A 56,405-nucleotide genomic window follows, 5' to 3' on the forward strand; every position below is an offset into this window, starting at 1 on the left:
GGCCTGTCGCTGTTCCTGACCTTTTTCATCATGGCACCGACCTTTGACCGGGTCTACACCGAGGCCTATGTCCCTCTGTCGGAAAGCCGGATCAACATCATGGAGGCAGGAGAACGTGCGGTCGTTCCGATGCGAGCCTTCATGCTCAAACATACGCGCGAAGCCGATATCGCCATGTTTGCCGGGGTCGCCAGGATCGACAACATCGCGACGCCCGACGACATCCCCTTGCGCATCCTGATTCCTTCATTCGTCATCAGCGAACTGAAGACAGCCTTCCAGATCGGTTTCGTACTGTTCATTCCCTTTCTGATCATCGACATGGTGGTCGCCAGCATCCTGATGTCCATGGGGATGATGATGATGTCACCGATCATGGTGGCGCTGCCGTTCAAACTGATGCTGTTCGTTCTCGTCGACGGCTGGCACCTAGTCATCGGCTCACTGGTCCAGAGTTTCAACATATGACCCCGGGCATCGTCATGGAAATCGGCCGCCAAGCCATCGAAGCCACGCTGATGATGGCTGCACCGATGCTCATCGCCGCCCTGGCTGTCGGCCTGATCGTCAGCATCTTCCAGGCAGCCACCCAGATCAACGAGGCCACGTTGCAATTCGTCCCCAAACTGGTCGCCATATTTCTGGTATTGATCCTGCTCGGACCATGGATGCTGCAGTACATGGTGGACTACATCCAGCGGCTATTCGGCAGCATTCCCCAGATCATCGGCTGACCCATGCTGAGCCTGAGCATGGCGCAGATCGATGCCTGGATCGCGTTCTACGCTTTCCCGCTGGCCCGCATCCTCGGGCTGGTCGCGACTGCGCCGCTATGGAGCACCGCCGGCATTCCCCGGCGGACCCGCCTGATCCTCGGACTCGGCATCACCATTGCCATCGCCCCGGTGCTGCCACCGATGCCCAATGTCCAGCCGGCATCGCTGGCCGGCCTGTGGATCCTTGGCCAGCAGGTGCTGATCGGCATTTCCATGGGTTTCGCCGCCCGCATCGTATTTTCCGCCATCGACATGGCCGGCACTTATATCGGTTTCCAGATGGGTCTGGGCTTTGCCACCTTCTACGATCCGATGGAAGGTGCACAAACGGCCGTTCTGGCCGAATTCATCGGTCTGATCGCCCTGTTGCTGTTCATGGCCTTCGATGGGCACCTGCTGTACATCTCGACCCTGGCGCAGAGTTTCCATGCCATACCGGTCGGCCCGGAGGCCTTGTCTCCGAACAGCTGGCGCAACCTCGCCGAACTGGGCGGGAAGATATTCTCCGCCGGATTGCTGCTCGCACTCCCTGTACTGGTGGCATTGATGATCACCAACGTGGCACTCGGCGTGCTGACCAAGGCCGCACCGCAACTCAACCTCTTTGCGCTGGGTTTCCCGCTAACCCTGATGGGGGGGTTCATGGCGGTAGGTGTCAGCCTGAACTACCTGACCGGTCCATTGCAGGACCTCTACGACTTCGCCATCCGGGCCATGCTCGGCTTCGCCTTGCCGGCGGCTCAGTAGCTGCCGTTCAGCGCGAATGAATCGGCGTCCTCGCGCTTGACGAAACGGATCGTTCCTTCAGCCACCCGACGCGTCATCAGGGTCTGCGAATCAATCCCTTCCGAATAGCCGGCAATCTCGTAACCAACATGCCCCTGTTCCTCCTGCAACTGCCGCGCCCGGCGCTTCAGTACCTGGATCGCCTCGCCGGAACCGCCGGTATGAAAGCGCTTCATTTTCATCGACAGGCGGTAGCTGTCGTCCGGCAGACGCGTTTCCTCGATTTCCCAGTTGGGTGCCAGCGGATCGTAGATCAAATAGATCGCGGCCGCTCCGCCGAGCAGAATATTGGGTTTTAGGGAACTGTTCGCTGTCAGCTTGAATACATTTTCACCGGTAGACGAACAGCCTGTCAGCAATAGACTGAAAGCTGCAAGCACCACGACTATGGTCGGTTTCACAGGAGGTTGAACAGGCTGAGTTGGCTGGTCTGCTTGAAAGTCAGCTGTGTGGCTTCAAGTTGGGTCTGGTAGCGCGCGAAACGGGAAATGGCCTCGGTATAGTCCAGATCCTGCAATTCCGACAAACGGACCTTATAAAGATAATCGATATCTGTCGCTGTAGTGCTAAGTCCATCCACAGCGTTGAGCCTGGCTCCCAGAGACGCCCGGATATTGGCTACGTGATCAATCGTGCTCTTGATGTTCCCTCTAATCTGCGCCAGTTCACTCGTGGAAAATGTCATGCCACTCGATGGGTCGACAATATCCACGAGATTCTTGACTGTATCGAACATGCTTTGGCCTGTGATATTGCCCTGAGCATCGCGAACCTGCATGAATAGCTGCATGCCGTTTTCGGATACAGCCATGACTTTTGACGCAGTCACCTGTAAAGCAGGAGTACCCGCATCGCCGGAATAATTCACATAGGTATTGCCAAGGGAATATGCCGGCGCGGTGTCTCCGGGCGAGGGTGGCGTAGCAGTGGAATTAATGGCAAACGGCACCGTGGTCGACTTGTAGCCGGCAAAGATATGCAAGCCACTGCCATCCTGAGTATTCGCCAAACCAATCAAGCTTTGGAGCTGCAACTTCATTTCGGCGGCAATTGTCCCCCGCTGAGCGTTATCAAGCATAGGATTTCCGGCCTCGGCAGCAAGCTCAGATATCCGGATCAAGGTATCACCCACACTACCGGCAATGGACTCTGCCAAGCTCAACTGGACAGTTGCGTCCGCTTGATTATTCTTGAACTGTGCATTGACAGCTTTCGACTGCGAAACCTCCAGCGCTTCTGCGGCACCAATCGGGTCATCGGCGGGGGTCAGAATCCGACGCCCGGTCGAAAGCTGATTTTGGGTCCGGTACAATTCAGATTGCAGGTTCATGATTCCCCGCAATCCAGAACCGTAAATCATCGAGGTGCTGACACGCATGATCCCCTCCTTACCTGATCGACAACAAAGTCTCAAACAGCTTGTTACCGACATCCAGAATTTTCGCCGCCGCCTGATAGGCCTGCTGGAACTTCATCAGATTCGCGGCTTCCTCGTCAAGATTAACCCCCGACAGTGAGTCCCTTGCGTTCTGGGCTTGCGTCAGCACCGCCTCCTGAGCAGCCAGGCGTACCTTGGCCTCGCGTGTCCTGATGCCATTCTCCGCAACCAGCCGTGAGTATGTCGATTGATAAGTTGCGGTTCCACCCGCCGTTGTATTTGCGGTTTGCAGTGCAGCAAACTGCAAGGCGTTTCGTCCGTCCTGCAGGCCATCGCTGTTACGCTCGATGACGAAACGATCGCCAGCATTGGGCGCCCCGGTAATACTGAACGACATGTTGTTCCAGGTAATGCCCGACAAAGTGGCAGTACCACTGGTCAGTGGAATATCTCCCGTACTTGCCGCTGAAACGCTTCCGTCTGAATACCTGGCGACCCAGGTTCCTGTCAGTCCGGTCAAATCAGTTGCCGTAGCCACCAGAGTCTGTGTCGCCGGAATCGAGTAGCCAACTCCGACAACGCCCTGTGACATGACCATCACACCGGTATTTGTAATCGCCGGAATCGTGCGTACCGGCGCAGCCGCATTCACCAGCCGCGGATCTGCTACGACCCGCGTATCAATTGAAATATTCTTGGCCGCTTCTGCAACTGGCTTGACGACAAAACGGTCACCTGCCATTGCCCCTGGAACAGAAATATTCAGTGATACACCATCAAACTGCACGCCAGCGGGACTGGTTCCGGTGGCTACAGCAACACCGTCATTCTGCCGTGTTACTGTGTAACTTCCACCCGCACCAAATGTCACCAGGTAATCACTGTTGCTCAGATTTGTATAAAAACTCCCTGCGTAGTCAGGTGCAGAAGGCGCCACTGGCGGCAAAAAAGTTGCCGCCAATTGCCCAACCCCCTGATTTGTCGCACTTGGCACAACACGAGGTTGGGGCACAGAGAACAGTTCCCCAACGAATCCCGTTTCACCGGCAATCCGCCCGCTCATGTCCATCCCCAAACCATACTGAGCATTGAAAGTCAGCGTCAATGAGGCAGCAACCCGGCCAAGCTCGTTCACCGCAGCATCAAGTGACTGGCTTCTGAAACTGACCAAGCCGCCCAGCTCTCCTCCGACGATCAAGGACTCTGGCAGTTCCTGAGTGCCGCCAGCAGTCTTAAGACCAACGGCGATGCGGGTCAGATCAAGACTGGAGGCTTCAGCTGTCATTTGCACCGTCTTCCCGCCAATAACCAACTGCTGACCAGTCCCGATAAAGACATTGAAACTGCCATCGCTGTTGGTACTGGTATTTACCTTGATCAATTTGTTCAATTCATTGACCAACTGATCCCGTTGATCAAGCAAATCGTTTGGCGGCTGGGAGTAACCCGACTGAGCTAGCACGATACGCTGGTTCAAATCGGCAATTTCGCTCGCGTAAGCATTGATGTCGGCAACAGCACTGACGATTCGGCCATTCAACTGATTGGATATCTCAGTCAATCTCTGGTCGAGATTATTGAACCGCGTCACCATGGTCTGCGCGGATGTCAGCATGGATTGCCGTGCCGGCAAAGAGGAAGGATTGGACGAAACCTGCTGAACACCGGTAAAAAAGTCCTGCATTGCCGGTGACATACCGGCATCCGGATCGGCCAACATCAGGTCGATTTGGGACAACTGCGAATACAGGGCACTCAGGTTACTGACCTGAGTCTGAGCAGTGTTGACCTGATTGTTCAGGTAGGCATCATACTGCCGCTTGATGGTGACGACCTGAACCCCCTGACCGATCGAACCCGAACCAGTCGTGATCGCGTTGTTGGTCGCCTGCACGGTATTTTGCCGGGAATAGCCCGGGGTGTTGGCATTCACGATGTTGTGCTCGGTCGCGAGCAGGCCCAGTTGAGCCGCCCGTATGCCGGTGATGCCGATGCTGATAAGTCCAGTACCCATGATTTACCTCTATGAGGTTTAACGGCGCAGGCGCCGGAATGTTTAGGGCGGATTAGCCGATCAATGCCTGACGCAGCGTTGGTCCATTGATGATGCCGGACAGCTTCTCTGCGTATTTCGGATCGGTGGCGTATCCCGCCGTCTGCAAACGTCGTGCAAACTCCGTGCCATCCTGGGTCCCGATCACGCCGCCATAGCGGGGATTGTTACGCAGCAGGTTGGCGTAATCGCGAAATGCGTCGGCGTAGGAATCGTAAGCCCGGAATTTCTCGACCGATTGCTGCGGCACACCGTTGACGTATTCCGTCGTCAGCGTATCCACGGTTTTTCCGGTCCAGCTCTTGCCGGCCTTGATACCGAACAGGTTGTGCGCGCTACTGCCGTCAGGATGACGGATCTCGCTCTTTCCCCACCCACTCTCCAGCGCCGCATGGGCCACCAGGAATTGTGGCGGTATGCCGGTAGAACGGGAAGCCTCAACCGCATTGGGCCAGAGCTGATTGACAAAGTCCCGCGCCGACGTCGGCGCCTCCCCCGAACTGCGGGCCGAGTTGGCCGCCAGCGCATTCTGCAGGGCATAAGCGGCCGATGTCGGCAGACTGCTCGGCACTTCGCGATACTGCAAGGCACCGGCAGCCGGCAGGCCGGCCGGCAACCCCTTGCCGGCAATCATTGCCGAAAGGTCGTCAATGCCATCCTCAAGCTGCGCGCCACCAAGATGCCCCCCCAGTTGCTGCTCGATCAACCGGGCGAAACCGATTCCGTTCCCTGAACTGGCCATGTTCTGCGCCATCTGCTGATCGAGGAGGCTGTTGTAGAAACGCGTCTGGTCGCTGTGCATCAGACCATCGGTCGGCACCGTATCGCGCATGCTCTTGAGCACCATCTGCAGAAACAGGGTCTCGAACTGCTGCGCGGCGGCTTTCAGACCGCCCTGCGGGTCCTTCTTGAACTGGTTGCGCAGGTCCTGCGAGGCCTGGACGTCAAACGCCGCGCGATTCGGCGCATTCTGGATCTTGGTGACCATGGCTCAGATCACTTCGAGTTCGGCACGCAGCGCACCGGCCGCCTTCATCGCCTGGAGGATGGCCAGCAGGTCCATCGGATTGGCCCCCAGGCTGTTAAGAGCCTTGACCACATCGGCCAGACTGGCGCCGGCGGCAACCGTCAGACTGCCACCATCCTGATTGACCTGCACATCGGCGCCCCCGCGTCCGGGCTGGCCCGCATCGACGACCACCGACAGATTGCCGTGAGCAACCGCGCAGGGCAGCAGGGCAACCCGCTGATTCATGACCACCGAACCGGTACGCGGATTGACCACGACCCGTGCCTGAGCAACGGCGGCACGCACTTCGATATTCTCGACCCGGCCCAGGAAACTGACCCGCGCATCGGCGGAATCCGGCGCCCGCAGGGCGATGCGACGACCGTCGATGGCTTGCGCGGTCCCTTCGCCCATGGCCTTGTTGATCGCCGAAACCATGTTCATCGCCGTTCCGAAATCGGACTCGGCCAGTTCGTAGTAGAGGTATCCGCCCTGCCCCAGGGCCGTCGGCACCGTTCGCTCGACCGTCGCCCCGCCCGGGATTCTGCCCGCTGCCAGGTGATTGACCGTCACCGCCGCACCGCCGGCACCCGCGCCCGCGCCGCCGACCATGACGTTACCCTGGGCGATGCCGTACACCTGACCATCCGCGCCCTTGAGCTGGGTCAGCAGCAGGGTACCGCCACGCAGGCTCTTGGCGTTGCCGATCGAGGAAACCGTGACATCCAGGGCCTGCCCGGGACGGGCAAACGCGCCAAGATTCGCCGTCACCATGACTGCGGCGACGTTTTTCAATTGCAACTTGGTCGCCTGATCGGCCGTCAGATTGATGCCCATCTGCGACAGCATGTTGCCCATGGCCTGCGTGGTGAACGGCGTCTGGGTGGTCTGGTCGCCCGTACCGTCGAGACCGACGACGATACCGTAACCAATCAGCTGGTTGTTGCGCACACCCTGCAAGCTTGCCAGATCCTTGACCCGTTCGGCCATCGCCGGGCTTGCCAGCAAGGGCAGCAGGCAACAACAGAGCAAGGCCTTACGAACCTTGATCGTGAGCGCGTTAAAGGATTTCATGCTGCACCTTCCGGGAATGGCTACTAGAACGGCAAGACACTAAGAAAGAAGCGTGCCAGCCATCCCATAACCTGCCCATCGGCAATCTGCCCTGAGGATTTGTACTCGATCCGTGCATCGGCGATCTTGGCCGAGTCTACGGTATTCGAGAAATCGACGAAGGCCGGATTGACCACCCCGGAAACACGGATGAACTCCTGCTCGGCGCCGATGGCGATCTGTTTCTCCCCGGAAACGAGCAAGTTCCCGTTGGGCAGCACATCAATGACCGTCACAGTCAGATTGCCGGTGAATACGGCATTGTTTGCCGCATCACCTTTGCCAGCAAATTTGGTTGCACTGTCGGCAGACAGGTCGAGGCCGTTCAATCCGCCGACCGGCAAGCCCGCAAACGCGGTGACCGAAGCGCTCTGGCTACCGGAACGGGTCAGATTATTGCTGGCCTTTTTCGAAGCAGAGGTATTTTCGGTGATCTTTACCGTAATCGTATCGCCAACGAAACGTGCGCGCCTATCCTCGAACAGCGGGCGACTGTTGCCTGCCTGGTAGATGGCACCATTACCCGTTGCCAGCACCGGCCGCGCTTCCGGTCGAACCGTCATCGGTTGATGCACATTGGTCGGCGGCACGGTCGTGCAGGCAGCAAGCAGGACGCTGGAAAGCAGGATCAGGTGACGCATGATTTCACCTCTTACATCTGGGTCAGGCGTCCGAGCATGCTGTCGGATGTGCTGATCACCTTGGAGTTGAGTTCGTAGGCCCGTTGCGTCTGGATCATGGTCACCAGTTCCTCGGCCACGTTGACATTCGACGTTTCGACGTAGCCCTGGACGACAATCCCGGCACCGTTGGCACCCGGCGCATTGGGCGTCGGCGCGCCGCTGGCGGCGGTTTCCAGATACAGATTCTGACCGATGCTGAGCAGGCCGCCGTTATTGACGAAACTGGCCAACTGGATTGCCCCGATTTCCGTGGCGGCTGCCGAACCCGGCTGGGTAATGGTGACGGTGCCGTCGGTTCCGATCGAAACCGTCTGGGCATCGGCCGGCACCGTGATGTTCGGCTGCAGCGGGTAACCGTCCGAGGTTACGATCTGCCCCTGATTGTCCTTGTGGAAGGAACCGTCGCGGGTGTAACCCGTCGTTCCATCGGGCAGCAGGACCTGGAAGAAGCCATTGCCGTTGATCGCCACATCGAGCGTGTTATCGGTCTTCTGCAGGTTGCCCTGAGTGAAGATGCGCGCCGTGGCCACCGGCCGCGCTCCGGTGCCCAGTTGCAAACCGGTAGGCACCTGGGTCTGCTGCGAGGTCTGCGCGCCCGGCTGGCGCATGTTCTGGTACAACAGGTCCTCGAACACCGCCCGCGCCCGTTTGAAGCCATTGGTGCTGACGTTGGCCAGATTGTTCGAGATGACATCAAGCTGGGTTTGCTGAGCATCCAGGCCGGTCCGGGCGATCCACAGGGAACGTATCATTTTTCTTTCCTATCAACCATTGAGGGACAGCAACTGATCGGCGCGCTGGGCATTCTGATCGGCGGTCTGCATCATCTTGATCTGCAATTCGAACTGCCGGGCCAGGCTGATCAGGTTCACCATCGAATCCGTCACATTGACATTACTGCCTTCAAGCGCCCCGGCGGCCACCCGGACATTTTCATCAACCGGGGCCGGCTGACCACTGCGCAGACGGAACAGGCCGTCGGAACCGCGCACCAGATCGCCTTCCGGCGGATTCACCAGCTTCAGGCGTCCGACCGGATTGACGTTGTTCGGCGTGCCGAAGGCGGGGATGATCGATACCGTGCCATCCGGCGCGATCTCGATGTTGTTGTCCGGCGGAATGGCGATCGGGCCGCCATCGCCGAGCACCAGATGCCCGGCCTTGGTCTCCAGTTCGCCATTCACATTGACGTCCAGGCTACCGGCACGGGTATAGGCCTCGCTGCCATCCGGCAACTGGACTGCCAGCCAGCCGCGCCCCTGAACGGCGACGTCGAGATTGCGGCCGGTAAACATCAGCGGACCTTCGTCGAAAACGTCGGCCACCGACGCATCGACGACAAAAGCCCGGGTCGGCATGCCTTCGCCCTGAACCTCGACGGCGCGGAACCGGTGTTCCTGCGCCTTGAACCCGATCGTGCTGGCATTGGCCAGATTGTTGGCCGTACCGGCTTGCTGCATGAATACATGCTTGGCACCGGTCATTGCGGTATAGATCAGGCGGTCCATGTTGCCGGTTCCTCAGGAATCAGCGCAGGTTGACCAGGGTCTGCAACACCTGGTCCTGCGTCTTGATCGACTGGGCATTGGCCTGGTAGTTGCGCTGATTGGTGATCAGGCTGACCAGTTCGGAGGTCAGATCAACGTTCGATTCCTCGACCGTCGACGAGGACAGCACACCAAGGCTCGACGTGTTGGGCGCCCCCACCAGCGCCGGCCCGGAAGCCGAGGTTTCGCTCCACTGATTGTTACCCAGCGACTGCAGGCCGTTCGGATTGGTGAAGTTGGCCAGCACGACCTGCCCCTGGGCAAAGGTCTGACCGTTGCTGTAGCGGCCAAGAATGACGCCATCGTTACCCACTGACAGACCAATCAGGTTGCCGGCGGTATAGCCGTCCTGTTCCAGGCGATTGGTTCCGAAGGAACTGCCGAACTGGGTGGTCCCGGTGAAATCGATATCGAAGTTCATCACCGGGTCGGCACCGTTGGTCGTCCCCAGCGCGCCCATGACATTGTTCAGGTCGATCTGCAGGCTCATCGGGTTACCGCTGGCAATCTGTCCCAGGGTGTTGAAGGTCAGTGCATTTCCCGGTGTAACCGTGATGTAGTTGTTGCTCGTCCCATCCAGTGTGAAATGAACATTCCACTCACCCGATGCGTTGGTCTTTTCAAAGAACATCGTCAGCGTGTGCGCGTTGCCCAAGGTATCGAAAATGGATAGGGCCGTCGAGTAGCTGTAAGACTGGGGATCCGGCGAATAATTGGCCCCTGCCAAACCAGCCGTACGTGCAGCCGTGGCTTCAAGAACGGTACCGCCAGCACCGATCACAGCGTCGTAGGCAGCCTGAGCCGCCTGGGCTTGGGTCTGTGCACCGGCAATTGCAGCATCGTAGGCGGCGAGCGCTGCTGCGGCTTCTGCCGCCGAACCGCCATTGGCCGTCACGTTGGTCGCTACCGTTGCCCCGGTCGGTATTGCTGCGTTTGTCCAGGGAACCTCAGGCTCCTTGGCCCGCGAATCTAGCTGCAGATTGGCCTTGACCCCGCGGAAAGTGCTGGCGACATTGGTTCCGGTAGCCACCGGTGCCAGGTCGGATGCCGAAATCTGCAAGGGCTGCGGCGTCGACGGAACGATGATGCCGGCCTGCGCCGGATAACCGGTCAGCCGCATGTTCTGGTCGTTGATGATGTAGCCGCTGCGATCGAGGTGGAACTGGCCGGAACGGGTAAAGGTCACCGCACCGTTGGTGTCCATGCGGAAGAAGCCGGAACCGTTGATCGAGATATCCAGCGGGTTGTTGGTCGCCGTGATGTTGCCCTGGGTGAATTGTTGCTGCACCGCCGCCAGGTTCACACCGATACCGATCTGGCTGGCGCCAGCGCCATTCAACGAGGCGGCATAAACGTCGGCAAAATGTGCCGACCCGGCCTTGAAGCCGACGGTGCTCGCGTTGGCGATATTGTGGCTGGTGACATCGATTGCCTTGCCGGCCACATTCAGGCCGCTGAGCGCTTGTTGGAATGCCATGATCTACCTCGTCAAAGTATCTGCTGGATGTCCTTGAAGGCCACATTGCCCATGTCGCCCAGATCAAGGAGAAAACCGTTGTTCGTACGAGTTACAGCAGAAACCATGCCAATCTGCCCGGTCGTCGCTTCGATCTCCTTGCCATCGGCAAGCGCCTTGATCGAGAAGGTGTATTTTCCGTCCGGCAGGACATCGCCGTTCTCGTTCTTGCCGTCCCAGGCGAAATAAAACACACCCGCCTGTTGCTCACCGAGTTCGTTGGTCTGCACAACCTTGCCGCTCGCGTCCTTGATCGTCACCACGACCGAGTCCGCATTACCCGTCAAGGCGATACCGGCAAATGCCTTGCTACCGGAAAGCGGCAAGGCATTGCCGGCAATCATGACATTTTTGCCGATCATTCCTGCCGCCTGCATTGCCTGTGCCTCGGCATAACCACCGAGCAACTGGTTCATCGTCAGGTTCAGCTTCTCGATTCCGTTAACCATGTTCAACTGGGCCAGTTGGCTGGTCACCTGGGCGTTGTCGAGCGGATTCAGCGGGTCCTGGTTCTTGATCTGCGTCATCAACAGGGTCAGGAAGCGACTTTCCAGATCCTGTACCGCTGTGGTTTCCTTGGCTTTCGCCTTGCCGGCAATTGAATCAAAGATTTCGGCCGGACTTTTCGTCGTTGTATTGCTAACGGTAGACATGGTCTATTCCTCCAGAATTTTCATCAGGCCTGCTGGCCGATCTGCAAGGTACGCAGCATCAGGCTCTTGGCGGTATTCATGACTTCCACGTTGGTCTGGTAGGCACGAGACGCAGAAATCATGTTGGTCATTTCCTCGACCACATTGACATTCGAAAAAGCGACGTAGCCCTTTTCATCAGCTGCCGGATTCTTCGGGTCGTACACCATCCGCGCCGGTGCTGCACTTTCGACGACCTGACGCACGCGGACGCCCTTGGACATCTCGCCCGCGCCGCCCATGGGCGTGGCTTCGAAGACCACCTGTTTGGCCCGGTAGGGCTGTCCGTCGGCGGAAACGATGCTGTCGGCGTTGGCCAGATTGGACGCGACGGTGTTCAGACGCATCGACTGCGCAGTCATTGCGCTGGACGACACCTTGAAAACATTGAACAGGCTCATGAAATCCTCCTTAGCCCTGCGTACCGGCCATCGCCGAACGCAAGCCCTTGAACTTGTCGCCGATCAACTGGGTGAGAATCTGATACTGGATGGCGTTGTCGGCGATCTGCGCGCGCTCGACATCCATATCCACCGTATTGCCATCGACTGCCGATTGGGTTTCCTTGCGATATTGCAGGTGAGCGCTACCGGTCATGCCCTCACCCGAAAGGTGACCACCGGCGGTCCTGGCCAAAGGCATCGCGCCAGAAGCTGCGCGGCCGGCCAGAGCGTTCTGCATGGCGGCACTGAAATCGAAGTCACGCGCCTTGTAATTCGGCGTATCGGCGTTGGCAATATTCGAGGCCAGCAACTGATGGCGCTGCGCGCGCAGATTCAGTGCCTTGCTATACACCTCGACATGACTTTGGATATTTGCCATACAGACTCTCCTGATGTTGCATTTGCATCCATAAAAGCAATCTACGTGCCAGAAACCAGACTTTCAGCCAAGGACAAGCTGGGGCACAATTCAACAATGCTTTTGCGCACCCTCGCACTTCTTCTCGTCGTCACATCTGCCGCCGCCAACGAGGGCGACGCCATTCTTGCTGCCGTCGAACAGCACGCCCGCCAACTCGCCGCCGGACATGCGGGCGAGATACGCATCGAAGCCGGGCCCATCGATGACAGTCGCCTGCAAGCCTGCGCGCAACGCGAAACCTATTCGCCACCGAACACCCGCAACATCGGCCGGACCCATATCGGAATTCGCTGTCTGGCTGGCGCCAACTGGAACATTCTGGTTCCTGTCCGCATCGGCGTAATCTCCACCTACGTGACCACCCGCCGCGCACTGCTGGCCGGCAAAACGCTCCAGGCCGACGATCTGGCCACAGCCACCGGTGACCTGGGCGCCCTGCCCACCGGAACGGTGGTCAAGACGGAACAGGCCATCGGCAAGACATTACGCAACTCGATCGGCGCCGGCCAGGCACTGCGTAACGATCAACTGTTGGCCCCTCGAGTCATCCGCCAGGGACAGACGGTTCGGGTCATCTCGCAAGGCACGGGTTTTGCTGTAAGAGCCGAAGGCAAGGCGCTGAATCATGCCGCCGCCGGAGAGCTCGCCAGAGTCAAGATGCCATCCGGCAGGACAATCAGCGGCATTGCCCAGGAAGATGGCTCCATTCTTTTGACGAATTGAGCTAAAGTTCTGCCTGCAGCGTCCGTAATAACGTACAACAATCATGGCATTTCGAGTCCCATCATGAAAATCGACACTTCGACCTTCAAGACGCCCCCGCTGCGCACCGCAAATACGCCGCCGAAGGCGCCGGAAAATTCCGCCCGGGCAAGCGAAGCCGTCAGTCTCAGCCAGACGGCAGCACCGCTCATGAGCGGCGAAAAGCCGCCGGTAAACGCTGGCAAGATTCAGGAAATCAAGGATGCGATCGCCCAAGGTCGGTTCCAGATCAACCCGGAAGCGATTGCCGACGGACTGATCGAGACGGCGCGCGATCTGGTCAACAGCCAACGCAAGGCCTGATGTCCCAGCTACACCGCGCATTGCTCGATGAAACGGCGCTACTGCGTCGCTTTATCGAGGTTCTGCGCGAAGAGCAATCCTTGCTGACTGCCGGTCAAGCCGATGCCTTGACCGAAGTCGGTGCAACAAAACTGGATTTGGTTGAAAAGCTGAATGCTGCCGAGCAGTCCAGGCTCAGCCTGCTTGGCCTGACACCGGCGCAGTCCAGCCGGCAGGACACGGCGGAATGGTTCCGCCTGCGCCCGGCAGAATCTGCCGCCCGGCAATCCTGGGAACAACTAATTGCCCTCGCCCGCGAAGCACGGGAACTTCACGTCATGAATGGTGAGTTGATCGCCATGCACCTGGCCAAAACCAGTGAGGCCCTCGACATCCTGACCCAGCGCCAGAGCGAAGCGTCTCTCTATGGTAGCGATGGCCAGGCAGCCACCGGTTCGGGCAGCCGCATCGTCGATTCAGCCTGATCCAGGCTTGCTGCGCTATTGAGATAGCGGCTTGCTGATCAGTTCGGTCGGTTCCTCCGGCCGATTCGAGTCGATCAGGATACTGACCCGACGATTCCGCGCCCTACCTTCGACGCTGGTATTGGTCTCCACCGGACGCGTTTCGCCATAACCAATTGCCGTCAGGCGCTCTGCACCCACCCCCGAATCGTTGAACAGACGCAGCACGGTAGTCGCCCGCATGGCGGACAGCTCCCAGTTTGATGGAAACTGCGGGGTGGCAATCGGCACGTTGTCAGTATGCCCTTCGATCGTGATCGGAAAATCCGAATCGGCCAGCACCGCCGCGACTGCCCTCAGCGCACTGATCGACTCGGTCTGCAAGCTGGCCTGCCCCAGGGCGAAGAGAATGCTGTCGTTGATTTCTATGGTCACGCCGCGACTGGTTTCGAGCACCCGAACCTTGCCCTGGGCAACCAGCGGCTGCAAAGCCTGCAGGATATCCCCGGCAACGTTACGCATCTGTTCCCGTTGCACGCCTCTGACTTCATCGGCTTTGCTCGGCGCCTGCCGATCCGGCTTGGTGACCGGCTTGGGCGGCATGATCGGCGCCCCCTGAATGATAGTCATGGGCTGACCGCCCACTTCGCCTGTCGTGTTCTTGAAGGCGTTGACCAGGGAATTGGACAGGACCTTGTACTTCCCTTCGTTCACCGAGGAAATTGCGTACATGACGACAAAAAAGGCGAACAGCAGGGTGATGAAATCGGCGTAGGAAACGAGCCAGCGTTCGTGGTTCTCATGCTCTTCCTCGCGGCGACGACGACGGCCCATCAGCGCAGATAGCCCTTCAGGCGGCTTTCAATGATGCGCGGATTGTCGCCGACGGCAATTCCGACCAGACCGTCGATCATCATCTCGCGCGCGGCTACCATCCTGGAGATGTAGTACTTCAGCTTGCCGGCGATCGGCAGGTAGATCAGGTTGGCCAGGCCAACGCCGTAGATCGTGGCGACGAAAGCCACCGCGATGCCAGGCCCGAGCTTGGTCGGATCGGAGAGGTTCTCCATGACGTGGATCAGTCCCATCACCGCCCCCAGGATGCCGATGGTCGGCGAATAGCCGCCGGCCGACTCCCACACTTTGGCCGACTGACGCCATTCGTCTTCATAGGTATCGACGTCGACTTCCAGCAATTCGCGGATACGCTCGGGCTCGGCACCGTCGACCAGCAACTGCAAGCCCTTGCGCGTGAAATCGTCCTTGATCCCCGGCAGGTAGTTTTCCAGAACCAGCAAACCCTCGCGCCGCGACAACTGACTCCATTGCAGGATCTGGTCTATGGTCCGTTTCTGCTCGATGACCGGCGGCACCCATACCCACTTGGCCATCTGCATGCCGCGTTTGAAAACGTGGAAAGGGCATTGCAGCAACACCGCCCCCATCGTCCCGCCGAGCACGATCAGCAAGGCCGTCGGCTGGACCAGCGAGCTGACATGCCCGCCCTCGAGTATCTGGCCGCCGATGATCGCGACCAGACCCAGCATCAATCCAGCAAAGCTCAGTTTATCCAAGCGCCTTCCCCTTGCGCTGCTTGCTGGCGACGGTCTTGACCTCGCCGACCAGCTGCCCGCGCAAACGCGCGATGGCCTGACTGTGCAACTGGCAGACCCGGGACTCGGTCACGCCCATGACTTCACCGATTTCCCGCAGGTTGAGATCCTGTTCGTAATACAGGGCCATCATCAGCTTCTCGCGCTCCGGCAAACGCCCAATGGCCTTCACCAGGTTTTCGCGCAGATCCTTGTCTTCCAGGATGCTGGCCGGGTTGCTGTCGTCGTCGGTGAAGTGCCGGTCGAGAAAGTCCGCATCGTCGTCACCGGCAAAATCCTCGTAATAAACGAGTTGGTGGCCGCGCGCATCCTGGAGCACCTTCTGGTATTCGGCCAGCGGCATCCCAAGCGCATCCGCCAGTTCCTGTTCGGACGGCGCCCGACCGTGAGCATGTTCGAGCTGATTGATGGTCTGTTCGATACGCCGGAGTTCCTTGCGCATGTTGCGCGGCAACCAGTCGTTGGCACGCAGGCCGTCGAGCATGGCCCCGCGCACCCGCTGCGTGGCATAAGTTTCGAACTGGGCGCCAAAGCCCTCCTGGAAACGATCAATGGCATCGAGCAAGCCGAGCATGCCGTTCTGCACCAGGTCTTCGAACTGCACGTTGGCCGGCAAACGGGCCAGCAGATGATAGGCGACACGCTTCACCAGCGGCACGAAGCGCTGAACCAACTCATTCCGGTCTGGCTGCCCCGCTGCGGTGTACATCAGGCTCTAAGGACGTTCGGTGTTATGCGTTGGCTCAAGTGTAACAGTTGCTGAAGGAAATGTTGGACCCCGCCCTGCTCGCCCTGCGCCTGTTGCCAGTACTGGATATCGGCGGCCAGGTCGCGGAAGGCGGTTGCCGACGGCGAATCAGGCGCCTGGAACAACACCGGCCGGCACAACTGGCTGGCCAGCTTCAGCGACTCGTCGAGCGGCACGGCGCCGGCGTAATCGAGCACTGCGACACCGCGCTGCGTCGCCACCTGGGCAATGTTCTCGTAAATCGAACGGGCGTCGGCCTGGCTGCGCACCTTGTTGACCAGGATGCGGAAATGACGACGCGAAAACGCCTGGCTGACCTTCTTGATCAAGGCGTAGGCTTCGGTGATCGATGCACTGCTACCCGACAGCACCACCACGGTTTCCTGGGAGACCAGACCGAACGGCGAGAAGCCCGACGGATGAGCCATGCTGGCGTCGACCAGAATGACGTCGATGGCGCGCTCCAGGCCCGACATCGCATCGACCAGCGTCTGCTGCTGATGCAGGGAGAGCCGTCCCAGCTTGCGCGCCGCCTTGGCGGCCGGCAGGATGGACAGGCCGTTCATCGGCCGCAACAGGACCTGGGTCAGCGGCAACTCGCGCTGGACGACATTGAGCAGGTCGTAGGTTGACTGCATGCCGAAGGAAGCGGCGATATCGTCGCCGGGGGCATGCTCGTCGATCAGCAAGACTTCCTTGCCCAGGCGTGCCAGCGCCACGCCCAGGTTGGCCACGGTCACGCTGCGGCCGACGCCTTCGCAACCGGCAACAAAAGTGATCACCTGCAGACCGCTGCCGCCGAGCATACGGCGCAAACCGGCTGCCTGATCGACGCGGAAATCAGCCACGACGGCCTCCCATGGCCTGCATGCCGGCATTGGCCATCATCAGGCCCGGTTCGACGCCGCTGTATTTGTGCGGCGAATTTTCCGGCACATCCTTGAAGGCACGATGCAGCAGGTAACCACGATTGGGCAGGTGCAGGTCTTCCGGGACGCGCTGGCCGTTGGACACGTAATACAGCGGCAGGCCGTGCCGCATGATCACGTCGAGCGGCGTCGCCAGGCTGGCTGCCTCGTCGATCTTGGTCAGGATGCAGCCGGAGAGGCTGTCGCCGGCGTAAGCACGAACCACGTCGTCGAGCGTGTCACCCCGCGAGGTGGACGAAAGCAGCAACAGTCGCTGCACGTCGCAACCGGCGAGCATGTCGGTCATTTCGGGAACCAGCTTGTCCTTCTGGCTCATCCCCATCGTATCGACCAGCACCATGTGCTTGTGCTGCAGTTCGGCCAGGGTCTGACGCAGTTCCAGCGCATCCTTCACCAGATAGACCGCGACGCCGAGAATGCGTCCGTAGATGCGCAACTGTTCATGGGCGCCAATCCGGTAGCCGTCGGTGGTCACCAGCGCCACCTTGCTCGGGCCGTGGCGCAGGACACAGCGCGCAGCCAGCTTGGCGGTCGTGGTCGTCTTGCCGACGCCGGTCGGACCGACCAGGGCATAAACACCGCCGCGATCGACGATGTCGTTCTCGCTGCCGACCGTCATCAACGAGCGGTCGGCGGCCCCCTTGACCCAGGCCATGGCCTGCACCGCATCCATTTCCGGCGGCAGGTCACCGATCAGATCACGCGACAGTTGCGGCGAGAAGCCCGCGTCGAGCATCTGCCGCAGCACTTCGGTCTTCACCGGCTCCGAACGTGCGGTCTCGCCCCAGGCAAATCCTGCCAGATGTTGTTCGACAATCTTGCGCAGCGAACGGATTTCATCCATCACGGCCTGCGGCACCACCTCGGCTTCGGCTCGGCGGGCTGCGCTGGCCTGGGTCTGCGCAGCGGCCGGCTTGGCGGCGGTGGCCTGCGGAGTGGCAGCAGGGCGCGGCAGATCGGCATTACGCAAGGCGCCGGTCCGGGGAATGCCGGCATTGACCTGCATCGGCGCCTTCTGCACCGGCGCGGCGGCGCGCGGCGCCGGCTGCGGGGCGGCCGCCGGCTGGCGCGGCGGCACCATGCTGGCCGGTGAAGCGCCACTGATCCTCGCCCGCGCTGAACTGAGCAGGACACGATAGTCTTCATCGACCGGCACTTGCGGCGCCCGTTCGACCGGTGGCGGCGGTGCCATGTCACCGGCCGGAGTCGGCACGATCATCGCCATGTCCCGGGCGGCAACCGCCATGATCTCGACGCCACCGGGGACGCCGCGGTTGGACAGGATGATCGCATCATTGCCCAGGGTTTCCTTGACTTTGCGCAAGGCATCCCTGGCGTTGGCGGCGATGAATTTTCTGACGTTCATGTTCTACCTCCGATGATCGAGGTCACCTTGATGATTCGATTTTCTGGAACTTCGTTGTGCGACAGCACCTTCAATTGCGGCACGGTGCGGCGCAGGAATCTGGATAGCAGCAAGCGCAGGCTGGCTGGCACCAGCAGCACGGCGGGCAGACCGAGGCCCTCCTGGCGCTGGCTGGCGGCGGCGGTTTCACGGACCAGGGTATCGGCCAGGCCCGGCTCGAAGCTGGTATTTTCCGAGCCGCCGGCGACGGCCTGGGACAACAGGCGCTCCAGCGTCGGATCGAGCGACATCACCTGCATTTCGCCGGTTCCCGGGAACATCTGCTGGACGATTGCGCGGCCCAGCGCGATGCGCACCTGCGTAACAAGTTCGTCGGCGTTCTGGGTGCGCGTTGCATGATCGGCGACCGTTTCGATGATGGTGCGCATGTCGCGGATATGCACCCCTTCTTCGAGCAGGTTCTGGAGTATCTTCTGCAGGATACCCAGCGGCAGGATCTTGGGCACCAGATCCTCGACCAGCTTGGGCATTTCCTTGGCCAGGTGGTCGAGCAGTTGCTGCACTTCCTGGCGGCCAAGCAACTCGCCGGCATGGGTCAGAATCAGGTGATTCAGATGGGTGGCGACCACGGTCGAAGCATCGACCACGGTGTAGCCGTAGGCCTGGGCCTGGTCGCGCTGGGTGATGTCGATCCACACGGCCGGCAGACCGAAGGCCGGATCGGTGGTCACCGTGCCGTTCAGTGTTCCGGCAACACGACCCGGATTGATGGCCAGGAACTGGCCGGCAAAAGCCTCGCCAGCGCCGACTTCGACACCCTTCAACTGGATGCGATAGGCGTTCGGCTTCAGTTCCAGGTTGTCGCGGATGTGTACCGGCGACACCAGGAAACCGACTTCCTGAGCAAATTTCTTGCGGATACCGCGAATACGGCGCAGCAGTTCGCCGTCCTGCGTCTTGTCCACCAGGGGGATCAGACGATAGCCAACTTCCAGGCCGAGCACGTCGAGCGGCGCCACGTCGTTCCAGCTCGCGTCGACGGCTTCCGGAATCGGCGGCGGCGCCACCTTGACCGGCGTTTCGACGATACGCCGCTGCTTGTTACTGAGTTTCCACGTGAACCAGGCCAGGGAGCCGGCAATCAGCAAGAAGACGAGGTTGGGCATCCCCGGGATCAGACCAATCAGGCCGACGATACCCGCCGTGATCGCCAGCACCTTGGTGCTGCTGAACACCTGGGTCACAAATTGCTGCCCCATGTCGCGGTCGTCGGAAACGCGGGTGACCACCAGACCGGCGGCAATCGAAATGACCAACCCAGGAATCTGTGCAACCAGGCCGTCACCGATGGCCAGCAGGGTATAGATGCGGGCCGCGTCACCGAGCGCCAGATCGTGCTGCCCCATGCCAACGACCAGACCGCCAACAATGTTGAGCAGCATGATGATGATGCCGGCGATCGCATCACCTCGAACGAATTTCGAGGCACCGTCCATCGAGCCGTAGAACTCGGACTCACGGGCAATATCCGAACGACGCTGACGAGCCTCGTCCTCACCGATCAGGCCGGCATTGAGGTCGGCGTCGATGGCCATCTGCTTGCCCGGCATGGCATCCAGCGTGAACCGTGCGGAAACTTCCGCGACCCGCCCGGCACCCTTGGTGATGACCATGAAGTTGATCACCACGAGGATCATGAAGACGATGATGCCGACCGCGAAATTACCGCCAACCAGGAAATGGCCGAACGCTTCGATTACCTTGCCCGCGGCATCCGGACCATTGTGTCCCTCAAGCAGGACCACTCGGGTCGAGGCCACGTTCAGCGACAGGCGCATCAGCGTCGTCACCAGCAGCACCGTCGGGAACACCGAAAAATCCAGCGTTTTCTGGGTATTCACCGCAACCATCAGGATCAGGATGGCAATTGCGATGTTGAAGGTGAAGAACAGGTCCAGCACGAACGGCGGCAGCGGCAGGACCATCATGGATAGAATCATGAGGATCAGGACCGGCGACGCAATCTGAATGACGTTCAGACGACCGAACAGATTTTGCAGACTCAACGAACCGGCGGCCATTTACGCTGCCTCCGGAACAAGTTCGGGCGGCACCGGCAGATCTCTCGGCGGGACCGGATACGCCCCGCCCGCCTGCCGCCACTGCGCCAGTTGATAGATATACGCAAGCACTTCGGCCACCGCGTTGTACAGGGTGGCCGGAATTTCCTTGTCGAGGTCAGCGTGCTTGAACAGCGCCCGCGCCAACGGCGGCGCTTCCAATGTCGGCACCGCATGTTCCGCCGCCACCTCCCGGATTTTCAGCGCTACCGCACCGGTGCCTTTGGCGACCACCTTCGGCGCCGCCATCCCGGCCTTGTAGGCCAGCGCCACCGCGAAGTGTGTCGGATTGGTGACGATCACGTCGGCCCGGGGCACCGCCTGCATCATCCGGCGACGTGCCGCCTGCATCTGCAGACTGCGAATCCGTCCCTTGACGTGCGGATCACCCATCATTTCCTTCATTTCCTGCTTGACCTCATCCTTGGTCATCTTCAGCTTGTGGTAGTAGTGCCACAGTTGGAAGGGCACATCGGCCGCAACGACGATCAGCAGCGTCAGCACCAGCATCAGGAAAGCAAAGAGGATCATCCGGCCGGCGTGCGCCAGACCCGTTTCCAGCGGCTCGGCCAGCAGGCCGAAGATTTCTTCAAGCTGCTGCGAGATCAACAGAAAGGCCACCACACCGACCAGCGACGCCTTGAGGATGGCCTTGGTCAGTTCCATCAGACTGTTCCAGGAGAACATCCGACCAAGACCGCTCAGGGGATTCATGCGCTTGAGATCGGGAACCAGCGCCTTCGGCGCGAACACCCAGGCATTCAGGAAAAACGGCGGCAGCAAAGCGGCAACGATCAACACGGCGAACAACGGGGCGAAGACGATAAATGCGTCGGCGAACATCTCGGCCAGACGCGACACCATCATGGCCGGCTCTTGCATGTGCTTCAGATCGGGCATGAAGGCATCGCGAGTCAGGGCCAGCGTGCGGTCCATGAACCACCCACTCATCATCCACAAGGTCATGGCAGCGACGATGAGCACGGTAAACGTACCAAGCTCCCGGGACTGGGGAATCTGCCCCTTTTCCCGGGCTTGCTCGATTCGCCTACCGGTAGGCTCTTCGGTTTTCTCCAGATCGCTCTCTTCAGCCATGGCCATTATCTAAACAGGTTGAGCCTATTATAGAAAAAAACCAAGAAAATTAAATAGGTAGCGTGCTTTTTTTATTCCGTTTCGAGGTAGACCGCTTAAGTCAATGACAGACAGGTAAACTCCAAAAAGAAAGAGGGGGCAAAGCCCCCTCGTTAACTCGTTGACCGGTAAGGATTTCGTGCGTCAGGAAAACTCGAAGTTACGGATAGCCATGCCAGCATCGCCATGCTGACTAAAATCAGCCAGCAACTCCTTCATGTCCAGAATCAGCACGATCTGACCGTTCGACAGCGTGGTGACGCCCGCCACCCCCTTCGGACGGAAGTCTTCCAGCGACTTGATGACCGCATCGTCGCGACCGGCGAAACTATCCACCCCAAGGATGAAACTTCGCTCGGCGGTCTGCATGAACACCCCGTATTCGGGCGAACGATCCGCCGGCCAGCCAAGCAGCTTGGCCAGGGAAATGACCGGCAGCACCTCGCCGCGAACCACCAGCGTCTCCTTGCCACCAACCTCCTGAACGCGCTGCTGGTCGATCGGCAGGATCTCCCGAACCAGGGACAGCGGCAGGGCAAAAGGCTGATCGCCAAGCAATACCAGCAGGACCGGCAGGATGGCCAGGGTCAGCGGCAGGGAAATCAGGAACACCGAGCCCTTGCCGGGTTCGGAACGGATTTCGACCGAGCCGTTGAGCTTCTGGATGTTGGTCTTGACCACATCCATGCCAACGCCGCGACCGGAAACGTCGGAAATCTGCGTCTTGGTCGAGAACCCGGGCAGGAAAATCAGGTTCAGGCTCTGCCGCTCGTCGAGCGTATTGGCCTCCTCTTCGGAGATCAGCCCCTTGTCCACGGCCTTGGCGCGGATACGCTCGGCACTCATGCCCTTGCCGTCATCGGCAATGATCAGGACGATGTGATCGCCTTCCTGACGCGCCTCCAGACGCACCAGGCTCTTTGCCGGTTTGCCGGCCGCCGCGCGCTCGTCCGGCATTTCGACGCCATGATCGACAGCATTGCGGATCAGGTGGATCAGTGGATCGGCCAGATCCTCGATCATCGTCTTGTCAACTTCTGTTTCTTCCCCGGCCAGCACCAGTTCGACATCCTTGCCCAATTGACGAGCCAGGTCGCGGGCAATACGCGGATATTTCTGGAACAACCGACCGATGGGCTGCATCCGGGTCTTCATCACCGAATTCTGCAGATCGGAAACCAGCAGATCGAGCTGGCTGACCGCCTGGTCGAGCGCATGCAGCGTTTCCGAATCGCTCTTGCCGGCGAGAATGTCGGCGCGCAGGCTGGTCAAGCGGTTCTTGGTCAAGCCGATTTCGCCGGACAGATTGAGCACCTGGTCCAGACGCGAGGTGTCGACACGAATCGTGTTCTCACGCCCACGCTCTTCGGCACGACGCGAATTGCTGGCAGTGGACGCCGGCCGGTCGCTGGCACGACGCCCGAACGGCGACGGTGCCGCATCCTTGCCAGCGGCAACAACCGGTGCAGCAGCAGCCGACGGCTTGGCCGGCTCGGCTTCGGCCCGGGTAATCAATTCACCCTGAGCTGCCTTTACCGGCTCACCAGTGATCGCCTCTTGCAACCTGGCCCAATCCGGCTCACCTTCAGGCAGGCTGCTTGATGGCGACATCTGTACCGCCGGTGGCTCCACAGCGGGCGGCGCCACACTGGCAGTCGGCAATTCACCGTTCAGCGCCCCCTGCAAAGCAGCGATAACGCGTGCATCGGCCGGCTGGGGCTGAACCCCCTGACCCAGTTCGCCAAACATCTCACGCACGCCCTTGGTGGCATCCATGATGACGTCCATCAATTCGGCAGTCAGTTCGAGCTCAGCGTTGCGCAGGCGGTCGAACAGGTTCTCGGTCAAGTGGCACAAAGTTACCAGTTCGGTTGCATTGAGGAACCCGGCCCCGCCCTTGACCGTGTGGAAACCACGGAAAATGTCGTTGAGCAGCCCCTTGTCATCCGGGGTTTTTTCCAGATCAACCAGTTTGTTGTCCACATCGGACAAGAGGTCGTGGGCCTCCTGCAGGAAATCCTGCAGCAGATCCTCCATTCCCGAGAAATCACTCATTTTTCACCCTCCTCAGAAGCCGAGGCTTTCGAGCAGGTCATCGACCTGCTCCTGATTGACCACGACGTCGGTACGACCTTCAGCATTAACAACCGGCCCATTCATCAGGTTGGTCACTTCTTCGGTTTTCTTGGCTTCCGGCAAGACTTCGATCAACAAGCCCATCAAACCGTTCTCCAGTTCCTGGGCGAGCATGACGATCTTCTTGATCACCTGCCCGGTCAGATCCTGGAAATCCTGAGCCATCATGATTTCCGTCAATTGCGCATGGGTTGCCTTCGTTTGCCCAGGCAAGTCCTGCTTCAGGAACTGCCGGGTTTCCACAGCCAGTGCCCTGAACTCTTCCGGACTCATCTGATTGGCGAAGACCTTGTCCCAGGCAGCCCCCAGATCGCGCGAACGACTTTCCATGCCATCAACCAGCGGACCGGCAATATCGGTGGCGTTGAGCACGCGACAGGCCGCCTGTTCGGTCAGGTTGGCGACATAAGCCAGCCTGTCCTTGGCATCAGGCAAGGCGGAGACTGTTTTCTCGATCAGCTTGTCGTAACCCAGTTGCCCCAAGGTGTCGTGCAGAATTCGCGCCATCTGGCCTATGCGGTTGAACACGGCCTCCTGTTGCGGCCAGTTGTCCGGATGATCAGCCTGGCCCTCCCCGGCAGCAGCGGGTGGTGGAGCGACATTTTCGGAAGCGACGCTGTCAAACAGCGCCTGCAGTTCGTCGTTGTCTCCCGTAGCAGCCGGCACAGGTGCGGGTTGCGGTGCGACTGGCTGATAGTCGGTTGCGATCGAATCGAACAGGGCTTCGAGATCGGCGGAATCGTTACTTGCAGACATACAACTCCCCTCAGGCCTGACCGTATTTTTCGAAAATCTTGTTCAGCTTTTCAGACAAGGTTCCCGCCGTGAAAGGCTTGACAATGTAACCGCTGGCACCGGCTTGGGCTGCCGCGATGATGTTTTCCTTCTTCGCTTCGGCGGTAATCATCAGCACCGGCAGATGTTTTAGCGTCGGCGTCGCCCGGATGGTCTGCAGCAAGGTCAGACCGTCCATGTTCGGCATGTTCCAGTCGGTGACGACAAACTCGAAGCCGCCTCCCTGCAGTTTCTGCAAAGCAATAGCTCCATCCTCAGCCTCGTCGACATTGGTGAAACCCAGCTCCTTCAGCAAGTTGCGGACGATACGACGCATGGTCGAAAAATCGTCCACGACCAGAAACCTCGTTTTGGGATCAGCAGCCATGCAACACTCCAATAGTCATTCTTGTTAACGCTCAATCAACGGGCGCAGGGTATCGGCCAGCGCCTCGGCATCAAACTTGGCAACGTAGGCATCAACGCCGACGGACTTGCCCATGGCCCGGTTGGCCTCCGACGAGAGGGACGAATGCATGACCACCGGCACGCCTTCGAAGCGCGGATCGGACTTGATGTTCTTGGTCAGCACGTAGCCATCCATCTCGGGCATTTCCGCGTCGACGAGGATCAAGCGGATTTCGTCGCGGATATTCGTCCCGACCTGATGCGCATGGGCCGCGATGGCCTGCAGACGGGTCCACGCCTCCATACCGTTGGTGGCATGCTTGTGGCGCACCCCGAGCTTGTCGAGCACTTCCGAAATCTTGCGCCGGGCGACAATGGAATCATCAACGAAGAAAACGCTGGTGTCCGGATCGACGCGCGCCGGCATGATGTCGATGATCATCGCTTCACCGAAGGCGTTGGCAAGAATCTGCTCGACGTCGAGAATGGAGACCAGACCACCGCCCTCCAGTTCGATCACGGCGGTAATCAGGCCATGATTGGCCGTCAGTACGCTCTCCGGGGCTTTCACCCGCTCCCAATCGACACGGATGATGCGATCGACTTCATGCACCAGGAAGCCCAGAGTCCGCTTCGAGTACTCGGCCACCATCATGGTCTTGCCCAACCCCGGCGGCACCCCCTCAAGCTGCATGAACGGTGCCAGCGACAGCACCGGAATGACGTTACCGCGCAGGGAAATCAGCCCCTCGACGCCACGCGGCATGTTGGGCGTCTTGGTAATGTGGGGCGTGCGACCCACTTCGCGCACCTTGAACACGTTGATGCCGAAGATCTCGCGCGTCCCCAGCGAGAACAGCAAAATCTCCATCTTGTTCGACCCGGCCAGGCGGGTACGTGCATCAACGCTATCGAGCAGATTCTTGCTTTCGACCAGATTCATCTTTGCCTCCTGCCTCAGCCCTGAGTCATTTCATCGAAACCCAGCCGACGGGCCAGCGTTTCCGACAAACGCTGCGGCTCGAACTTGGGTACGTACTCGTCAACGCCGACCGATTGACCGAGCTTCTGGTTGGACATTCCAGACAACGATGAATGCATGATCACCGGAATATTGGCGAAGCGCGGATCGGACTTGAGCTTCTTGGTCAGGATGTAGCCATCCATCTCGGGCATCTCGATATCGGTCAGCAGCAGATTGATGATCGAGGAAACCGGTTTGCCGACGGACTTGGCGTACGACGCAACTTTTTCCATCTCGTCCCACATCTGTCGCCCATTGACTGCAGCCACTCCTTTGACACCCATTGCTTCAAGGGTACGTTCAATCTGCTTGCGTGCCACGCTGGAGTCATCACAGTAAAACACGGTGACATCGGGGCGATCCACATTGACCACGCTGCGGAACATGATCTCGTTATCGATGCTGGTGGTCTCGGCCAGGACTTTTTCCACGTCCATCATCATGACCAGACGATTGTCTTCCAGTTCGGTAACCGCGGTCACCAGACCGCCGGTCTGGGCGGTCAGCATCTCCGGCGGCACCCGCATCTTGCTCCAGTCAAGGCGCAGAATGGTGTCCACGCCCTCGACCAAGAAGCCCTGGGTATGGCCGTTGTATTCGGTAACAATCATGATTTCGCGCGGCGTTTCGGCGGAGATGCCGGAATACTTCGCCAGATCGATCACCGGCACCAGCGCGCCACGCAGGCTGACCATCCCTTCGACTGACGCCGGCATGTCCGGAGCTGCCGTGATCATCGGCGTGCGCATCACCTCGCGCACCTTGAACACGTTGATGCCATAGGTTTCGCGCCGACCGGTCCGTTGATCGACGCCGAGGAAGAAAAGCAGGATCTCAAGCTTGTTCGTTCCAGCCAGCTTGGTCCGTGCATCAATATTTTTAAGTAATTCCGACATTCCCATCCCCTCGCCTGATGCGCCAAACAGCGCTCATATCGGGCAAAACTACCACGCCACGGGCACTTAAGCCAGTGGCGTCACCGGCTCATGCGCCACAAGCGCTGACAAAATCTCAGCAACCGCTCAGACGATGCGGAACAGCTTGCTGAAATTGGCGATTTCCAGAACCTGACGCACGTTCCCCTGCACGCCACTGAGAACGACATCCTTGCCACAGCCACCCATTTTGTCGCGCAGCATCAACACCATGCCGAGTGCAGAGCTGTCCAGATAATCCACACCCGAAAAATCCACGGTCACCGCCTGGCAGGCAACATCAGCAATCAGCGGCTCGTAAGCGGCGCGGAAGTCTCGATGCGTATTGAAATCAAAACGACCAACCAGCGCGATCGTGGCAATTCCTGCTTCCTGCTTGACACTAGTCTGCATTGTCATTCCTAAAAAAATACCAAATCGTGATCTAGTTTAATACTTTCGTTGATTCCAGCAAGCCCTGCCCGGAAATATTACCGTACCACCGCCATCACCCTGCGCGCCATGTCGTCGAGCGCGCATTGCTCCTCGACGGCACCGATCAGAAAGGCCTCTCTCGGCATGCCATAAACCACGCAACTGGCTTCATCCTGACCGAAGGTGCGGGCGCCGGCCTGGCGCATGCGTAACAAACCCTGGGCACCATCCTTGCCCATCCCGGTCAGGATGACGCCGACAGCTTGCCGACCAACCAGCTGGGCCGCCGAGTCGAACAGGACATCCACCGATGGACGATGCCGATTCACCGGGTCGGCGGCCGACAATTCCGTTTGGAAACCATTGCTGCCGCGGCGGATCATCATGTGCGAGTGCCCCGGCGCTATATAAACCGTCCCCGACTCCAGGCGCTCGTTGCCCCGGGCCTCGACCACCGTGGGTGCGCACAGCCCGTCTAGCCGCTTGGCAAAGGAGGCGGTGAACGTCTCGGGCATGTGCTGGACGATCATGATCGGCGGGCAATTCGCAGGAATACCTGTCAGAAACTCCTTGATCGCCTCGGTACCGCCGGTCGACGCTCCAAGAAAGATGATCTTGCCGCCCCCTGAGCCAGTCGACGGCGCGGGAGATGCGGCTGCTACGGACATTGAACGCCCTCCTTTCGCCGCAGCAGTGGAGGCGACGAGGTGACGCCCGCGCACACGCGCGTGCCTTGCCGCGCGAATCTTCTCGACCAGTTCTTCAGCATAGTTTCCCATTGAATGCGCGCTATCGGCACGCGGTTTGCCAATGAAGTCCACCGCCCCCAGTTCAAGTGCCTTGAGCGTGGTTTCCGAGGTTGCACCGGTGTAGGAGGAAACCATGACCACCGGCATCGGCCGCAGCCGCATCAGGCGTTCGAGGAACTCAATCCCGTCCATGCCCGGCATGTGCACATCCAGTGTCAGCACGTCCGGGTTCAGGGTCTTGATCAGATCCCGCGCTGTCTGGGCGTCCTGGGCAGCACCGACGACTTCGAGATCGGGCGCAGCATTGATCATCGTTGTCAGCAATCCGCGCATCAGGGCGGAATCATCAACAATCAGGACACGGGTCTTGGTCGCCATCAAATGAACAACTCCACATCGCCAGCCATCGGATCACCGGACAGCCTGGCCTTGTAATCACGTTCGCGACTGAACAGGGTTTCGTTATGAACGCGGTGCAACTTCTTGACCAGCACCCGGCCAGTCTGTGAGAAGAAATAGACTTTGCGCGGGTAGGAATCGAGCAGATCCTTGGCCACGATCGGAATCTTTTCCGTTTTCAGGTAATCGAGCACAAATTCGGCGTTACGCACGCCGACATTGCTGCTGGCCAGGCTGGCCATCACCGCACCACCACCGAACACCTTGGCCTCCAGACGGCTGCGGCGGGCCCCCATCTTGAGCAGGTGGTTGATCAGTACTTCCATCGCGTAGGAGCCATAGCGCGCCGAAGTGGCAACTGTTTCACGTCGCCCGCCATCGTCGGGCAGCATGAAATGGTTCATGCCGCCGATACCGGCATCGACATCGCGGACACAGGCGGCAACACAGGAGCCGAGGACGGTGACCAAGAGCATTCCTTGATCGGAAACGAAATACTCCCCCGGCAGTATCTTGGCGGCATCAGTTTCAAAATGCCGGTCAAAATAGCGGTTGGTTGCCAGATTTTCGTCGTAGGCGTGCTGCACGCGTTTCCTTTTCAGCGCGATCCGGCCAGGGCGTACACCGTCTTGCCCAGGGAACGGAACAGGTCGGCGGCATGCAGGAAGCTTTCCGAATGCCCGGCGAACATCAGGCCATCCGGTTGCATCATCGGGGCAAAACGGGACAGGATCTTGTATTGCGTCGGCTTGTCGAAATAAATCATCACGTTGCGACAGAAAATGACATCCAGCGGCCCCTTGACGCTATAGCTGGCGTCGAGCAGGTTGACTCGGCGAAACTCGATCAATCGCTTCAACTCCGGCCGCACGGCAGCGAAGCCCTCCTGGGCACCGGTGCCGCGCAGGAAAAAGCGGCGCAGTCGCTCCGGTGACATCTTTTCCAGACGATCCATGCCATACACGCCCTTCTGGGCCGTCGCCAGCACGTTGGTATCGAGGTCGGAAGCGACAATGCTGACATGCGACACTTCCGTACCGAAAGTTTCGGCAACCGTCATGGCGATCGAGTAGGGCTCTTCGCCGGTCGACGCCGCCGAACACCAGATGCGGACCGGCCGCCGGTTGCCCAACTTGCGCAGATGCTCGGCAAGAATGGGGAAATGGTGCGGCTCGCGGAAGAACGAGGTGAGATTGGTGGTCAGGGAATTGACGAAGCGCTCCCACTCATCACCGCCGTTACGCTCCAGGGCGTCGAGATATTCACCGAAGGTCGCCTTGTTCAGGGCGCGCAAACGACGCGCCAGACGCGAGTAGACCATGTCCTTCTTCACCGGCGACAGCGAAATCCCGGCGTGCTGATAGATCAACTTGCGCACCCGTTCGAAGTCGGTATCGGAGAAGGAGAATTCGCGGCTTGCCGACTCCCGGACCGGCAAGGTCTTGCCCAACTCGGTACGCAGGCTGGCCGGGGTGGCGAGGGGCCGTTTCGGATCAAGGGCCATATCAGAACTCCTCCCACTCATCGTCGAGACTGGCCGGCAGGCTGCGCATCTTCTCGCGCGGCTGCGACGACGCAGGCCGACGCTCGATGGCCGGCGCGGACGGCGGCGGCAGGCCGGGCTTCCGCGATTCGGCCAGTTTGAAAACCGCGACGGCCCGAGCCATGGACTCGGCCTGCTCTTCCAGGCTTTCGGCTGCGGCGGCAGCTTCCTCGACCAAAGCGGCATTCTGCTGCGTCACTTCGTCCATCTGGCTGACCGCCAGGCTGACCTGCTCGATGCCGGCGCTCTGCTCGCGGCTGGCTTCGGCAATATCGGTGACGATCCGGGCCACGCGCTTGATGCTGCTCATGATTTCGGTCATCGTCGTACCGGCCTGGTTGACCAGCTTGCTGCCCACCTCGACGCGACCGACCGAGTCCGAGATCAGGCCCTTGATTTCCTTGGCCGCAGCCGCACTGCGCTGAGCCAGGTTGCGTACTTCGGTGGCCACCACGGCAAAGCCGCGGCCCTGCTCGCCAGCCCGGGCCGCTTCAACTGCCGCATTGAGCGCCAGGATGTTGGTCTGGAAGGCAATGCCGTCGATCACGCTGATGATGTCGGCGATCTTGGCGCTGGCCTGATGGATGGAGCCCATGGTTTCAACCACCTGGCCGACCACATCGCCCCCCTGCTCGGCCACGCGCTGCGCACTACCGGCCAGTTCGTTGGCTTGGCGGGCATTTTCGGCGTTCTGCTTGACCGTCGCCGTCAGCTCTTCCATGCTCGACGCGGTTTCCTCCAGGCTGCTGGCCTGCTCCTCGGTACGCGACGACAGGTCCTGGTTGCCGGAGGCGATTTCCTTGGCTGCCACATTGATCATTTCAGCCGACGACTGGATGCCGCCCACCAGCTCGCGCAGACGCAGCACCGTCTGGTTGGCGTCGGTCTTCAGGCGGCCGAAAGTTCCCTGGTAATCGGTTTCCACCGTGTGCACCAGATCGCCGGCAGCGATCCGCGACAACAGGTCGGCAATCTCGCCGATCGCCGAAGCAGTGGTTTCCAGCAGGCTGTTGATCCCCTTGCCGAGTTCGCGGTAGAAACCTTCCAGCGATTCAGCATCGAGCCGGGCATCGAGGTCGCCGTTGGAGGCTTTCTTGATCAGGTCGGCAACCAGGCGCTGGGCGGTGATCTCGGCCGTCCGGTCCTGCCATTCACCGACCGTGCCGAGACGCTCGCCGCGCTCGTTGATGATCGGATTGGTGACCACGTTGAAGATGCGACCGCCGATTTCCATCTCGGTCAGGCGGGTGTCGCGCAATTCGCGCAAGGTTTTCAGTGCAGCCTGCGGGTCGGCGTAGAAACCACCGATATTGCTGCCGACGAAACGATCGACGGCAAACCCCGGAATCTGCTCGCGCAATGCCGGTTCGATCTTGCGCAGCGTCGATTGCAGCCCCTTGTTGGCATACAGCACAAGACCGTCATCGTCGGCAATGCGCAGATTGGAATTCACGCAGTCCAGGGCGATACGGATGCGCAAGTTGTCGTTGGCAATGCGCTTGGTCTCGGCCACGTTGAAGCCCTGCTGGATCTGCATCGACTGAAGACCCTGCAGGATCTTGCCCATCTCGTCGTTGCGCGAGACGTCGACATTGCGGGTGAAGTCGCCATTGGCCAGCGAACGGAAGGTCGCGATGATTTCCTGGATCGGCCCGGTGATCGAGCGGGTGATGGCCATCGCGATCCACAGACCGATTGCCAACGCCAGCAACACGATGGCAGCCGCCCAGGTCAATTGCGAGCGATAGAGTGCCTCACCTTCGCTGACCAGTTGCTGCGCCTCCTCGGCCTGCGCCCGGAACAGGGCTTCGGCCTTGGCCGCGGCGGCGGTGTAGGTCGGATTGATCTTCTTCAACAGAATCATGTTCGCATCGTCGAAACGACCTTCCAGCAGCGCCTGCTTGGCCGGCAACAAGCCCTCCTGCACATAGGCCGTCCGCGCCACCTGGAACTCGTTGGCCAGTTGCTGCTGCTCTGGCGAATGCGGGTTCTGGTTGAACAAGGTCCATTGACGATCGACCTCGGCCAGATTGGCATCGATCTGCTTGGTATGGAAACTGAGGTCGTGATCGTGCAGCGCGGCGTAACGCCCTTCCGGATCGTGCTGCAGCGTCAGCAAGACCTGGCTGCGGTTCTCCGCCATCAGGCGACCGATCACCGCCAGCGCCTGCGTCGGCTTGATGCCATCATCGTTCAGCGCTACGGCATTGTCGCGCACCTTGCCAATACCCCAGATACCCAGTGCAGCGATGAGGACGCTGGCCAGCAGCAGGGTCGAGAATCCGGCGAACAGCTTCTGGCGTAAAGACCAGCCGGCGAACAATCCTGCCCCGCCGTTGACCACCGCCCCGTGACGGATGCGCAACCCGCCGGCCCGGTTTTCGCGGAACAGGCGATAGGCGGCCTCGGCGGCTTCGATCTGTTGCCGGGTCGGTTGCCGGCGTACCGACATGTAGCCGACGATCTGATCGTTTTCCCGGATCGGGGTGGCGGTCGCCAGCACCCAGTAGAAATCGCCGTTCTTGCAGCGGTTCTTGACCAGACCGGTCCACGGCCGGCCTTCCTTGAGATCGCGCCAGAGATCGGCGTAGGCTTCGGTCGGCATGTCCGGATGGCGCACGATGTTGTGCGGCTGACCGATCAGCTCATCCTCGGTGAAACCGCTGATATCGAGAAAATCCTTGTTGACGTAGGTAATCAGGCCTTTGAGATCGGTCTTGGAGACGATCAGGCTGTCCGCCGTCAGGGGGATTTCGTTCTGGGTCACAGGCTGGTTGTTACGCATGAATCTGCCCTTTTCCTTCCAGGTTAAAACTCTGCCCAGCCGTCTTCACGGGCAGACATGACGGGAACACGCCCCATCGCTAGTGTTTGTGGTTTCTTTTCCGTCAGCAGCGGCGCCGCGACCTTGCCTGGCACCGGCCGGCGATCCGGCAAGGCAGCCGGCCGCCTGGCAGCAACGGGTGCGGGTATCTCGCCGGTCGGCGACAGGCTGAAGGCCGCCACCGCCTGCGCCAGGCGATGCGCCTGTTCCTGCAGGCTTTCGGCCGCTGCCGCGGCTTCTTCGACCAGGGCGGCATTTTGCTGGGTGACTTCGTCCATCTGGTTGATGGCGCGCCCGACCTGCTCGATGCCGGAACTCTGCTCGCGGCTGGCCGCCGAGATGTCGCTCATCAGGCGAGCGACATTCTGGATGCTGGAAACGACCTCGGCCATGGTCGTTCCCGCAGTTTCGACCAAGCGGTTGCCAACCGCTACCTTATCGACGGAGTCGCCGATCAGGGCCTTGATTTCCTTGGCCGCCGCCGCGCTGCGCTGCGCCAGGTTGCGCACCTCGGTGGCAACCACGGCAAACCCTCGCCCTTGCTCGCCGGCCCGGGCCGCTTCAACGGCCGCATTCAGGGCCAGGATGTTGGTCTGGAAGGCAATCCCGTCGATGACGCCGATGATGTCGGCGATACGGCGACTGGATTGCTGAATGGCACTCATCGTCGTCACTACCTGGCCGACAACGGCCCCGCCCTGCTCGGCAACCCGCTGCGCGGTATCGGCCAGTTCGTTGGCCCGGCGAGCATTTTCCGCATTCTGGTGCACGGTGCCGGTCAGCTGCTCCATGCTCGACGCCGTTTCCTCAAGGCTGGACGCCTGCTGCTCGGTCCGCCCGGACAAGTCCTGATTGCCCTGGGCAATTTCCTTGGCCGCGGTATTGATCGAATCGGTGGACTGCTTGATCGAGAGAACGATCTCGCGCAGGTTGTCGACTGTGCCATTGGCATCGTCTCTGACCTTGGCCAGCAGCCCCTGATAAGGCGTGTCGATCTTCTCGGTCAGATCGCCGGCGGCCAGGCGTGACAGCATCCGGCCAATCTCTTCCAGTGCCCGGCTGTTGGCGTCAAGCAAGCTATTGATGCCAGTGCTCAGCTTGAGGAAGAAACCCTGCTTGTCGGCGGGCAAGATGCGATGCGAGAAATCACCGGCAACGGCAGCGTCGATGATGTTGCTGATTTCCTGCTCGATGGCCACTTCGCCGGTGCGATCGAGCCACTCGACGACGGTACCCAGGCGGCTGCTGGCTTCGCCGACGACCGGCGTGGCCACCAGGGCAAAAGTGCGCGAGGCCAGCTTGATCTGGCTGCGCTGCGGCTCGCTCAAGGCAGCCAGGCGGTCCGACTGGAACGCCGGATTCAGGGCCTCGATACGGAAGGTCCCACCATTCAGCGCGGCGGCCTGAAAGCCCGGCAATTGCTGACGGATATCGGCTTCGGCGCGCTGCATCATGTCCAGCAGGGCATCGTTGCAGTAGATGACCCGGCCATCGGGGTCGGCCAGCATGACGCAATTGGAGCCGACATCGAGCGCCACCTTGATACGCAAGGTTTCGGCGGCCACCTGACGCTCACTAGCGGTACGCGCCTTGAGGTCGGACTGCATGCGGGCCAGCGTCTGCAGCAGATGCGCCGGCTCGTCCCGCCCTTCGGCGTCGATCCGGTTGTCGAAATTGCCCCCGGCCACCGACTCGGCCACCGCCACCGCCGACGACAGGGGATTGGTGATCGCCCGCGTCACCCAGATACCTGAGGGAATCATCACCAGAACGGCGAATCCGATCAGTCCGAACAGGATGCGTTCGACCGTCGTGCGGATCTCCGCAACTTCCTCAAGCGCCAGGGCATTGGCCGCCTTCTGGCGCGTCACCAACTGGCCGATGGCGTCCTGCCAAGCACGCATGGCGGGCGTCAGTTCATCAACGAAATGCGCTTCGATATCGGGTCGATTGCCCTCGCCGACGAGAACGAACAAACGTGCGAGACGAGTCTCCGCAGCTTGGCGCAAGGCCGACAATTCCCCCAGTTGCGTCCTGGCCTCGGAGGTCAGAACCATGTCGGCCAGTTGCCGTTCATTGGCCTGGTAACGCTGGATCGCCAGGTCGACGCCCTGCTGTTCCTCGCGCTGCCGGCTGATTTCTTCATAGAGCAGGGCATTGCGTGCGTGCAGGCCGATGTTGCCGAGATAGCCCTGCATTTCATGGGCCAGTTCCATGCCCTGATTGTTATCGACGGCGATGGTCTGCACCTTGTCACCGATCAGGCCAAGACTGACCAGCGCAATCACGACGAAAGCGATCATCAGCGCCAGTGCGCCAAGCGTGGTGGCGATCAGCCGGCTGCCTATCCTGAAATTGCGCACATTCAACATTTCGTTCTCCCGGAACGTCCGTTCACTCGGCAGCCGCCTCGATCAACTCCATGTCGGCGCTGGTCATCAGGCGTTCGATGTCGGTCACGATCAGCATCCGCGCTTCGATGCTGGCCAGACCGACGATGTACTTGGTATCAAAACTACCCGAGAAGTCTGGTGCCTGGCGGATTTGCGCAGGCGTCAGCGAGAGCACGTCGGAGACGCTATCGACGACGACACCGATGACCCGCCCGGCGATGTTGAGGATGATGACCACGGTAAACGGGGTGTACTCGACCTTGCCCAAGCGGAACTTGATGCGCAGATCGACGATGGGAACGATGATGCCGCGCAGGTTGATCACGCCCTTGATGAAGGACGGTGCGTTGGCAATCAGCGTCGGCGTCTCGTAACCACGGATTTCCTGAACCTTCAGGATATCAATGGCGTACTCCTCGCTGCCCAGCGTAAAGGTCAGGAACTCGCTGGCAACCAGCGCTTCATCGCCGGCAGCCGACACTGCGGAAATCATGGCTTCCATCATCAACTCCTCATCTGCCGGTCACCCGGCCTTCTGCATGCTTGTCCTGGCCATCGCAGCGATGGCCGATACATCGAGAATCAAAGCCACATGACCATCGCCCATGATGGTCGCGCCGGAGACACCCGGCACCTTGCGGTAATTGGCTTCCAGGCTCTTGATCACGACCTGGTGCTGGCCGAGCAAGGCGTCGACGAACAGGGCAACGCGCGCGCCGTCGGCATCGAGTACGACCATGATCCCCTGGGTGAAATCGGTCCACGCCGACTTGAGATTGAACATTTCGTGCAGCACGACCACCGGCAGGTATTCGCCGCGCACCTGGACCACCCGTGCCTGGTTGGAGAGTGTCTTGATGTCACCGGGCGACGGCTGCAGCGATTCCAGGACATACGACAGCGGCAGGATGTAAATCTGGTCGCCGACCGCCACCGACATGCCGTCGAGAATGGCCAGGGTCAGCGGCAGACGGACCGTCATCCGGGTACCGATCCCGAGCATCGAGTCGATTTCCACACGGCCGCCCATGGACTGGATGTTGCGGCGGACAACGTCCATGCCGACCCCGCGCCCCGAGACATCGGTGACTTGATCGGCAGTCGAGAAGCCGGCTTCGAAGATCAGGTTGAACACTTCCTGATCGCTCATCTGATCGGAAACCGGCAAGCCGCGCTCGCGCGCCTTCTGCAGGATCTTGTCACGCGGCAGGCCGGCACCGTCGTCACCGACTTCGATGACGATGTTGCCGCCCTGATGATAGGCCTTCAGCGTAATCGTCCCGGTCGGGCTCTTGCCGGCGGCAATGCGTTTTTCCGGCGACTCGATGCCATGATCCAGACTGTTGCGGATCAAGTGGGTCAGCGGATCAGTGATGCGCTCGATCAGGCTCTTGTCCAGTTCGGTCGTCTCACCCAGCGTCTTCAGTTCGACCTGCTTGCCGAGCTTGGCCGACAGATCGCGAACCACCCGCGGAAAACGCGAGAAGACAAAGGAAATCGGCATCATCCGGATCGACATCACCGATTCCTGGAGGTCGCGGGTATTGCGTTCCAGTTGCGTGAGCCCGTTGAGCAGCCGCTCCGGTGCAGCATCCTGCATCTGGGCCGAGGTCTGCAGCAGCATCGCCTGGGTGATCACCAGTTCGCCGACCAGATTGATCAACTGATCGACCTTTTCGATGCTGACGCGGATCGAGGAGTCCGCCGACGCACTGACGGGTGCCTTGGCTTGCCGCTCGGCACGGGCCGGGACAGGCTTGGGCGCGACCACCTCGACCGGCGGCGCGACCGGTGCGGGCGGCGTCAGCGGCGCAAAGAAACCGAAGCCATCGCCCTCTTCGGCCATGGCCACAGGCGGTTCAGCCGGTGCCGGTGCAGCGACCGGCAGCGGTTCGAAAAAGCCGTAGCCGGCGTCGTCATCCTTCTTCTCCGTGGCTACCGTCGGCAGCGGCTCGAAGAACCCGTAAGCTTCATCCTCGACCGTCGTGGCCGGCAAGGGCTCGAAGAAACCATAGGCCTCTTCTTCCTTGGCGGCATTCGCGTACAGGCCGTAGCCGCGCGCCTCGTCCGGCAGCCCCGGAGAATCGGGGAAAAAACCGAAAGCCGTCGAGCCATCGGCCGCCACCGCAGTATCTTCGGTGATGCGCCAGGCGCCGTTCTCGGCGATGAAATCGATCTGGTCGACAAAAGCCTCCTGCGGCTTGTCAGTCAGCAGGCGCAATTCCCAGTAAGCGGCGCTTTCATCGCCCGCTTCGCTGCGGCTGACAATGACCAACTCACCCAACGAGCGCAATTCGTCAAGCAGATTGTCCAGGCCAACGCCCTGGACAGCAATTTCGGTGGGTACGAACTGGATGTCGAACAGCCGTCGCCCGGTTTCCTCGGGAATCCTGACCGCAACTTCGTCATCGGCAGGCGCAACCGGCGCCAGCTCCGGCGAGGATGCAGCGGCCGGCGCAGGCGCATCGGAGAGCTGGCGCAAACGGCCGCAAATCTGCGTTACCAGCTCGGGATCAACCGTGCCGCGCCCCTGATGGGCTTCGAGCATGCTGCGCAGCACATCGCCGGCTTCAAGAAAGGCATCGACCATCTCGGCGCGCAGCGGCAACTCCGCCTTGCGGATACGGTCCAGCAGGTTTTCCAGGATATGCGTGGTTTCGGCAAGATCGGTGAAGCCGAACGTGCCTGCGCTTCCCTTGATCGAATGGGCGGCCCGGAAGATGGCGTTCAGTTGCTCCAGATCCGGATTGTCGATATCCAGATCGAGCAACAGGGATTCCATCGCAGCCAGATGCTCCTCCGATTCCTCGAAGAAGACCTGGTAAAACTGACTCATGTCAATTGACATGCTTTCTCCTCAGACGACCGCGATCGAACCGGCGGCCGGAAACGGATGCATCCGGGCATGCTTCCCGGACGAGCCAGAACCTCTCAGCCAATCACCTTGCGCACGACTTCAATAAGCTTCTGCGGATCGAAAGGCTTGACCAGCCAGCCGGTGGCACCCGCCGCGCGTCCCTGCGACTTCATCGCATCGGATGACTCGGTGGTCAGCATCAGGATCGGCGTCGAAGCGTATTGCGGCAAGGCGCGAAGATTGCGGATCAGGGTCAGGCCATCCATGCGCGGCATGTTCTGATCGGTCAACACCAGGTTGACGCTGCGCGACTTGGCCTTGTCCAGGCCATCCTGCCCGTCGACGGCCTCGACCACTTCATAACCCGCACTTTTCAACGTGAATGAAACCATTTGGCGAATGGAGGCAGAATCATCAACAGCAAGAATGGTTTTGGCCATTTTTCCCTCATCTCTCTACAGAAATTCAAATTCATCCCGGACGGCGACAGGCCTTCCCGGGAACCGCGTATTCATACTTTGCGTCCGGACTTAACCCGCGCGCCCGCTGGGGGTCGTTGGCAACTGCAGCACCGGCGGTGCGATATCGTCACCGTCGGCATCATCCGGATTATTCTCTTCGTTCAGAATCGCCCGCTCGGTCCGCTGATTCAACACAACAATGCTGATCCGCCGGTTGACCGGATTCAAGGGGTCGTTCTTGTCGAACAACAGTGTCGAACCCAGACCGACGACGCGCAAGACCTTGTGATCGTCCATGCCGCCAGCAACCAGCTCGCGCCGCGAGGCATTGGCCCGGTTGGCCGACAATTCCCAGTTGGAGAAACCGCCAACACCCCCAACGAAGGGCGCCGCATCGGTATGGCCGGCCAGACTGATGCGGTTGGACACACCGTTCAGGGCCAGACCGATCTGCTGCAGCAACTGCCGCGTATAAGGCTTGACCGTATCGCCGCCGGAATCGAACATCGGCCGATTCTGTTCATCGACGATCTGGATGCGCAAGCCTTCGGAAGTGATGTCCAGCAGGAGTTGTTTCTTGAACTGGGCGAGTTGCGGACTCTGCTCGATCATCTTCTCGATGTCTGCCTTCAGCAGTTCCAGGCGTTCCTGCTCTTTACGCCGGAATTCCAGCTGGGCTTCCTTGGAGAAAGTCGTGCGCTTGGCTTCGACGTCGCCCTTCTTGACCTGGCCGGACTGGCGGGTGAGATCCTGGCCGCCGCCCTTGAGAATGCTTGTTGCGTCACCCGAGCCCGCACCGCCAGACAGCGACACCTTCATCGGGTTCTGGAAATAATCGGCAATGCCCTGCAGATCGCCCTTGGACGTGGAGCCAAGCAGCCACATCAGCAGGAAGAAGGCCATCATTGCCGTCACGAAGTCGGCGTAGGCAATTTTCCAGGCGCCACCGTGCGCACCGCCGGCAACGACCTTCTTGCGTTTGATGATAATCGGGCGGGTGGAGTCGTCGCTCATCTATATTCGCTCTGTGTCGGCAGCATGTGCTGCTTACTTGCCCTTGCGGGCCTTGAGCTCTTCCTCGAGTTCGCGGAAACTCGGGCGCTCGTGCGCCCCCAGCGTCTTGCGCCCGAATTCGATGGCCACCTGCGGCGCATAGCCTGACATCGAAGCCAGCAGGACCATCTTGATGGTCTTGTAGATCACCCCGGATTCGTTGGCTTTCTGCTCAACCTGACCGGCAATCGGCGCGACGAAACCATAGGCCAGGTAGATACCCAGGAAGGTACCGACCAGCGCGCCCGCAATCATCTTGCCCAGCACGGCCGGCGGCTCGCCGACCGAGCCCATCACGTTGATCACCCCCATGACCGCGACCACGATACCGAAAGCAGGCACACCGTCGGCCACCTTCTGAATGACGTGCGCCGGTTCTGCCTGTTCATGGTGATGGGTCTCCAGTTCGACGTCCATCAAGCTTTCGATTTCGACCGTATTCAGGTTGCCACCGACCATCATGCGCAGATAATCGGTCATGAAATCGAGTACGTGGTGATCGGAAACGATATTCGGATACTTGGAAAAAATCGGGCTGGCCTCGGGATTCTCGACATCGTTTTCAATCGACATCAAGCCTTCCTTACGCACCTTGGACAGGATTTCGAACAACAACGCCAGCGCATCGACGTAGTAGGCCTTGTTGTAGGGCGATCCCTTGAGCGCACCCGGTATGGCCGCCACCGTGGCCTTGACCACCTTGATGTTGTTGCCGGCAACGAAACTACCAACGGTCAGACCGAAGATGGCGATGTATTCCAGCGGGACCCAGAGCGCCAGCAAGCTGCCGTGCACGGCATAGGTGCCTAATGCCGAAGCCAGGATGATGACGTAGCCGACGATCAAAAACATGTGAAACCCCTTTAGCGCCCCCTGAGGCGTTACCGACAGGTCGTTCTATCTATATTGTGTTTCGCTATTGTAGCCACAGGCTTCCGGGAAGCGCAAAGGAAGTTGCCAGCTGCTACAGCAAGGATCAGCAGTGATAGACTGCAAGTCCACCGTTTCCCAACACTCCGGAATGTCGTACTGCACCCGCTGCGGCAGCGCTGCCTCCCTGACCATCCCAGCCGGCGACAACCTGGCGCGACAAGTATGCACGAGTTGCGGGCATATTCACTACGATAATCCGCGCATGATCGTCGGCTGCATCGCCGAATGGGAAAACAGGATACTGCTTTGCCGGCGCGCCATCGAACCGCGCCTGGGTTACTGGACACTACCGGCCGGCTTCATGGAAAACGGCGAGACAACCAGCGAGGCCGCTCGCCGCGAGACACTCGAAGAGGCTGGCGCACAAGTCAGCGTTGACGCCGCCTTCGCGCTGGTCAGCATCGCCCACATCAATCAGGTGCACCTGTTTTACCGCGGCCGGATGACCTCATCGTCTTACAGCGCCGGCGAGGAAAGCCTGGAGGTTGCGCTATTTCACCCGGACGAGATTCCCTGGGAGGAACTCTCCTTTCGCAGCGTACGCCTCTGCCTGGAGCACTACCTGGCCGACCGGCAACAGGGCGGTTTCGGCTTCCACGAGCACAGCCTGGAACCTTGAACCGGGTTCAGGCGCCGACAATCCGGGCTCGCAACTCCAGCTGATAGCGCCCGGATTGCCAGGCCACAGGCAAGGGAGTCGTGGCAACTGCACCGCTCATTGCTGCCAGCAGGCGAGCGGCAATCACCGGGTCAAGCACCCCCGACAGGCGCAAGGATGGCGGCGCCAGCCCGGACTGATAGTCGATGTGGAAAATCAATTCACCCGGCGGCACGGCACTTCTCAACGCTTCGTCGAGCAAATTTCCGAAGGCCCTGCCCAGCGCCAGTCGGTATGCCGACAATTCTTCGCCAGCAGGTATTGCCTGAAGACCTCGTTCGATTTCTGCTGGGCCGCTTTGGGCATGCCCCCGCACATCCGGGCGCCCAGTTGGCGCCTTGTCCACGGGAACCGGAGCGCGACCGGGGACGCGTGCCTGCGGCGCCGTATCTGCAGCATGCTGTGGCAAGCGCTTCGACTGATGGCCAAGCACTGCACTTAGCTTGCCGCTGCCTTCCGGCTGCTGCGGCCGGGGAAAATCCAGCCCAAAATACACCAGCAGATGCAGGAACAGCGACAAAGCTAGCGCCTTCCCCACCCCAAAAAAACAATCCCCGCTACTCTCCTTGAAGCAGCGGGGATCGTTCATTACCGAATGCCGGGAATTACTTACCCTTGGCGCTCAGTTCCTCGTTCATCTTGCTCGAATAGAGCTTGCCCATGACGGCGCCAATTACTACCACGCCGACAATCACGCCCAGGCTCATCAAGCCGATATCACTCGTCAACAACAGTTCCCAAGCCATAAACACCTCCCACTAACAAAAAAATCAACCCGCTTTCGCATCCAGGCGCAGCGGCTCATCAAAGCCGGCCTGCCACTCCCCTTGAAGACGCCATTGGCCCGCAGGATCTTCAAGCGTGACATGCCAGCGACCGGCCAGATCTTCAGCCAGTACCCCGCCGTAGAAACCCGCCCCTTCGGATTTCAACGCAACATTTTGATCCCTGCCATCGATCGTCGGATGCGTCAGACGCAAGACGATCTCTTCCGGCAGAGCCGTCGTTTCCTTGGCCGTGATCAACAAGCGCACATTCAGGCCGGCACGCATCACATCGGCATGCAGACCCAGTTGCGAAGCCTGGTGATCGCGCTCCAGTCGCTGGTTCATCGCCAGCCCCTGCTTGTAATAATCGTCGGCTACCAAACCGTCGGCACTCACCACAGCGATCCAGATGGTGAAGATCGCGGCGATGATCACCAGCCCCGGGCCGGCCATCAAAATCCACGGCCACGGCTCCTTGTACCAGGGTTTGCTATCAGAAGTCATCGTTGCACTCATGGTTCTCTCAGGGCATCAGGAAAGAGGCCTTTTCGCGAACGGAAATTTTCTCGTCCGCGTCAGCCTGGATATTGAAATAAATGGTGTTCGCGCCACTCTTGCCCGATTCGGGCGGAACACGAACGACCACGGTGAATTCCAGATTTTCGGCACTACCGACTTCGACCGGGCGTTCTTCTGCCAGATGCACGCCCGCCAGACCATCAACCGAGATTTTATAGCGTTGTGCCTGTTCGGTTGTATTCATGAACTTCAGGTTATACACATTCTCGATCGAGCCATCGTCGGCTTCCCGCGACAATGTCGATCGATCGCGAATGACGTCGACCATCAAGGGTACCCGGGTCGCCAGCGACCACGCCGTTGCAATGCAGATCAGGATGAGAATACCCGTGTACAACAGGATACGCGGACGCAGAATGTGACCGACCACCTCCGAGGCGCCGAATTTCTTTTCCAGGGCATTTTCGGTGGTATAGCGGATCAGGCCATGCGGCTTGCCGATCTTGTCCATGACCGGGTCACAGGCGTCGATACAGGCACCGCAACCGATGCACTCGTACTGTATCCCCTTGCGGATGTCGATTCCGGTCGGGCAGACGACAACGCACAGACCACAATCCACGCAGTCGCCCAGCGCCGTCACATCGGCATCCTTCTTCCGTGCGCCCCGCGGCTCACCGCGTTCCGGATCATAGGTGATGACCAGGGTATCCGGATCGAACATCACGCCCTGGAAACGGGCATAGGGACACATGTACTTGCACACCTGCTCGCGCAGGAAACCCGCCTGCATGTAGCAGAAACCGGCGTAGAACAGCGTCCAGAACATCTCCCAGCCGGACAGGCCGAACGGCAGCGCGGCAAGCAACTCCTGCATGGGCGTGAAATAGGCGACCAAGGTGAAACCGGTCCACAGCGACAGGGCAATCCACAACAGGTGCTTGACCGCCTTCAGCCGGAACTTCCTGGCCGTCATCGGTCCCTTGTCCAGTTTCATCCGAGCCGAACGATCCCCTTCGATGCGGCTCTCTATCCACATGAAGATTTCGCTATAGACCGTCTGCGGACAGGCATACCCACAAAACAGCCGCCCGGCAATGGCAGTAAACAGGAATAGCGCGTAAGCGGAAACAATCAGCAGGACGGCCAGATAAAACACGTCTTGCGGCCACAACACCAGGCCGAAGAGATAGAACTTGCGCTCGACCAGATGGAAAAGGACCGCTTGGCGATCATTCCAGACCAACCAGGGGGTCAGGTAGAAGATGGCTTGGGTCAGCCAGACGAACACCCAGCGCCACGTCGTCCACCAGCCCTGGACATCGCGGACATAAATCTTCTTGTGCTTTTCGTAAAAAGACACTTCTGCCGCAGGCTTTGCCTCCGGAGTATTTTCGTCGCCAAATTTCATCTTATCTCTTTATCAAAATTACGCTGCTGCAGGCAACGCAATTTTGATAAAACCGCTTCGACATCGCAAGAAAAGGGTGGCCAGTGGCCACCCTTTTTTGTCAAACGCGCTTACTTACCACCCAGGCTGGTCACGTAGGCAGCCAGCAGATGCACCTTGGCATCGCCCAGGAATTCCTTCCAGGCCGGCATCTTGTTCTGACGACCATTGGTGATCGTCTCGATGATGGTGGCTTCGGAAGAACCGTACAACCAGACCTTGTCGGTCAGGTTCGGCGCACCGAGGGCCTGCATGCCGGTACCGTCAGCACCGTGGCAACCGATACAGCCCGCTTCGGTGTAAGCCGTTTCACCCTTGCCGGCACGAACAGAGTCATGCGGCAGACCGGACAGGGAACGGACGTAGTTGGCCAGATCCTTGATCGTCTCACCACCCAGGGCTTCGTGCGGGGGCATCACGCCCATGCGGCCATTGGCAATGGTTTCAACGATCTGTTCGGCCTCACCACCCCACTGCCAGTCGCCATCGGTCAGGTTCGGGAAGCCCTTGGCACCGCGGGCATCAGCACCGTGACACTGCATACAGTAGGTCAGGTACAGGCGCTTGCCCATTTCCATGGCCTGCTTGTCTGCGGCAACCGCCTTGAGGTCCATGGCCATGTACTTGTCGTACAGCGGCTTGACCTGGGCATCCACCTTGGCCACTTCTGCAGCGTGCTGACCACCGGAGGTCCACCCCAGCATGCCCTTGAAGTTGCCCAGACCCGGGTACAGCGCCAGATAGACCAGCGCAAACACCACGGTGATCACGAACATCCAGCTCCACCACTTGGGCATCGGGTTGTTGTATTCCTCAAGGGTTTCATCCCAGACGTGACCCATGGTCTTGCCCGGCGTGAAAGTCGCCTTGCCCTGGACGATCAGGAGAACCGCGCAGGCCAGAATACTGCCCAGCACGATCACGATGACGTACAAGTTCCAAAAATCGCTAACGAAATCGCTCATTTGCTTTCCTTTATTTCAGCGCGGGTGCGACGTACGGGACGCCGCACCATCATCATCACCTTCTGCGAACGGCAGGTTGGCAGCTTCTTCGAACCCCTTCTTGCTGCTCTTGCCGTATGCCCACCACACGATTGCCAGAAAACAGACCAAACCGGCAACCGTCAGAAGCGAACGCAGATCGTTGATGTCCATGGCCATCACTTCATGGCGCTCAATGCGGTACCCATGCCCTGGAGATAGGCGATGAGAACATCCATTTCCGTCATGTCGCCGATGTCAGCCTTGGCCGCCTTGATTTCCTCATCCGAGTACGTCGGGATGCCGCGCATATTGGCGTACATGCGCATCACGCCCATCTTGTCCTCGATCTGAGCTGCCACGCTGGTCTTGGCCTTGGTGCTGGCCAGGAATGCGTAGGCGGGCATGTTCGATTCCGGCACAACGTCACGCGGATTCATCAGGTGGGCACGCTGCCATTCGTCGGAATAGCGACCGCCGACACGATGCAGGTCCGGACCGGTACGCTTGGAACCCCACTGGAACGGGTGATCATAGACAAACTCACCCGCCACCGAGTAGTGGCCATAACGCTCGGTTTCGGCGCGGAACGGACGGATCATCTGCGAGTGGCAGTTGTAGCAGCCCTCACGCAGATAAACTTCACGACCGGCCAACTGGACTGCCGTGTAGGGCTTGACCCCTTCAACCGGCGTCGTCGTGGACTTCTGGAAGAAGAGCGGCACGATTTCCAGCAGCCCACCCCAGAGCACCACAAACAAGGTCAGAACGAAAAGCAGGCCTACGTTCTTCTCAATTTGCTCATGCTTCAACATTGTTTTCTCTCCCTAATCAGGCGTGATGAGCAGCCGGAGCGATCACCGGCGCATCCTTGGTGTTGCCACCAGCCATGGTCTTGAACATGTTGTAAGCCATGATCAACATACCGGACAGGAACAGCACGCCGCCGAGCCAACGAATTGCCCAGAACGGATAGGAACCCTTGACCGATTCGACGAAGCTGTAAGCCAGGGTACCGTCGGCATTGACTGCACGCCACATCAGGCCCTGCATCACACCGGCAATCCACATCGAAGCGATGTACAGAACGGTACCGATGGTGGCGATCCAGAAGTGAACCGTAACCAGGGCGGTGCTATACATTTCGCTCTTGCCGAACAGACGCGGCAGCAGGTAGTACATCGAACCGATCGACACCATGGCCACCCAGCCAAGCGCACCGGAGTGCACGTGACCAACGGTCCAGTCGGTGTAGTGCGACAGGGCATTGACGGTCTTGATCGACATCATCGGACCTTCGAACGTAGACATACCGTAGAAGGACAGCGAGGTGATCAGGAACTTCAGGATGGGATCGTCGCGCAGTTTGTGCCAGGCACCCGACAGGGTCATGATGCCGTTGATCATGCCACCCCAGGACGGTGCCAGCAGGATCAGCGAGAACAGCATACCGACGGACTGGGTCCAGTCAGGCAGCGCGGTGTAGTGCAGATGGTGCGGACCCGCCCACATGTAGGTGAAGATCAGCGCCCAGAAGTGCACCACCGACAGACGGTAGGAATACACCGGACGGCCAGCCTGCTTCGGCACGAAGTAGTACATCATGCCCAGGAAGCCTGCGGTCAGGAAGAAGCCGACGGCGTTGTGGCCGTACCACCACTGGATCATTGCGTCCTGCACGCCAGAATAGACGGAGAACGAACGGGTCAGCGAAACCGGAACGGCGGCGCTGTTAACCAAATGCAGCAGGGCAACGGCGATGATCATCGAACCGAAGAACCAGTTGGCCACGTAGATGTGGGAAACCGTGCGCTTGGCGATGGTGCCGAAGAAGACCAGACCATAGGAAACCCAGACCAGCGTGATCAGGATGTCGATCGGCCATTCGAGTTCGGCATATTCCTTGCCGGTCGTGAAGCCGAGCGGCAGCGAGAGCGCAGCCAGCAGGATGACGAGTTGCCAACCCCAGAAGGTGAAGGGGATCAGCGGGCCGCCCCAGAGGCGGGCGTGACTGGTACGCTGAACGCACCAGTAAGACGTTGCAAACAAAGCGCAGCCACCAAACGCAAAAATAACCGCGTTGGTATGCAGCGGACGCAGACGGCCATAAGCCAGCCACGGTCCATAGTTAAGCTCCGGCCAGACAAGCTGGGCGGCAATAATGACACCGACAAGCATGCCGACGATGCCCCAGATGACAGTCATGACGGCGAATTGCCGTACGACCTTATCGTTGTATGTGGTTTGTGTTCCAGACATGAACCCACCTCTCGTTAATGAAAAACGGAATGCCCACCTCCCTGAACCCAAGGGGGCACATAAAAGCGGATGGTATTCTAGTTGAGACGGGGTGTTTTGACCTAGATCAAGCTACTGACTATCTGGCTTGACCATGGGTGATTTTCCTACGCCCAGCAAGCTTTTTCCCGGACATCACCAGTCACGGAAGCGACAAAAAAACCAGCAATTTCAGATAATCGACTGGTATTGCCAAACATCGCAAATCAGCGACAAGTGAACAAAAAAAGGGTGCGTCGCAACGCACCCCAACCCCAACAGAGAAATTTCGCAAGCCGTTCGACTTGCATCGCCGAGGATATTGACAGTCGCGAGCCTCCCTGGTGTTGACGCAGGTCAAATTTCGTCTTTTTTGTCGTCCTTTTTCTTTTCCTGCTCGGCCACTTTCCCCTGCGCCGCCTCATCGTCGTCCATCAACACCTTGAACGCCGGCCCTTCGAGATCGTCGAACTGCCCACTCTTGACCGACCACCAGAAGGCCGCCGCGATACCAAAGACCAGCAGGACCGAGATCGGCACCAGCAAATAGACACTTTCCATCAATCGTTCTCCAGGCGCTGGATGCGCAGCGAGTTGACCACCACCAGCAAGGAACTCAGGGACATGCCGATGCCGGCCATCCACGGGGTCACGTAACCGGCAATGGCGGCCGGCAGCGCAACAATGTTGTAGGCAAACGACCACCACAGGTTCTGCCGGATGACGACCAGCGCGAAACCGGCTCGGCCAAGCCCCTTGTGCAGATGCCCGAGATTTTCCGAAAGCAGCACGAAATCGGACTGCGTCCGCGCCAGTTGCGCACCACTGCCCATGGCCACCGAGACCTGGGCCTGCGCCAGCACCGGCGCGTCGTTCACGCCATCGCCGACCATGGCGACGATGGCCCCGGCCGACTGCAATTCAATCACAGCAGCATGCTTGCCGGCCGGCGTCATGCCGGCACGCACGTCGTCGATCCCCAGTTCGGCCGCCACGCGGGCCGCAACCGCCGGCGCGTCGCCGGTGAGCAGGACGACCTGACGGCCGCCCCGACGCAGATCCCCGACCAGCTTGCGCGCCTCGGGGCGTAACTGGTCGCCGATGCGGAACAAGGCCAGCGGCCCTTGTGTATCGGCCAGCAGGACCACGGTATCGCCGCTTTCCAGCCAATCCCTTGCCACTGCCGGCAGGGCAGCATCGCTGATTGCCAGCGCATACGCCGGCCGACCGATACGATAACGCCGGCCGTCAATCACCGCTTCGATCCCCTGCCCCGGCTCACTGATCGAATCCGTCGCCTGCCAGCGCGCATCGCCGGGCGCAGCATGGCGCAAGGCCATGGCCAGGGGATGTTCGGAAGCCTGTTCCAGCGCCGCTGCCAGATTCAGACTATCCTCCCGGGACATTTCGCCGAGAACCAGAAGGTCCTGCAGGTGCATCTGCCCGGTGGTCAGCGTTCCCGTCTTGTCGAAAACGAAATGTGTCGCCCGCGCCAGGGTTTCAATGGCGTGACCGCGCGTCACCAGCAGGCCGTCGCGGGCCAGTGAACCGGCGGCCACGGTTAGGGCGATCGGGGTCGCCAGTGCCAGCGCACAGGGACAGGTCACCACCAGCACAGAAACGGTGATCCACAGGGCACGCGAGGGCTCGACCAGGTACCAGCCAAACGCGGTCAGGATCGCCACCACCAGCAGCGCCGCCACGAAATAGGTGGCAATCCGGTCGGCGATTTCGACGATGCGCGGTTTTTCCAGCGAAGCCCGCTCCATCAGGTCGATGATTGCCGACAGCCGGGTTCCCTCCCCCACCTGATCGACGCGAACGACCAGCGGGCTTTCAGCATTGACCGACCCGCCAGTCACCGGATCGCCGGGCTGTTTGGGTACCGGCAGGCTTTCCCCGGTAAGCAGCGCTTCGTTGGCGCAACTGATCCCTTCGACCACATGTCCGTCAGCCGGAACAATGTCTCCGGGACGGACCAGCACATGGTCGCCGACCCGTAGATCGGCCACGACCACTTGCGTCGCTTCGCGGTCGGCGGGGAAGTTCACAATCTTCTGGGCAAAGGCCGGCAGCAGCTTGGTCAGCGCCTCGGTCACGCTCAAGGCCTTCTGGCGGGCAGTCATTTCGAGGTAGCGACCGCCGAGCAGGAAGAAGACGAACATCGTCACCGAGTCGAAATAGACTTCGCCTCCCTGAATGAAGGTGGCCCAGCAACTGGCGGCAAACGCCAGCCCGACACCCAGGGCCACCGGCACGTCCATGCCGACGCGCTTGAGCTTGAGGTCGCGCCAGGCGTTGCGGAAGAATGGCGCCGACGAGTAGAAAACGACCGGGATGGTCAGGATCAGGCTGGCCCAGCGCATCAGGCTCTCGATGTCGGCGCTCATGTCGCCGTCGGCGATATACACCGGGTAGGCGTACATCATCACCTGCATCATACCGAAACCGGCGACCCACAGACGCCACATCGCGCCACGCCGCTCGTTGCGGGAAATTTCCTCGTTCTTCGCCGCGTCGTAGGGATAGGCGCGATAGCCGATGGCGGCGACCGCCCGCAGGATGTCGGACAGCTTGATGCGCGACTCGTCCCAGCGGACCCGCGCCCGCCGCGAGGCGTAATTGATGTCCACGGCGATCACGCCGGGCAATTTACCGATGTGCTGTTCGTTGAGCCAGATGCAGGCGGCGCAAGTGATGCCCTCAAGCAGTAGCGAGGCTTCCCTGTCGTTCTCGCCAAGCGCCTTGACGAAACTCTTCTGGAATTCGGCGTGATCGTAGAGCGCCATCTGCTCCAGGATCGCCGGCATGGCTTCGCGCGGCGACTCGGGCAGCGCGTCGCGACTCCGGTAGTAGTCGGCCAGACCGTTGTCCACGATTGACTGGGCCACCGCCTGGCAACCGTAACAACACATCGCCTTCGTTTCGCCGTTGATGACAACCGGCAGATCGACATCATCCGGAATGGGCAGACCGCAGTGATAACAGGAGGCTTTTGACATGCAACAAAAAAGGCACCGGAGTGCCTTTGCGGGTCAGGATGGACGCCAAGTATAGATCATTTGGTCCCCATCCGGATTGCGCCGTCCAGACGAATGACTTCGCCGTTCAGGTAAGCGTTCTCGGCAATATGCCGGACCAGCGCCGCGTATTCGGCCGGTTTGCCCATGCGCGCGGGGAACGGCACCATCTTGTTCAGCGACTCCTGGACTTCGGGCGGCATGCCGAGCAGCATCGGTGTTTCCATGATCCCCGGCGCGATGGTCAGGCAACGGATACCGCTGCGCGCGAGCTCGCGGGCCACCGGCAGGGTCAGTGCCACGATCCCGCCCTTGGAAGCGGAATAGGCGGCCTGCCCGAGTTGCCCCTCGAAAGCGGCCACCGAAGCCGTGTTGACGATCACCCCGCGCTCACCGCCGGCATCCGGCTCGTTCTTCATCATGGCCTCGGCCGCGAGGCGAAGCATGTTGAAGGTGCCGACCAGGTTGATGTTAATGACCCGGGCAAAGCTGTCCAGACGATGCGGGCCTTCCTTGCCCAGCACCTTCTCAGCCGGGGCCACACCGGCGCAATTGACCAGGCCGTGAACGGCACCGAAACGCGACAGGGCGGCAGCAATGGCGTTCTGTGCCGAAGCTTCGCTGGTGACATCGGTCTCGACAAAGATCGCGTTCTCACCCAACTCGCTGGCCAAGGCCTCGCCGGCGTCACGATTGACATCAACCAGGACCACCCGCGCCTCCGCTTCGAGCAGACCGCGCGCCGTCGCTGCACCCAGACCTGAGCCACCACCGGTAACCACAAACACCTTATTTTTCAGTTGCATATGCTTTCTCCTGTAATTATTCGACAGCCCAAACCAAACGGTAGCGTATGGACTGAAGCAGCATATTAACCCTCCCGGCAACGCCAGCCAAATCCGCAAGTGCGATGCAGATGCTATGATTTGCCCACATCATTTTTCGCCCGGACGCGATGCCTGCCGGAAAGTACCAACTACTCGTCGTCGATAGTTCCAGTGCCAATCGCCAGCTGATCGGCGAATGCCTGTCCCAGCTCGATGACGCCAGCGTCTCTCTCGCTGCTGACGGCCAATCGGCAGTGGAACTCATCGCCAGCATCCGACCGGACCTGATACTGATCGACATGAACCTGCGCGACACCGACGGCATCAGCCTGGTCCGCAGAATACGCAACCGCGAACAACTGAGCACGGAAAGCGACCTGAACCTGTGGACGCCGGTCATCTTCCTGTCCTCGGTCATGGATGAAGACATGCTCGCCCAGGGCATCATTGCCGGCGGCGACGACTTCCTGCACAAACCGGTCTCCGAGATCATCCTGCTGGCCAAGGTCCGCGCCATGCTGCGCATCGTCGGCATGCAGCGCGACATTCACGCCGCCCACCGCCGACTCAAGCAGATTGCCACCCTTGACGGCCTCACCTGCATTCCCAACCGGCGTTACTTCGACGACACGCTGACCACCGAATGGAAGCGCTGCCAGCGCGCCGGCGCACCGCTCAGCCTGCTGCTGATCGACATCGATTATTTCAAGCAATTCAACGACGCCTACGGCCACCAGGCCGGTGACCAATGCCTCAAGGCCGTCGCCTCGGCGCTCAACGAATCGCTGTTCCGGGTCGAGGACAGCGTCGCCCGCTACGGCGGCGAGGAGTTTGCCGCCATCCTGCCCGGCACCGCCGCCGCCGGTGCGCTCGCGGTTGCCGAACGCATGCGCGCGTCAACCAGCGAACTGCGGATTCCCCACAAACACGGCGTGGACAGCTTCGTTTCCTGCAGTATCGGCGTCGCCAGCACCCACCCAGTCGCCGAGCAGACAGCAGAACAATTGCTGCAAGCCGCCGACCACAGTCTGTACGAAGCCAAACACGCGGGCCGCAACCGTATCGTTCTGCATCCGGAATGCCGGGGTTGAGGCCGGAAGCGCGGAGAAAGCCACAGGAGGCAGCGTGCGCAAACTGATCTACTTGGTCGCGCTTGCTGCAACCGGCACCCTGGCCTGGCACTACCCTTTCCTGTTCGAATTGCCCCTGATCGTTGCCATCGGCGGTGCCTGGTGGGCTTTTTTCGCGCCGAACGGAGCACAGGAAAAGTAAAAAGGGGTTACGGAATGACCGTAACCCCTTGAATTCTTTGGTGCCGTTGAAGTGAATCGAACACTCGACCTACTGATTACGAATCAGTTGCTCTACCAACTGAGCTACAACGGCACAGGCCACCCAACGAGCAGCACAGCGTAGAATTATAGCTTTTCCCCCTGGCTTCAGGCAACAAGGCTGCGACAAATGAATTTGCTGCGCGCGCTGGCGACCGTCAGCGGCATGACCCTGCTCTCCCGTATCCTCGGTTTTGTCCGGGATTTCGTCATTGCCCGGGCCTTCGGCGCCGGGGCGGCGACCGATGCATTTTTCGTGGCTTTCAAGCTGCCCAACCTGTTGCGGCGGATGTTCGCCGAAGGCGCTTTCTCCCAAGCCTTCGTTCCCATCCTCGGCGAATACAAGAATCAGCGCTCGCCGGAAGACACGCGGACCCTGGTCGACCATGTCGCCAGCCTGCTGTCGATGGCCCTGTTCGTCATCACCGCCATTGGCGTGGCCGGAGCACCACTGCTGGTCTGGCTGTCGGCGCCAGGCTTCGCCGACGACGTGGGGAAATTCGAACTGACGGTGGCGCTGACCCGGGTGACTTTCCCCTACATCCTGTTCATGTCGCTGGTCGCGCTCGCCGGCGGCATCCTGAACACTTGGAGCCGTTTTGCCCTGCCGGCATTCACCCCGGTGCTGCTCAACCTCTCCTTCATCGGCATGGCACTGTTTGCTGCGCCCTACTTCGAACCGCCGGTGATGGCGCTGGCCTGGGCGGTGTTCTTCGGCGGCTTCCTGCAACTGCTGATTCAGATTCCGGCCTTGCGCCGCATTTCCATGCTGCCGCGGCCGTCGATCAACTGGCGGGCCGCCTGGGCCGATCCCGGCGTCAGACGGATCAGCACCTTGATGCTGCCGGCCCTGCTCGGGGTCTCGGTGTCGCAGATCAGTCTGCTGATCAACACCATCTTCGCCTCCTTCCTGCAAACCGGCAGCGTGTCCTGGCTGTATTACGCCGACCGGCTGATGGAATTTCCTTCCGGCCTGCTCGGCGCCGCCCTCGGCACCATCCTCCTGCCATCGCTGTCGCGCTGCCATGCCCGGCAGGATTTCGCCGAATACTCGCGCCTGCTCGACTGGGGACTGCGCCTGACCTTCCTGCTCGCCGCGCCGGCCGCGCTGGCGCTGGCGATCCTGGCCGTGCCGCTGATCTCGACCCTGTTCTTCCACGGCGCCTTCACCGCCAACGACGTCTGGCAGACCCGCCAGGCGCTGATAGCCTATTCGGTCGGCCTGACCGGGCTGATCCTGGTCAAGGTGCTGGCACCGGGTTTCTACGCTCGGCAGAACATCCGCACCCCGGTCCAGATTGCCCTGATTTCGCTGGCCGCCACCCAGGCGATGAACCTGGCCTTCGTCGGCTGGATCGCGCACGCCGGACTGGCACTGTCGATCGGTCTGGCCGCCTGCCTGAATGCCGGCCTGCTCTATCGAGGCCTGCGGCGGGCCAGCATTTACACACCGGAAGCCGGCTGGCTGTTATTCTTCATGAAATTGTCCTGCGCCATGGCTGTCATGGGCGTCGCCCTGTGGTTTGCCAGCGGATCGGCAGATAGCTGGTTCGCCAGTTCGGTCGGCGAGCGTATCCTGCGTTTGTGCTGGCTGGTTCTGCTTGGCGCCGGCGCATATTTCGCTACACTATGGCTTCTCGGTTTCCGCCTGCGCGATTTCAAACGGCAGGCAGCACAATAAATCAGGAGACTCACCATGCAACTGAGCAGCAACAGCTTTGCCGATGGCCAGCGCATTCCGGGCGATTATTCCTTCTGCACACCGGACCCCGCCCGGCATGTCTGCCTGGGCAGCAACCGTAATCCGCAACTGGCCTGGTCGGGCGCTCCGGAAGGCGCCAAGTCCTTCGTCGTCATCTGTCACGACCCCGACGTGCCGAGCAAGGGCGACGACGTCAATCAGGAAGGGCGAACCGTTCCAGCGTCGCTGCCGCGCGTCGATTTCTTCCACTGGGTACTGGTCGATCTGCCGGCCAGCCTCAGCAGCATCGCTGAAGGCGAGTTCAGCAGCGAAGTCACGCCCCGGGGCAAATCCGGCCCCGCGGCCGCCCACGGCGCCCGCCAGGGAATCAACGACTACACCGCCTGGTTTGCCGGCGACCACGACATGAGCGGCGATTACTACGGCTACGATGGCCCCTGCCCGCCGTGGAACGACGAAATCGTCCATCACTACGTGTTTACCGTCTATGCACTCGATATCGAACGCCTGCCGCTGGATGGCCGTTTTGGTGGCGCCGAAGTCCGCGCCGCGATGGCCGGACACATTCTCGCCCAGGCCAGCCTGACCGGGACTTACACGCTCAACCCGACACTGACGGAATAAGCCGGAAGGCATCATGTCCAGTGCACGTCCCGGCCTGATCACCCTGCTGCTGCTCGCATGGATCGGGCTGGGATCAGCGTTCGGACTGGATTTCGAACGTCTCAGGGACACGCTGCTCGCCCGCCATGGCCAGGAGCCGCTGGCGCTGTTCGAAGACTGGCGCCGCATGCTCGGCAGCGCCCGCGGCGGCAGCGAGCAGGAACAGGTCCGGCGGGTCAACGACTTCATCAACCAGCGCATCGCCTTCGACGACGATTTCTCGTTGTGGGGCCAGACCGATTACTGGGCCACGCCACTCGAAACCATGGCCCAGCGCCGTGGCGACTGCGAGGATTTCTCCATCGCCAAGTATTTCTCGCTGCTCGAACTCGGCATCCCGGTCAGCAAGCTGCGCTTGGTCTATGTCCGTGCCACCCAGGCCATGCCGGGCGGCGGCAGCATCCAGCAGGCGCACATGGTCCTCGCCTATTATCCGCGCCCCAACGCCGACCCGCTGGTTCTCGACAACCTGAACAAGCAGATCCTGCCGGCATCGCAACGGCACGATCTTTCCCCGGTTTTCAGTTTCAACAGTGCAGGCCTCTGGCAGGGCACCGGCAACCAGACCAGCAGGAGCAACCTCTCCCGCTGGCAGGATCTGCTCGCCCGTGCCCGCGCCGAAGGCTTTCAGTGAGGTAAATGTCCATGTCCCTGTTCCGACAACTCTGGCTCGCCGTCATCGCCAGCACCATCATCGCCTTTGCCGGCAGTTTCATCGTCAGCATGGTGACCGCCCGCGATTATCTTGAGCAGCAGCTGGCGATCAAGAACAACGACAACGCCGCTTCGCTGGCTCTCTCCATGTCGCAACTGGACAAGGACCCGATCACCGTCGAGCTGCAGGTCGCCGCCGTCTTCGACAGCGGCCAGTATGCCCAGGTCAGGGTGATCGACCCCGACGGCAAGCCGATGATAGAAAAGACCAGCCCGCCGTCCACCGGTGGCGTGCCGGACTGGTTCATCAGCCTGTTCCCGATCGAATCGCATCCCGGCTCGGCGCAGGTCACCAACGGCTGGACCCAGTTCGGCACGGTCGAGCTGGTCAGCCACAACCAGTTCGCCTACGGCGAACTGTGGAACGGCGCCTTCCGGCTGCTCATCTGGTTTGGTGGCGGCGGTATGCTGATGGGGCTGATCGGCATGCAGATCCTGCTGCGCATCAAGCGTCCACTCGACGCGGTGGTTGGCCAGGCGCAGGCGATCAGCGAACGTCGCTTCATCCGTATCGACGAGCCGACTACCCCGGAACTGAAAAGCCTGGCCAGCGCAATGAATGCCATGGTCTCGCGGGTCAAGGCCATGTTCGAGGAAGAAGCCGCCCGCCTCGAACAGGTCCGCCGCGAAGCCACCCTCGACAGCCTGACCGGGCTGGCCAACCGTTCCTATTTCATGAATCAGCTGGCGTCGGCACTCAATGACGACGACGCACCGCCCAACGGCAGCCTGGTCATGCTGCGTCTGGCCGACCTG

59 protein-coding genes and 1 tRNA gene (2 of these 60 running past the window's edge) are annotated in these 56,405 nt (G+C 60.3%); 13 read left to right on the forward strand and 47 right to left on the reverse strand.

Annotated elements, in window-relative coordinates; all coding sequences use genetic code 11:
• The 3 genes in view from fliP to fliR are tightly spaced (at most 3 nt apart) and all read left to right on the forward strand, a layout consistent with a single transcriptional unit that may run on beyond the window.
• Positions 1-468 carry the 3' portion of a flagellar type III secretion system pore protein FliP gene (fliP, locus tag AADV58_RS14740; RefSeq protein WP_341743548.1) on the forward strand. Its footprint begins 282 nt before the window's first position, so 468 of the gene's 750 nt are visible here — the last part of the coding sequence; its start codon lies beyond the left edge, outside the window; it ends in the stop codon at positions 466-468.
• Complete coding sequence (fliQ, locus tag AADV58_RS14745; RefSeq protein WP_028994511.1) at positions 465-734, forward strand: flagellar biosynthesis protein FliQ; 270 nt, start codon at positions 465-467, stop codon at positions 732-734. Before fliP ends, fliQ begins: the two co-directional genes overlap by 4 nt.
• A gap of 3 nt (positions 735-737) precedes the next feature.
• Positions 738-1,523, forward strand: coding sequence for a flagellar biosynthetic protein FliR (fliR, locus tag AADV58_RS14750; RefSeq protein ID WP_028994510.1), 786 nt, complete (start codon positions 738-740; stop codon positions 1,521-1,523).
• On the opposite strand, the gene AADV58_RS14755 is transcribed toward fliR, so the two are convergent.
• From AADV58_RS14755 to flgB, 12 genes are all read right to left on the reverse strand, one after another.
• Positions 1,517-1,819 (reverse strand): hypothetical protein, encoded by a 303-nt coding sequence (locus AADV58_RS14755; protein WP_051295304.1) that lies wholly within the window; start codon positions 1,817-1,819, stop codon positions 1,517-1,519. The two genes, fliR and AADV58_RS14755, sit on opposite strands and share 7 nt — an antisense overlap.
• A gap of 140 nt (positions 1,820-1,959) precedes the next feature.
• Complete coding sequence (flgL, locus tag AADV58_RS14760; protein WP_341743549.1) at positions 1,960-2,940, reverse strand: flagellar hook-associated protein FlgL; 981 nt, start codon at positions 2,938-2,940, stop codon at positions 1,960-1,962.
• A 10-nt stretch (positions 2,941-2,950) separates the two neighbouring features.
• Positions 2,951-4,954, reverse strand: a complete 2,004-nt coding sequence (gene flgK, locus AADV58_RS14765; RefSeq protein WP_341743550.1) for a flagellar hook-associated protein FlgK — start codon at positions 4,952-4,954, stop codon at positions 2,951-2,953.
• A 52-nt stretch (positions 4,955-5,006) separates the two neighbouring features.
• Entirely contained in the window at positions 5,007-5,981 is a 975-nt protein-coding gene (gene flgJ, locus AADV58_RS14770; RefSeq protein ID WP_341743551.1) for a flagellar assembly peptidoglycan hydrolase FlgJ, read from the reverse strand.
• A 3-nt stretch (positions 5,982-5,984) separates the two neighbouring features.
• Positions 5,985-7,076, reverse strand: a complete 1,092-nt coding sequence (locus AADV58_RS14775; RefSeq protein WP_424243817.1) for a flagellar basal body P-ring protein FlgI — start codon at positions 7,074-7,076, stop codon at positions 5,985-5,987.
• A 23-nt stretch (positions 7,077-7,099) separates the two neighbouring features.
• Positions 7,100-7,756 carry a flagellar basal body L-ring protein FlgH gene (locus AADV58_RS14780; protein ID WP_281981926.1) on the reverse strand — a complete coding sequence of 219 codons (657 nt, stop codon included), beginning with the start codon at positions 7,754-7,756 and terminating at the stop codon, positions 7,100-7,102.
• Between the two features lie 11 nt (positions 7,757-7,767).
• Complete coding sequence (gene flgG / locus AADV58_RS14785; protein WP_341743552.1) at positions 7,768-8,550, reverse strand: flagellar basal-body rod protein FlgG; 783 nt, start codon at positions 8,548-8,550, stop codon at positions 7,768-7,770.
• A 12-nt stretch (positions 8,551-8,562) separates the two neighbouring features.
• Positions 8,563-9,306, reverse strand: coding sequence for a flagellar basal-body rod protein FlgF (gene flgF, locus AADV58_RS14790; protein WP_341743553.1), 744 nt, complete (start codon positions 9,304-9,306; stop codon positions 8,563-8,565).
• Between the two features lie 19 nt (positions 9,307-9,325).
• Entirely contained in the window at positions 9,326-10,822 is a 1,497-nt protein-coding gene (locus tag AADV58_RS14795; protein WP_341743554.1) for a flagellar hook-basal body complex protein, read from the reverse strand.
• Positions 10,823-10,833: 11 nt separating this feature from the next.
• On the reverse strand, positions 10,834-11,514 hold the full coding sequence (locus AADV58_RS14800; protein ID WP_341743555.1) for a flagellar hook assembly protein FlgD: 681 nt from the start codon (positions 11,512-11,514) through the stop codon (positions 10,834-10,836).
• A 23-nt stretch (positions 11,515-11,537) separates the two neighbouring features.
• Positions 11,538-11,954: a flagellar basal body rod protein FlgC gene (gene flgC, locus AADV58_RS14805; protein ID WP_341743556.1), complete on the reverse strand. Its 417-nt coding sequence runs from the start codon at positions 11,952-11,954 to the stop codon at positions 11,538-11,540.
• Between the two features lie 10 nt (positions 11,955-11,964).
• Positions 11,965-12,375, reverse strand: a complete 411-nt coding sequence (flgB, locus tag AADV58_RS14810; RefSeq protein ID WP_341743557.1) for a flagellar basal body rod protein FlgB — start codon at positions 12,373-12,375, stop codon at positions 11,965-11,967.
• A gap of 96 nt (positions 12,376-12,471) precedes the next feature.
• Here flgB and flgA point away from each other — a divergent pair, with 96 nt between their 5' ends.
• The 3 genes from flgA to AADV58_RS14825 all read left to right on the forward strand — a co-directional run bounded on the left by flgA (position 12,472) and on the right by AADV58_RS14825 (position 13,946).
• Positions 12,472-13,140, forward strand: coding sequence for a flagellar basal body P-ring formation chaperone FlgA (gene flgA, locus AADV58_RS14815; protein WP_341743558.1), 669 nt, complete (start codon positions 12,472-12,474; stop codon positions 13,138-13,140).
• 63 nt (positions 13,141-13,203) lie between these two features.
• Positions 13,204-13,482, forward strand: coding sequence for a flagellar biosynthesis anti-sigma factor FlgM (flgM, locus tag AADV58_RS14820; RefSeq protein ID WP_028994497.1), 279 nt, complete (start codon positions 13,204-13,206; stop codon positions 13,480-13,482).
• A complete protein-coding gene (locus AADV58_RS14825; RefSeq protein ID WP_341743559.1) occupies positions 13,482-13,946 on the forward strand; it encodes a flagellar protein FlgN in 465 nt (154 codons plus the stop codon). Before flgM ends, AADV58_RS14825 begins: the two co-directional genes overlap by 1 nt.
• Positions 13,947-13,961: 15 nt before the next feature.
• Here the strand turns inward: AADV58_RS14825 and motD are convergent, their stop codons facing one another.
• The 23 genes from motD to motA form a co-directional block, all read right to left on the reverse strand.
• A complete protein-coding gene (gene motD / locus AADV58_RS14830; RefSeq protein ID WP_043420920.1) occupies positions 13,962-14,759 on the reverse strand; it encodes a flagellar motor protein MotD in 798 nt (265 codons plus the stop codon).
• On the reverse strand, positions 14,759-15,499 hold the full coding sequence (locus AADV58_RS14835) for a flagellar motor protein (protein WP_341743560.1): 741 nt from the start codon (positions 15,497-15,499) through the stop codon (positions 14,759-14,761). Before AADV58_RS14835 ends, motD begins: the two co-directional genes overlap by 1 nt.
• Positions 15,492-16,247 carry an RNA polymerase sigma factor FliA gene (locus AADV58_RS14840; RefSeq protein ID WP_028994495.1) on the reverse strand — a complete coding sequence of 252 codons (756 nt, stop codon included), beginning with the start codon at positions 16,245-16,247 and terminating at the stop codon, positions 15,492-15,494. Before AADV58_RS14840 ends, AADV58_RS14835 begins: the two co-directional genes overlap by 8 nt.
• Positions 16,247-17,134, reverse strand: coding sequence for a MinD/ParA family ATP-binding protein (locus AADV58_RS14845; protein WP_028994494.1), 888 nt, complete (start codon positions 17,132-17,134; stop codon positions 16,247-16,249). The genes AADV58_RS14840 and AADV58_RS14845 overlap by 1 nt, the downstream gene beginning before the upstream one ends.
• The gene (gene flhF / locus AADV58_RS14850; RefSeq protein WP_341743561.1) at positions 17,127-18,581 is read right to left on the reverse strand and encodes a flagellar biosynthesis protein FlhF; all 1,455 of its coding nucleotides are present in this window, start codon (positions 18,579-18,581) and stop codon (positions 17,127-17,129) included. The genes AADV58_RS14845 and flhF overlap by 8 nt, the downstream gene beginning before the upstream one ends.
• A complete protein-coding gene (gene flhA, locus AADV58_RS14855; protein ID WP_341743562.1) occupies positions 18,578-20,662 on the reverse strand; it encodes a flagellar biosynthesis protein FlhA in 2,085 nt (694 codons plus the stop codon). The genes flhF and flhA overlap by 4 nt, the downstream gene beginning before the upstream one ends.
• Positions 20,663-21,796, reverse strand: coding sequence for a flagellar biosynthesis protein FlhB (flhB, locus tag AADV58_RS14860; protein ID WP_341743563.1), 1,134 nt, complete (start codon positions 21,794-21,796; stop codon positions 20,663-20,665).
• A 183-nt stretch (positions 21,797-21,979) separates the two neighbouring features.
• The gene (locus AADV58_RS14865) at positions 21,980-23,890 is read right to left on the reverse strand and encodes a chemotaxis protein CheA (RefSeq protein ID WP_341743564.1); all 1,911 of its coding nucleotides are present in this window, start codon (positions 23,888-23,890) and stop codon (positions 21,980-21,982) included.
• Positions 23,891-23,902: 12 nt separating this feature from the next.
• Positions 23,903-24,727 carry a protein phosphatase CheZ gene (gene cheZ, locus AADV58_RS14870; RefSeq protein ID WP_341743565.1) on the reverse strand — a complete coding sequence of 275 codons (825 nt, stop codon included), beginning with the start codon at positions 24,725-24,727 and terminating at the stop codon, positions 23,903-23,905.
• Between the two features lie 10 nt (positions 24,728-24,737).
• On the reverse strand, positions 24,738-25,133 hold the full coding sequence (gene cheY, locus AADV58_RS14875) for a chemotaxis response regulator CheY (protein ID WP_028994488.1): 396 nt from the start codon (positions 25,131-25,133) through the stop codon (positions 24,738-24,740).
• A 24-nt stretch (positions 25,134-25,157) separates the two neighbouring features.
• Positions 25,158-26,096 (reverse strand): chemotaxis protein, encoded by a 939-nt coding sequence (locus tag AADV58_RS14880; RefSeq protein WP_028994487.1) that lies wholly within the window; start codon positions 26,094-26,096, stop codon positions 25,158-25,160.
• A gap of 14 nt (positions 26,097-26,110) precedes the next feature.
• Positions 26,111-27,073, reverse strand: coding sequence for a chemotaxis protein (locus AADV58_RS14885; RefSeq protein WP_028994486.1), 963 nt, complete (start codon positions 27,071-27,073; stop codon positions 26,111-26,113).
• A gap of 126 nt (positions 27,074-27,199) precedes the next feature.
• Entirely contained in the window at positions 27,200-27,505 is a 306-nt protein-coding gene (locus AADV58_RS14890) for an STAS domain-containing protein (protein WP_341743566.1), read from the reverse strand.
• A 77-nt stretch (positions 27,506-27,582) separates the two neighbouring features.
• Positions 27,583-28,653: a chemotaxis response regulator protein-glutamate methylesterase gene (locus AADV58_RS14895; protein ID WP_341743567.1), complete on the reverse strand. Its 1,071-nt coding sequence runs from the start codon at positions 28,651-28,653 to the stop codon at positions 27,583-27,585.
• Positions 28,653-29,261 (reverse strand): chemoreceptor glutamine deamidase CheD, encoded by a 609-nt coding sequence (gene cheD, locus AADV58_RS14900; RefSeq protein ID WP_028994483.1) that lies wholly within the window; start codon positions 29,259-29,261, stop codon positions 28,653-28,655. Before cheD ends, AADV58_RS14895 begins: the two co-directional genes overlap by 1 nt.
• 11 nt (positions 29,262-29,272) lie before the next feature.
• The gene (locus tag AADV58_RS14905) at positions 29,273-30,178 is read right to left on the reverse strand and encodes a CheR family methyltransferase (protein ID WP_341743568.1); all 906 of its coding nucleotides are present in this window, start codon (positions 30,176-30,178) and stop codon (positions 29,273-29,275) included.
• 1 nt (position 30,179) lies between these two features.
• The gene (locus tag AADV58_RS14910; protein WP_341743569.1) at positions 30,180-33,002 is read right to left on the reverse strand and encodes a methyl-accepting chemotaxis protein; all 2,823 of its coding nucleotides are present in this window, start codon (positions 33,000-33,002) and stop codon (positions 30,180-30,182) included.
• A 23-nt stretch (positions 33,003-33,025) separates the two neighbouring features.
• Positions 33,026-35,413, reverse strand: a complete 2,388-nt coding sequence (locus tag AADV58_RS14915) for a methyl-accepting chemotaxis protein (RefSeq protein WP_341743570.1) — start codon at positions 35,411-35,413, stop codon at positions 33,026-33,028.
• Between the two features lie 22 nt (positions 35,414-35,435).
• The gene (locus tag AADV58_RS14920) at positions 35,436-35,939 is read right to left on the reverse strand and encodes a chemotaxis protein CheW (RefSeq protein WP_424243818.1); all 504 of its coding nucleotides are present in this window, start codon (positions 35,937-35,939) and stop codon (positions 35,436-35,438) included.
• Positions 35,940-35,957: 18 nt separating this feature from the next.
• Positions 35,958-38,282, reverse strand: a complete 2,325-nt coding sequence (gene cheA, locus AADV58_RS14925) for a chemotaxis protein CheA (RefSeq protein WP_341743571.1) — start codon at positions 38,280-38,282, stop codon at positions 35,958-35,960.
• A gap of 83 nt (positions 38,283-38,365) precedes the next feature.
• A complete protein-coding gene (locus tag AADV58_RS14930) occupies positions 38,366-38,731 on the reverse strand; it encodes a response regulator (RefSeq protein WP_028994478.1) in 366 nt (121 codons plus the stop codon).
• Positions 38,732-38,821: 90 nt separating this feature from the next.
• Entirely contained in the window at positions 38,822-39,766 is a 945-nt protein-coding gene (motB, locus tag AADV58_RS14935) for a flagellar motor protein MotB (RefSeq protein ID WP_341743572.1), read from the reverse strand.
• A gap of 33 nt (positions 39,767-39,799) precedes the next feature.
• Positions 39,800-40,657 carry a flagellar motor stator protein MotA gene (gene motA / locus AADV58_RS14940; protein ID WP_028994477.1) on the reverse strand — a complete coding sequence of 286 codons (858 nt, stop codon included), beginning with the start codon at positions 40,655-40,657 and terminating at the stop codon, positions 39,800-39,802.
• A 169-nt stretch (positions 40,658-40,826) separates the two neighbouring features.
• On the opposite strand from motA, the gene AADV58_RS14945 reads away from it, so the two are divergent.
• A complete protein-coding gene (locus AADV58_RS14945) occupies positions 40,827-41,357 on the forward strand; it encodes an NUDIX hydrolase (protein ID WP_341743573.1) in 531 nt (176 codons plus the stop codon).
• Between the two features lie 7 nt (positions 41,358-41,364).
• Here the strand turns inward: AADV58_RS14945 and AADV58_RS14950 are convergent, their stop codons facing one another.
• The 11 genes from AADV58_RS14950 to AADV58_RS15000 all read right to left on the reverse strand — a co-directional run bounded on the left by AADV58_RS14950 (position 41,365) and on the right by AADV58_RS15000 (position 51,218).
• A complete protein-coding gene (locus AADV58_RS14950) occupies positions 41,365-41,985 on the reverse strand; it encodes a hypothetical protein (protein WP_341743574.1) in 621 nt (206 codons plus the stop codon).
• A 16-nt stretch (positions 41,986-42,001) separates the two neighbouring features.
• Positions 42,002-42,124: a DUF3149 domain-containing protein gene (locus AADV58_RS14955; RefSeq protein WP_245580507.1), complete on the reverse strand. Its 123-nt coding sequence runs from the start codon at positions 42,122-42,124 to the stop codon at positions 42,002-42,004.
• 42 nt (positions 42,125-42,166) lie between these two features.
• Positions 42,167-42,679, reverse strand: coding sequence for a FixH family protein (locus tag AADV58_RS14960; RefSeq protein WP_341743575.1), 513 nt, complete (start codon positions 42,677-42,679; stop codon positions 42,167-42,169).
• 7 nt (positions 42,680-42,686) lie between these two features.
• On the reverse strand, positions 42,687-44,093 hold the full coding sequence (gene ccoG / locus AADV58_RS14965) for a cytochrome c oxidase accessory protein CcoG (RefSeq protein ID WP_341743576.1): 1,407 nt from the start codon (positions 44,091-44,093) through the stop codon (positions 42,687-42,689).
• A gap of 110 nt (positions 44,094-44,203) precedes the next feature.
• The gene (ccoP, locus tag AADV58_RS14970) at positions 44,204-45,097 is read right to left on the reverse strand and encodes a cytochrome-c oxidase, cbb3-type subunit III (protein WP_028994472.1); all 894 of its coding nucleotides are present in this window, start codon (positions 45,095-45,097) and stop codon (positions 44,204-44,206) included.
• Positions 45,098-45,112: 15 nt separating this feature from the next.
• Complete coding sequence (locus AADV58_RS14975) at positions 45,113-45,289, reverse strand: CcoQ/FixQ family Cbb3-type cytochrome c oxidase assembly chaperone (protein ID WP_028994471.1); 177 nt, start codon at positions 45,287-45,289, stop codon at positions 45,113-45,115.
• A gap of 5 nt (positions 45,290-45,294) precedes the next feature.
• Positions 45,295-45,927: a cytochrome-c oxidase, cbb3-type subunit II gene (gene ccoO, locus AADV58_RS14980; protein ID WP_342664000.1), complete on the reverse strand. Its 633-nt coding sequence runs from the start codon at positions 45,925-45,927 to the stop codon at positions 45,295-45,297.
• 19 nt (positions 45,928-45,946) lie between these two features.
• Positions 45,947-47,374, reverse strand: coding sequence for a cytochrome-c oxidase, cbb3-type subunit I (gene ccoN, locus AADV58_RS14985; protein ID WP_341743577.1), 1,428 nt, complete (start codon positions 47,372-47,374; stop codon positions 45,947-45,949).
• A 375-nt stretch (positions 47,375-47,749) separates the two neighbouring features.
• A complete protein-coding gene (gene ccoS / locus AADV58_RS14990; RefSeq protein WP_028994468.1) occupies positions 47,750-47,953 on the reverse strand; it encodes a cbb3-type cytochrome oxidase assembly protein CcoS in 204 nt (67 codons plus the stop codon).
• Complete coding sequence (locus AADV58_RS14995; protein ID WP_341743578.1) at positions 47,953-50,394, reverse strand: heavy metal translocating P-type ATPase; 2,442 nt, start codon at positions 50,392-50,394, stop codon at positions 47,953-47,955. Before AADV58_RS14995 ends, ccoS begins: the two co-directional genes overlap by 1 nt.
• 56 nt (positions 50,395-50,450) lie before the next feature.
• Positions 50,451-51,218, reverse strand: coding sequence for a 3-hydroxyacyl-CoA dehydrogenase (locus AADV58_RS15000; protein WP_341743579.1), 768 nt, complete (start codon positions 51,216-51,218; stop codon positions 50,451-50,453).
• 149 nt (positions 51,219-51,367) lie between these two features.
• Between AADV58_RS15000 and AADV58_RS15005 the strand changes: the two genes are divergently transcribed.
• Together AADV58_RS15005 and AADV58_RS15010 are read left to right on the forward strand one after the other, a co-directional pair.
• A complete protein-coding gene (locus tag AADV58_RS15005) occupies positions 51,368-52,330 on the forward strand; it encodes a diguanylate cyclase (protein ID WP_028994465.1) in 963 nt (320 codons plus the stop codon).
• A 34-nt stretch (positions 52,331-52,364) separates the two neighbouring features.
• Positions 52,365-52,511 (forward strand): hypothetical protein, encoded by a 147-nt coding sequence (locus tag AADV58_RS15010; RefSeq protein ID WP_157272450.1) that lies wholly within the window; start codon positions 52,365-52,367, stop codon positions 52,509-52,511.
• Between the two features lie 38 nt (positions 52,512-52,549).
• Here AADV58_RS15010 and AADV58_RS15015 read toward each other — a convergent pair.
• Positions 52,550-52,625, reverse strand: a tRNA-Thr gene (locus AADV58_RS15015).
• 75 nt (positions 52,626-52,700) lie between these two features.
• On the opposite strand from AADV58_RS15015, the gene murJ reads away from it, so the two are divergent.
• The 4 genes in view from murJ to AADV58_RS15035 are tightly spaced (at most 15 nt apart) and all read left to right on the forward strand, a layout consistent with a single transcriptional unit that may run on beyond the window.
• A complete protein-coding gene (gene murJ / locus AADV58_RS15020; protein ID WP_341743580.1) occupies positions 52,701-54,251 on the forward strand; it encodes a murein biosynthesis integral membrane protein MurJ in 1,551 nt (516 codons plus the stop codon).
• Positions 54,252-54,266: 15 nt separating this feature from the next.
• Positions 54,267-54,896 (forward strand): YbhB/YbcL family Raf kinase inhibitor-like protein, encoded by a 630-nt coding sequence (locus AADV58_RS15025; RefSeq protein WP_341743581.1) that lies wholly within the window; start codon positions 54,267-54,269, stop codon positions 54,894-54,896.
• A 13-nt stretch (positions 54,897-54,909) separates the two neighbouring features.
• On the forward strand, positions 54,910-55,569 hold the full coding sequence (locus tag AADV58_RS15030; protein ID WP_028994462.1) for a transglutaminase-like cysteine peptidase: 660 nt from the start codon (positions 54,910-54,912) through the stop codon (positions 55,567-55,569).
• Between the two features lie 11 nt (positions 55,570-55,580).
• Positions 55,581-56,405: the 5' end (the start) of a bifunctional diguanylate cyclase/phosphodiesterase gene (locus AADV58_RS15035; RefSeq protein ID WP_341743582.1), read on the forward strand. It continues 1,089 nt past the right edge of the window; 825 of the gene's 1,914 nt are visible here — the first part of the coding sequence; it begins with the start codon at positions 55,581-55,583; its stop codon lies beyond the right edge, outside the window.

This window comes from Azonexus hydrophilus, assembly GCF_038368255.1.
In the GTDB taxonomy this organism is placed as follows: Bacteria; Pseudomonadota; Gammaproteobacteria; order Burkholderiales; family Rhodocyclaceae; genus Azonexus; species Azonexus hydrophilus.

Bases quoted from the DNA above. Each gene is read 5' to 3' on its own strand.
- fliR (WP_028994510.1), top strand. From the start codon at position 738: ATGCTGAGCCTGAGCATGGCGCAGATCGATGCCTGGATCGCGTTCTAC.
- motA (WP_028994477.1), bottom strand. From the start codon at position 40,657: ATGTTTTTGATCGTCGGCTACGTCATCATCCTGGCTTCGGCATTAGGC.
- AADV58_RS14915 (WP_341743570.1), bottom strand. From the start codon at position 35,413: ATGTTGAATGTGCGCAATTTCAGGATAGGCAGCCGGCTGATCGCCACC.
- AADV58_RS14995 (WP_341743578.1), bottom strand. From the start codon at position 50,394: ATGTCAAAAGCCTCCTGTTATCACTGCGGTCTGCCCATTCCGGATGAT.
- flgL (WP_341743549.1), bottom strand. From the start codon at position 2,940: ATGCGTGTCAGCACCTCGATGATTTACGGTTCTGGATTGCGGGGAATC.
- flgG (WP_341743552.1), bottom strand. From the start codon at position 8,550: ATGATACGTTCCCTGTGGATCGCCCGGACCGGCCTGGATGCTCAGCAA.
- AADV58_RS14885 (WP_028994486.1), bottom strand. From the start codon at position 27,073: ATGTCGGAATTACTTAAAAATATTGATGCACGGACCAAGCTGGCTGGA.
- AADV58_RS14825 (WP_341743559.1), top strand. From the start codon at position 13,482: ATGTCCCAGCTACACCGCGCATTGCTCGATGAAACGGCGCTACTGCGT.
- AADV58_RS15005 (WP_028994465.1), top strand. From the start codon at position 51,368: ATGCCTGCCGGAAAGTACCAACTACTCGTCGTCGATAGTTCCAGTGCC.
- AADV58_RS14800 (WP_341743555.1), bottom strand. From the start codon at position 11,514: ATGTCTACCGTTAGCAATACAACGACGAAAAGTCCGGCCGAAATCTTT.
- AADV58_RS14795 (WP_341743554.1), bottom strand. From the start codon at position 10,822: ATGGCATTCCAACAAGCGCTCAGCGGCCTGAATGTGGCCGGCAAGGCA.
- AADV58_RS14880 (WP_028994487.1), bottom strand. From the start codon at position 26,096: ATGAATCTGGTCGAAAGCAAGAATCTGCTCGATAGCGTTGATGCACGT.
- flhF (WP_341743561.1), bottom strand. From the start codon at position 18,581: ATGAACGTCAGAAAATTCATCGCCGCCAACGCCAGGGATGCCTTGCGC.
- AADV58_RS14890 (WP_341743566.1), bottom strand. From the start codon at position 27,505: ATGCAGACTAGTGTCAAGCAGGAAGCAGGAATTGCCACGATCGCGCTG.
- cheA (WP_341743571.1), bottom strand. From the start codon at position 38,282: ATGTCAATTGACATGAGTCAGTTTTACCAGGTCTTCTTCGAGGAATCG.
- flgF (WP_341743553.1), bottom strand. From the start codon at position 9,306: ATGGACCGCCTGATCTATACCGCAATGACCGGTGCCAAGCATGTATTC.
- murJ (WP_341743580.1), top strand. From the start codon at position 52,701: ATGAATTTGCTGCGCGCGCTGGCGACCGTCAGCGGCATGACCCTGCTC.
- AADV58_RS14905 (WP_341743568.1), bottom strand. From the start codon at position 30,178: ATGGCCCTTGATCCGAAACGGCCCCTCGCCACCCCGGCCAGCCTGCGT.
- AADV58_RS14840 (WP_028994495.1), bottom strand. From the start codon at position 16,247: ATGTACACCGCAGCGGGGCAGCCAGACCGGAATGAGTTGGTTCAGCGC.
- cheZ (WP_341743565.1), bottom strand. From the start codon at position 24,727: ATGTCTGCAAGTAACGATTCCGCCGATCTCGAAGCCCTGTTCGATTCG.
- fliQ (WP_028994511.1), top strand. From the start codon at position 465: ATGACCCCGGGCATCGTCATGGAAATCGGCCGCCAAGCCATCGAAGCC.
- flgB (WP_341743557.1), bottom strand. From the start codon at position 12,375: ATGGCAAATATCCAAAGTCATGTCGAGGTGTATAGCAAGGCACTGAAT.
- AADV58_RS15030 (WP_028994462.1), top strand. From the start codon at position 54,910: ATGTCCAGTGCACGTCCCGGCCTGATCACCCTGCTGCTGCTCGCATGG.
- AADV58_RS14975 (WP_028994471.1), bottom strand. From the start codon at position 45,289: ATGGACATCAACGATCTGCGTTCGCTTCTGACGGTTGCCGGTTTGGTC.
- AADV58_RS14950 (WP_341743574.1), bottom strand. From the start codon at position 41,985: ATGAACGATCCCCGCTGCTTCAAGGAGAGTAGCGGGGATTGTTTTTTT.
- motB (WP_341743572.1), bottom strand. From the start codon at position 39,766: ATGAGCGACGACTCCACCCGCCCGATTATCATCAAACGCAAGAAGGTC.
- AADV58_RS14910 (WP_341743569.1), bottom strand. From the start codon at position 33,002: ATGCGTAACAACCAGCCTGTGACCCAGAACGAAATCCCCCTGACGGCG.
- ccoG (WP_341743576.1), bottom strand. From the start codon at position 44,093: ATGAAATTTGGCGACGAAAATACTCCGGAGGCAAAGCCTGCGGCAGAA.
- AADV58_RS14945 (WP_341743573.1), top strand. From the start codon at position 40,827: ATGTCGTACTGCACCCGCTGCGGCAGCGCTGCCTCCCTGACCATCCCA.
- flgC (WP_341743556.1), bottom strand. From the start codon at position 11,954: ATGAGCCTGTTCAATGTTTTCAAGGTGTCGTCCAGCGCAATGACTGCG.
- motD (WP_043420920.1), bottom strand. From the start codon at position 14,759: ATGGGCCGTCGTCGTCGCCGCGAGGAAGAGCATGAGAACCACGAACGC.
- AADV58_RS14895 (WP_341743567.1), bottom strand. From the start codon at position 28,653: ATGGCGACCAAGACCCGTGTCCTGATTGTTGATGATTCCGCCCTGATG.
- AADV58_RS14920 (WP_424243818.1), bottom strand. From the start codon at position 35,939: ATGATGGAAGCCATGATTTCCGCAGTGTCGGCTGCCGGCGATGAAGCG.
- AADV58_RS15025 (WP_341743581.1), top strand. From the start codon at position 54,267: ATGCAACTGAGCAGCAACAGCTTTGCCGATGGCCAGCGCATTCCGGGC.
- flgK (WP_341743550.1), bottom strand. From the start codon at position 4,954: ATGGGTACTGGACTTATCAGCATCGGCATCACCGGCATACGGGCGGCT.
- ccoP (WP_028994472.1), bottom strand. From the start codon at position 45,097: ATGAGCGATTTCGTTAGCGATTTTTGGAACTTGTACGTCATCGTGATC.
- ccoS (WP_028994468.1), bottom strand. From the start codon at position 47,953: ATGGAAAGTGTCTATTTGCTGGTGCCGATCTCGGTCCTGCTGGTCTTT.
- AADV58_RS14780 (WP_281981926.1), bottom strand. From the start codon at position 7,756: ATGCGTCACCTGATCCTGCTTTCCAGCGTCCTGCTTGCTGCCTGCACG.
- flgA (WP_341743558.1), top strand. From the start codon at position 12,472: ATGCTTTTGCGCACCCTCGCACTTCTTCTCGTCGTCACATCTGCCGCC.
- flhB (WP_341743563.1), bottom strand. From the start codon at position 21,796: ATGGCTGAAGAGAGCGATCTGGAGAAAACCGAAGAGCCTACCGGTAGG.
- flgJ (WP_341743551.1), bottom strand. From the start codon at position 5,981: ATGGTCACCAAGATCCAGAATGCGCCGAATCGCGCGGCGTTTGACGTC.
- AADV58_RS14960 (WP_341743575.1), bottom strand. From the start codon at position 42,679: ATGAGTGCAACGATGACTTCTGATAGCAAACCCTGGTACAAGGAGCCG.
- ccoN (WP_341743577.1), bottom strand. From the start codon at position 47,374: ATGTCTGGAACACAAACCACATACAACGATAAGGTCGTACGGCAATTC.
- flgM (WP_028994497.1), top strand. From the start codon at position 13,204: ATGAAAATCGACACTTCGACCTTCAAGACGCCCCCGCTGCGCACCGCA.
- cheY (WP_028994488.1), bottom strand. From the start codon at position 25,133: ATGGCTGCTGATCCCAAAACGAGGTTTCTGGTCGTGGACGATTTTTCG.
- flhA (WP_341743562.1), bottom strand. From the start codon at position 20,662: ATGGCCGCCGGTTCGTTGAGTCTGCAAAATCTGTTCGGTCGTCTGAAC.
- AADV58_RS14930 (WP_028994478.1), bottom strand. From the start codon at position 38,731: ATGGCCAAAACCATTCTTGCTGTTGATGATTCTGCCTCCATTCGCCAA.
- AADV58_RS14865 (WP_341743564.1), bottom strand. From the start codon at position 23,890: ATGAGTGATTTCTCGGGAATGGAGGATCTGCTGCAGGATTTCCTGCAG.
- AADV58_RS15000 (WP_341743579.1), bottom strand. From the start codon at position 51,218: ATGCAACTGAAAAATAAGGTGTTTGTGGTTACCGGTGGTGGCTCAGGT.
- AADV58_RS14775 (WP_424243817.1), bottom strand. From the start codon at position 7,076: ATGAAATCCTTTAACGCGCTCACGATCAAGGTTCGTAAGGCCTTGCTC.